The sequence below is a fragment of the Pelagerythrobacter sp. Soil_C_18 genome (assembly GCF_057657235.1).
Map to the genome: position 1 here is coordinate 55,081 of NZ_JBDGIU010000002.1, position 53,230 is coordinate 108,310.

The 53,230-nt window shown below is 66.1% G+C and carries 61 protein-coding genes and 2 pseudogenes (2 of these 63 running past the window's edge); 37 read left to right on the plus strand and 26 right to left on the minus strand.

All coding sequences use genetic code 11. From position 1 onward, the window contains the following. Positions 1-4: the end of a dihydroxy-acid dehydratase gene (gene ilvD / locus AC3A5N_RS05835; RefSeq protein WP_487736809.1), read on the plus strand. The gene continues 1,853 nt to the left of window position 1, outside the view; 4 of the gene's 1,857 nt are visible here — the last part of the coding sequence; its start codon lies beyond the left edge, outside the window; it ends in the stop codon at positions 2-4. Next, positions 1-372 (plus strand): hypothetical protein, encoded by a 372-nt coding sequence (locus AC3A5N_RS05840; protein ID WP_487736379.1) that lies wholly within the window; start codon positions 1-3, stop codon positions 370-372. The genes ilvD and AC3A5N_RS05840 overlap by 4 nt, the downstream gene beginning before the upstream one ends. Next, complete coding sequence (locus AC3A5N_RS05845) at positions 359-1,744, plus strand: NAD(P)H-hydrate dehydratase (RefSeq protein WP_487736380.1); 1,386 nt, start codon at positions 359-361, stop codon at positions 1,742-1,744. The genes AC3A5N_RS05840 and AC3A5N_RS05845 overlap by 14 nt, the downstream gene beginning before the upstream one ends. Continuing rightward, the gene (locus tag AC3A5N_RS05850; RefSeq protein ID WP_487736381.1) at positions 1,741-2,937 is read left to right on the plus strand and encodes a class I SAM-dependent RNA methyltransferase; all 1,197 of its coding nucleotides are present in this window, start codon (positions 1,741-1,743) and stop codon (positions 2,935-2,937) included. The genes AC3A5N_RS05845 and AC3A5N_RS05850 overlap by 4 nt, the downstream gene beginning before the upstream one ends. On the opposite strand, the gene AC3A5N_RS05855 is transcribed toward AC3A5N_RS05850, so the two are convergent. Continuing rightward, on the minus strand, positions 2,934-3,473 hold the full coding sequence (locus AC3A5N_RS05855; protein WP_487736382.1) for a type 1 glutamine amidotransferase domain-containing protein: 540 nt from the start codon (positions 3,471-3,473) through the stop codon (positions 2,934-2,936). The two genes, AC3A5N_RS05850 and AC3A5N_RS05855, sit on opposite strands and share 4 nt — an antisense overlap. Before the next feature lie 98 nt (positions 3,474-3,571). Here AC3A5N_RS05855 and parC point away from each other — a divergent pair, with 98 nt between their 5' ends. Then, positions 3,572-5,857 carry a DNA topoisomerase IV subunit A gene (gene parC / locus AC3A5N_RS05860; RefSeq protein ID WP_487736383.1) on the plus strand — a complete coding sequence of 762 codons (2,286 nt, stop codon included), beginning with the start codon at positions 3,572-3,574 and terminating at the stop codon, positions 5,855-5,857. A gap of 91 nt (positions 5,858-5,948) precedes the next feature. Here parC and AC3A5N_RS05865 read toward each other — a convergent pair whose 3' ends face one another. The 6 genes from AC3A5N_RS05865 to AC3A5N_RS05890 all read right to left on the minus strand — a co-directional run bounded on the left by AC3A5N_RS05865 (position 5,949) and on the right by AC3A5N_RS05890 (position 10,924). Next, positions 5,949-6,515, minus strand: coding sequence for a hypothetical protein (locus AC3A5N_RS05865; RefSeq protein ID WP_487736384.1), 567 nt, complete (start codon positions 6,513-6,515; stop codon positions 5,949-5,951). A gap of 267 nt (positions 6,516-6,782) precedes the next feature. Next, positions 6,783-7,961 carry a CCA tRNA nucleotidyltransferase gene (locus AC3A5N_RS05870; RefSeq protein ID WP_487736385.1) on the minus strand — a complete coding sequence of 393 codons (1,179 nt, stop codon included), beginning with the start codon at positions 7,959-7,961 and terminating at the stop codon, positions 6,783-6,785. Continuing rightward, the gene (locus AC3A5N_RS05875) at positions 7,954-8,559 is read right to left on the minus strand and encodes a CoA pyrophosphatase (RefSeq protein ID WP_487736386.1); all 606 of its coding nucleotides are present in this window, start codon (positions 8,557-8,559) and stop codon (positions 7,954-7,956) included. The genes AC3A5N_RS05870 and AC3A5N_RS05875 overlap by 8 nt, the downstream gene beginning before the upstream one ends. Further along, positions 8,556-9,104 (minus strand): DUF1285 domain-containing protein, encoded by a 549-nt coding sequence (locus tag AC3A5N_RS05880; RefSeq protein ID WP_487736387.1) that lies wholly within the window; start codon positions 9,102-9,104, stop codon positions 8,556-8,558. Before AC3A5N_RS05880 ends, AC3A5N_RS05875 begins: the two co-directional genes overlap by 4 nt. 24 nt (positions 9,105-9,128) lie before the next feature. Beyond that, entirely contained in the window at positions 9,129-9,647 is a 519-nt protein-coding gene (locus AC3A5N_RS05885; RefSeq protein ID WP_487736388.1) for a GNAT family N-acetyltransferase, read from the minus strand. A gap of 77 nt (positions 9,648-9,724) precedes the next feature. Beyond that, positions 9,725-10,924 (minus strand): PQQ-dependent sugar dehydrogenase, encoded by a 1,200-nt coding sequence (locus AC3A5N_RS05890; protein WP_487736389.1) that lies wholly within the window; start codon positions 10,922-10,924, stop codon positions 9,725-9,727. Between AC3A5N_RS05890 and rnhB the strand changes: the two genes are divergently transcribed. The 3 genes from rnhB (at position 10,923) to folP (ending at position 14,133) form a co-directional block, all read left to right on the plus strand. Then, entirely contained in the window at positions 10,923-11,546 is a 624-nt protein-coding gene (gene rnhB / locus AC3A5N_RS05895; RefSeq protein ID WP_487736390.1) for a ribonuclease HII, read from the plus strand. The genes AC3A5N_RS05890 and rnhB overlap by 2 nt on opposite strands. Positions 11,547-11,795: 249 nt before the next feature. Next, positions 11,796-12,893 (plus strand): DNA methyltransferase, encoded by a 1,098-nt coding sequence (locus AC3A5N_RS05900; protein WP_487736810.1) that lies wholly within the window; start codon positions 11,796-11,798, stop codon positions 12,891-12,893. 127 nt (positions 12,894-13,020) lie between these two features. After that, positions 13,021-14,133, plus strand: a complete 1,113-nt coding sequence (gene folP, locus AC3A5N_RS05905; protein WP_487736391.1) for a dihydropteroate synthase — start codon at positions 13,021-13,023, stop codon at positions 14,131-14,133. On the opposite strand, the pseudogene AC3A5N_RS05910 reads toward folP, so the two are convergent. Both AC3A5N_RS05910 and AC3A5N_RS05915 read right to left on the minus strand, forming a co-directional pair. After that, positions 14,130-14,891 (minus strand): annotated as a pseudogene (locus AC3A5N_RS05910) (SDR family NAD(P)-dependent oxidoreductase). The gene folP and the pseudogene AC3A5N_RS05910 overlap by 4 nt on opposite strands. 18 nt (positions 14,892-14,909) lie before the next feature. Further along, entirely contained in the window at positions 14,910-16,328 is a 1,419-nt protein-coding gene (locus AC3A5N_RS05915; protein ID WP_487736392.1) for a sigma-54-dependent transcriptional regulator, read from the minus strand. Between the two features lie 154 nt (positions 16,329-16,482). On the opposite strand from AC3A5N_RS05915, the gene AC3A5N_RS05920 reads away from it, so the two are divergent. The 11 genes from AC3A5N_RS05920 to AC3A5N_RS05970 all read left to right on the plus strand — a co-directional run bounded on the left by AC3A5N_RS05920 (position 16,483) and on the right by AC3A5N_RS05970 (position 25,749). Further along, positions 16,483-16,608, plus strand: a complete 126-nt coding sequence (locus AC3A5N_RS05920; protein ID WP_487736393.1) for an aa3-type cytochrome c oxidase subunit IV — start codon at positions 16,483-16,485, stop codon at positions 16,606-16,608. 8 nt (positions 16,609-16,616) lie between these two features. Continuing rightward, positions 16,617-17,750, plus strand: a complete 1,134-nt coding sequence (locus AC3A5N_RS05925; RefSeq protein WP_487736394.1) for an NAD(P) transhydrogenase subunit alpha — start codon at positions 16,617-16,619, stop codon at positions 17,748-17,750. A gap of 13 nt (positions 17,751-17,763) precedes the next feature. Further along, the gene (locus AC3A5N_RS05930) at positions 17,764-18,048 is read left to right on the plus strand and encodes an NAD(P) transhydrogenase subunit alpha part 2 (RefSeq protein WP_487736395.1); all 285 of its coding nucleotides are present in this window, start codon (positions 17,764-17,766) and stop codon (positions 18,046-18,048) included. A 1-nt stretch (position 18,049) separates the two neighbouring features. Then, entirely contained in the window at positions 18,050-19,519 is a 1,470-nt protein-coding gene (locus AC3A5N_RS05935) for an NAD(P)(+) transhydrogenase (Re/Si-specific) subunit beta (RefSeq protein ID WP_487736396.1), read from the plus strand. A gap of 70 nt (positions 19,520-19,589) precedes the next feature. Then, the gene (locus tag AC3A5N_RS05940; protein WP_487736397.1) at positions 19,590-20,798 is read left to right on the plus strand and encodes a parallel beta-helix domain-containing protein; all 1,209 of its coding nucleotides are present in this window, start codon (positions 19,590-19,592) and stop codon (positions 20,796-20,798) included. After that, the gene (locus tag AC3A5N_RS05945) at positions 20,795-21,823 is read left to right on the plus strand and encodes an SO2930 family diheme c-type cytochrome (protein ID WP_487736398.1); all 1,029 of its coding nucleotides are present in this window, start codon (positions 20,795-20,797) and stop codon (positions 21,821-21,823) included. Before AC3A5N_RS05940 ends, AC3A5N_RS05945 begins: the two co-directional genes overlap by 4 nt. A 244-nt stretch (positions 21,824-22,067) precedes the next feature. Then, positions 22,068-22,763 (plus strand): aspartate/glutamate racemase family protein, encoded by a 696-nt coding sequence (locus tag AC3A5N_RS05950; RefSeq protein ID WP_487736399.1) that lies wholly within the window; start codon positions 22,068-22,070, stop codon positions 22,761-22,763. Positions 22,764-22,833: 70 nt separating this feature from the next. Continuing rightward, on the plus strand, positions 22,834-23,994 hold the full coding sequence (locus tag AC3A5N_RS05955) for a deoxyguanosinetriphosphate triphosphohydrolase (protein WP_487736400.1): 1,161 nt from the start codon (positions 22,834-22,836) through the stop codon (positions 23,992-23,994). Further along, the gene (locus AC3A5N_RS05960) at positions 23,987-24,682 is read left to right on the plus strand and encodes an NAD(P)H-binding protein (RefSeq protein WP_487736401.1); all 696 of its coding nucleotides are present in this window, start codon (positions 23,987-23,989) and stop codon (positions 24,680-24,682) included. Before AC3A5N_RS05955 ends, AC3A5N_RS05960 begins: the two co-directional genes overlap by 8 nt. A gap of 21 nt (positions 24,683-24,703) precedes the next feature. Beyond that, positions 24,704-25,159, plus strand: a complete 456-nt coding sequence (locus AC3A5N_RS05965; RefSeq protein WP_487736402.1) for an abscisic acid-deficient protein Aba4 family protein — start codon at positions 24,704-24,706, stop codon at positions 25,157-25,159. Next, positions 25,156-25,749, plus strand: coding sequence for a DUF938 domain-containing protein (locus AC3A5N_RS05970; protein WP_487736811.1), 594 nt, complete (start codon positions 25,156-25,158; stop codon positions 25,747-25,749). Before AC3A5N_RS05965 ends, AC3A5N_RS05970 begins: the two co-directional genes overlap by 4 nt. 74 nt (positions 25,750-25,823) lie before the next feature. Here AC3A5N_RS05970 and AC3A5N_RS05975 read toward each other — a convergent pair whose 3' ends face one another. After that, positions 25,824-25,952 (minus strand): entericidin A/B family lipoprotein, encoded by a 129-nt coding sequence (locus tag AC3A5N_RS05975; protein ID WP_203107396.1) that lies wholly within the window; start codon positions 25,950-25,952, stop codon positions 25,824-25,826. A 119-nt stretch (positions 25,953-26,071) separates the two neighbouring features. Here AC3A5N_RS05975 and AC3A5N_RS05980 point away from each other — a divergent pair, with 119 nt between their 5' ends. Further along, positions 26,072-26,302, plus strand: a complete 231-nt coding sequence (locus AC3A5N_RS05980; protein ID WP_487736403.1) for a hypothetical protein — start codon at positions 26,072-26,074, stop codon at positions 26,300-26,302. Between the two features lie 4 nt (positions 26,303-26,306). Here the strand turns inward: AC3A5N_RS05980 and AC3A5N_RS05985 are convergent, their stop codons facing one another. Together AC3A5N_RS05985 and AC3A5N_RS05990 are read right to left on the minus strand one after the other, a co-directional pair. Then, positions 26,307-27,824: a TadA family conjugal transfer-associated ATPase gene (locus tag AC3A5N_RS05985; RefSeq protein ID WP_487736404.1), complete on the minus strand. Its 1,518-nt coding sequence runs from the start codon at positions 27,822-27,824 to the stop codon at positions 26,307-26,309. A 13-nt stretch (positions 27,825-27,837) separates the two neighbouring features. After that, a complete protein-coding gene (locus AC3A5N_RS05990) occupies positions 27,838-29,049 on the minus strand; it encodes a phosphatase PAP2 family protein (RefSeq protein ID WP_487736405.1) in 1,212 nt (403 codons plus the stop codon). Positions 29,050-29,288: 239 nt separating this feature from the next. Here AC3A5N_RS05990 and AC3A5N_RS05995 point away from each other — a divergent pair, with 239 nt between their 5' ends. From AC3A5N_RS05995 to glmS, 3 genes are read left to right on the plus strand one after another with little or no spacing between them, the layout of a single operon-like run. Beyond that, a complete protein-coding gene (locus tag AC3A5N_RS05995) occupies positions 29,289-29,636 on the plus strand; it encodes a ribbon-helix-helix protein, CopG family (protein ID WP_487736406.1) in 348 nt (115 codons plus the stop codon). Then, positions 29,633-30,013, plus strand: coding sequence for a PIN domain-containing protein (locus tag AC3A5N_RS06000; RefSeq protein ID WP_487736407.1), 381 nt, complete (start codon positions 29,633-29,635; stop codon positions 30,011-30,013). The genes AC3A5N_RS05995 and AC3A5N_RS06000 overlap by 4 nt, the downstream gene beginning before the upstream one ends. Positions 30,014-30,028: 15 nt before the next feature. Beyond that, positions 30,029-31,852: a glutamine--fructose-6-phosphate transaminase (isomerizing) gene (glmS, locus tag AC3A5N_RS06005; RefSeq protein WP_487736408.1), complete on the plus strand. Its 1,824-nt coding sequence runs from the start codon at positions 30,029-30,031 to the stop codon at positions 31,850-31,852. 178 nt (positions 31,853-32,030) lie between these two features. Here glmS and AC3A5N_RS06010 read toward each other — a convergent pair whose 3' ends face one another. Next, positions 32,031-32,756: an SDR family oxidoreductase gene (locus tag AC3A5N_RS06010; RefSeq protein ID WP_487736409.1), complete on the minus strand. Its 726-nt coding sequence runs from the start codon at positions 32,754-32,756 to the stop codon at positions 32,031-32,033. A gap of 146 nt (positions 32,757-32,902) precedes the next feature. Here AC3A5N_RS06010 and AC3A5N_RS06015 point away from each other — a divergent pair, with 146 nt between their 5' ends. Further along, on the plus strand, positions 32,903-33,796 hold the full coding sequence (locus AC3A5N_RS06015) for an AraC family transcriptional regulator (protein WP_487736410.1): 894 nt from the start codon (positions 32,903-32,905) through the stop codon (positions 33,794-33,796). A 73-nt stretch (positions 33,797-33,869) separates the two neighbouring features. Here the strand turns inward: AC3A5N_RS06015 and AC3A5N_RS06020 are convergent, their stop codons facing one another. Next, on the minus strand, positions 33,870-34,580 hold the full coding sequence (locus AC3A5N_RS06020) for a 2OG-Fe(II) oxygenase (protein ID WP_487736411.1): 711 nt from the start codon (positions 34,578-34,580) through the stop codon (positions 33,870-33,872). Positions 34,581-34,930: 350 nt separating this feature from the next. Here AC3A5N_RS06020 and AC3A5N_RS06025 point away from each other — a divergent pair. Together AC3A5N_RS06025 and AC3A5N_RS06030 are read left to right on the plus strand one after the other, a co-directional pair. Further along, positions 34,931-35,266 (plus strand): annotated as a pseudogene (locus tag AC3A5N_RS06025) (YciI family protein); the annotation flags it as partial. A 141-nt stretch (positions 35,267-35,407) separates the two neighbouring features. After that, positions 35,408-36,664, plus strand: coding sequence for an RNA polymerase sigma factor (locus tag AC3A5N_RS06030; protein ID WP_487736412.1), 1,257 nt, complete (start codon positions 35,408-35,410; stop codon positions 36,662-36,664). Positions 36,665-36,712: 48 nt separating this feature from the next. Here the strand turns inward: AC3A5N_RS06030 and AC3A5N_RS06035 are convergent, their stop codons facing one another. The 3 genes from AC3A5N_RS06035 to purS all read right to left on the minus strand — a co-directional run bounded on the left by AC3A5N_RS06035 (position 36,713) and on the right by purS (position 38,286). Next, on the minus strand, positions 36,713-37,009 hold the full coding sequence (locus tag AC3A5N_RS06035) for a hypothetical protein (protein WP_487736413.1): 297 nt from the start codon (positions 37,007-37,009) through the stop codon (positions 36,713-36,715). A gap of 360 nt (positions 37,010-37,369) precedes the next feature. Continuing rightward, a complete protein-coding gene (purQ, locus tag AC3A5N_RS06040; RefSeq protein WP_487736414.1) occupies positions 37,370-38,047 on the minus strand; it encodes a phosphoribosylformylglycinamidine synthase subunit PurQ in 678 nt (225 codons plus the stop codon). After that, the gene (purS, locus tag AC3A5N_RS06045; RefSeq protein ID WP_487736415.1) at positions 38,047-38,286 is read right to left on the minus strand and encodes a phosphoribosylformylglycinamidine synthase subunit PurS; all 240 of its coding nucleotides are present in this window, start codon (positions 38,284-38,286) and stop codon (positions 38,047-38,049) included. Before purS ends, purQ begins: the two co-directional genes overlap by 1 nt. A 146-nt stretch (positions 38,287-38,432) precedes the next feature. On the opposite strand from purS, the gene AC3A5N_RS06050 reads away from it, so the two are divergent. Further along, the gene (locus AC3A5N_RS06050; RefSeq protein ID WP_487736416.1) at positions 38,433-39,311 is read left to right on the plus strand and encodes a diacylglycerol/lipid kinase family protein; all 879 of its coding nucleotides are present in this window, start codon (positions 38,433-38,435) and stop codon (positions 39,309-39,311) included. Between the two features lie 19 nt (positions 39,312-39,330). On the opposite strand, the gene ruvX is transcribed toward AC3A5N_RS06050, so the two are convergent. Genes ruvX through pyrE form a run of 7 tightly spaced genes read right to left on the minus strand, consistent with a single transcriptional unit; the run spans position 39,331 to position 44,610 of the window. Then, positions 39,331-39,816 (minus strand): Holliday junction resolvase RuvX, encoded by a 486-nt coding sequence (ruvX, locus tag AC3A5N_RS06055; RefSeq protein ID WP_487736417.1) that lies wholly within the window; start codon positions 39,814-39,816, stop codon positions 39,331-39,333. Beyond that, positions 39,798-40,934, minus strand: a complete 1,137-nt coding sequence (locus AC3A5N_RS06060; RefSeq protein ID WP_487736418.1) for a DUF3089 domain-containing protein — start codon at positions 40,932-40,934, stop codon at positions 39,798-39,800. The genes ruvX and AC3A5N_RS06060 overlap by 19 nt, the downstream gene beginning before the upstream one ends. Next, positions 40,934-42,052 (minus strand): AI-2E family transporter, encoded by a 1,119-nt coding sequence (locus tag AC3A5N_RS06065; RefSeq protein WP_487736419.1) that lies wholly within the window; start codon positions 42,050-42,052, stop codon positions 40,934-40,936. The genes AC3A5N_RS06060 and AC3A5N_RS06065 overlap by 1 nt, the downstream gene beginning before the upstream one ends. Further along, complete coding sequence (lepB, locus tag AC3A5N_RS06070) at positions 42,024-42,947, minus strand: signal peptidase I (RefSeq protein WP_487736420.1); 924 nt, start codon at positions 42,945-42,947, stop codon at positions 42,024-42,026. The genes AC3A5N_RS06065 and lepB overlap by 29 nt, the downstream gene beginning before the upstream one ends. After that, positions 42,905-43,306, minus strand: coding sequence for a holo-ACP synthase (gene acpS / locus AC3A5N_RS06075; protein WP_487736421.1), 402 nt, complete (start codon positions 43,304-43,306; stop codon positions 42,905-42,907). The genes lepB and acpS overlap by 43 nt, the downstream gene beginning before the upstream one ends. Next, entirely contained in the window at positions 43,303-44,031 is a 729-nt protein-coding gene (locus AC3A5N_RS06080; protein WP_487736422.1) for a pyridoxine 5'-phosphate synthase, read from the minus strand. Before AC3A5N_RS06080 ends, acpS begins: the two co-directional genes overlap by 4 nt. After that, complete coding sequence (pyrE, locus tag AC3A5N_RS06085) at positions 44,032-44,610, minus strand: orotate phosphoribosyltransferase (RefSeq protein ID WP_487736423.1); 579 nt, start codon at positions 44,608-44,610, stop codon at positions 44,032-44,034. Positions 44,611-44,836: 226 nt separating this feature from the next. Here pyrE and coxB point away from each other — a divergent pair, with 226 nt between their 5' ends. The 8 genes from coxB (at position 44,837) to AC3A5N_RS06125 (ending at position 51,152) form a co-directional block, all read left to right on the plus strand. Continuing rightward, a complete protein-coding gene (coxB, locus tag AC3A5N_RS06090; protein WP_487736424.1) occupies positions 44,837-45,838 on the plus strand; it encodes a cytochrome c oxidase subunit II in 1,002 nt (333 codons plus the stop codon). 24 nt (positions 45,839-45,862) lie between these two features. Further along, positions 45,863-47,584 (plus strand): cytochrome c oxidase subunit I, encoded by a 1,722-nt coding sequence (ctaD, locus tag AC3A5N_RS06095; RefSeq protein WP_487736425.1) that lies wholly within the window; start codon positions 45,863-45,865, stop codon positions 47,582-47,584. Between the two features lie 102 nt (positions 47,585-47,686). Then, on the plus strand, positions 47,687-48,610 hold the full coding sequence (locus tag AC3A5N_RS06100; protein ID WP_487736426.1) for a heme o synthase: 924 nt from the start codon (positions 47,687-47,689) through the stop codon (positions 48,608-48,610). Next, on the plus strand, positions 48,607-48,732 hold the full coding sequence (locus tag AC3A5N_RS06105; RefSeq protein WP_263853359.1) for a hypothetical protein: 126 nt from the start codon (positions 48,607-48,609) through the stop codon (positions 48,730-48,732). Before AC3A5N_RS06100 ends, AC3A5N_RS06105 begins: the two co-directional genes overlap by 4 nt. A gap of 3 nt (positions 48,733-48,735) precedes the next feature. Continuing rightward, complete coding sequence (locus tag AC3A5N_RS06110; RefSeq protein WP_487736427.1) at positions 48,736-49,308, plus strand: cytochrome c oxidase assembly protein; 573 nt, start codon at positions 48,736-48,738, stop codon at positions 49,306-49,308. A 64-nt stretch (positions 49,309-49,372) separates the two neighbouring features. After that, entirely contained in the window at positions 49,373-50,194 is an 822-nt protein-coding gene (locus AC3A5N_RS06115; RefSeq protein WP_487736428.1) for a cytochrome c oxidase subunit 3, read from the plus strand. Continuing rightward, entirely contained in the window at positions 50,194-50,583 is a 390-nt protein-coding gene (locus AC3A5N_RS06120; protein ID WP_487736429.1) for a DUF983 domain-containing protein, read from the plus strand. The genes AC3A5N_RS06115 and AC3A5N_RS06120 overlap by 1 nt, the downstream gene beginning before the upstream one ends. After that, positions 50,580-51,152, plus strand: a complete 573-nt coding sequence (locus AC3A5N_RS06125) for an SURF1 family protein (protein WP_487736430.1) — start codon at positions 50,580-50,582, stop codon at positions 51,150-51,152. Before AC3A5N_RS06120 ends, AC3A5N_RS06125 begins: the two co-directional genes overlap by 4 nt. 9 nt (positions 51,153-51,161) lie before the next feature. On the opposite strand, the gene AC3A5N_RS06130 is transcribed toward AC3A5N_RS06125, so the two are convergent. Both AC3A5N_RS06130 and AC3A5N_RS06135 read right to left on the minus strand, forming a co-directional pair. Next, the gene (locus AC3A5N_RS06130; RefSeq protein ID WP_487736431.1) at positions 51,162-51,521 is read right to left on the minus strand and encodes a DUF1428 domain-containing protein; all 360 of its coding nucleotides are present in this window, start codon (positions 51,519-51,521) and stop codon (positions 51,162-51,164) included. Between the two features lie 39 nt (positions 51,522-51,560). Beyond that, positions 51,561-52,043 carry an SRPBCC family protein gene (locus AC3A5N_RS06135; protein ID WP_487736432.1) on the minus strand — a complete coding sequence of 161 codons (483 nt, stop codon included), beginning with the start codon at positions 52,041-52,043 and terminating at the stop codon, positions 51,561-51,563. Positions 52,044-52,104: 61 nt separating this feature from the next. On the opposite strand from AC3A5N_RS06135, the gene AC3A5N_RS06140 reads away from it, so the two are divergent. Both AC3A5N_RS06140 and thrC read left to right on the plus strand, forming a co-directional pair. Next, positions 52,105-52,455: an ArsR/SmtB family transcription factor gene (locus AC3A5N_RS06140; protein WP_487736433.1), complete on the plus strand. Its 351-nt coding sequence runs from the start codon at positions 52,105-52,107 to the stop codon at positions 52,453-52,455. 48 nt (positions 52,456-52,503) lie between these two features. Next, on the plus strand, positions 52,504-53,230 hold the 5' portion of the coding sequence (gene thrC, locus AC3A5N_RS06145) for a threonine synthase (RefSeq protein WP_487736434.1). It continues 677 nt past the right edge of the window; the window shows 727 of its 1,404 coding nt (coding positions 1-727); it begins with the start codon at positions 52,504-52,506; its stop codon lies off the right edge, out of view.

Genomic DNA, 53,230 nt, shown 5'->3' on the forward strand with positions numbered 1-53,230 from the left:
GTGAGGCACGTCTCCACCGCCGTCGCAGGGGCACTGGCGCTCGCCGCCTGCTCCGGCGATGCGGCGGTGCAGGCGCAGGCCGAGGAAGGCGCGCAGCGGATCGAATGCGCGATCGGGCCGGGCGCCGAATTCGGGGTCGACTGCCTGGTGGAGCGCGGCGAAGCGGACGGTGTGACCGTCCTTACCGTCCGCCACCCCGACGGCGGCTTTCGCCGCTTCGAGCAAATGACAGGCGGACGCGGGCTCTCGGCTTTCGACGGAGCCGATCCGGTGGAACAGGAACTGACGGGCGAGCTGCTGGAAGTCAGCGTGGCGGGCGACCGCTACCGCTTCCCCGCGCGCCCGCAGCAAGGCGGCGATGCCGGCGAATGATCCGGTCCTCACGGTCGCCGAAATGCAGGCGGCCGAGCAGGCGCTGATCGATGGCGGAACCAGCGTCGAGACGCTGATGCAGCGCGCCGGGTGCGGCGCGGCGGAGTGGGTCTGGCGGCTCGCCGCCGGGCGGCCGGTGACGGTGCTCTGCGGCCCCGGCAACAATGGCGGCGACGGCTACGTGATCGCCGAAGTGTTGCGGCAACGTGGGCTGGACGTGCTCGTGGTCGCATCGGTCGAACCCAGGACCGAGGCGGCGAGAAACGCGCGGGCGCTCTATCGCGGCGCGGTCGCGGCGGGCGAAGGACGGCGCGGCGCAGTGCTCGTCGATTGTCTGTTCGGCAGCGGGCTGACGCGGCCGCTGTCGGACGAACTGCTTGCCTTGCTGGGCAGCCTCGCGGCGAGCCACGGCCAGATGATCGCGGTCGATCTGCCGAGCGGCGTCGAGAGCGACAGCGGGGCGCTGCTCAACCGGGGCCTGCCGCGCTACGACCTGACGCTCGCGCTCGGCGCGTGGAAGTTCGCGCACTGGACGATGCCCTCCTCTGCCGCGATGGGCGCGCCGCGGCTGATCGACATCGGCATCGGCGAGACGGGGGCGGCGGCTTCGCTGTCGGCGCGGCCGCGCTTCGAACCGCCCGCGCCCGATGCGCACAAGTACCGCCGCGGCCTGCTCGCAGTGGTCGGCGGAGCGATGCCCGGCGCCGCGCTACTCGCGGCGCAGGCGGCGATGCACGCAGGGGCGGGCAACGTGAGGCTGCTCGCCGACCATTCGCATCCGGCCACGCCCGCGGCGCTGGTGGTCAGCGACGCGCGCCTCGACGAGGCGCTCGCCGACGAGCGGATCGGCGCCGTGCTCGTCGGGCCGGGCCTGGGGCGCGACGATGCGGCGAAAGCCCGGCTCGCAGCCGCGCTAGCGCGTGGCGGACCGCTGGTTCTCGATGCCGAAGCGCTGGGGCTGCTCGAGCGCCGAGTCTTTACCGGCGAGACGCTGGCGACGCCGCACGAGGGCGAGCTCGCGAACTTGTGCCAGACCTACGGGATTTCCGCCCAGGGAAAGCGCGCCAAGGCCCGGGCGCTGGCCGAGGCGAGCGGGCTGACGGTGCTCGCCAAAGGGCCCGACACCGTGCTCTGTGCGCCCGACGGACGAGTGCGTCTGTTCGCCCCGGGCCCGAGCTGGCTTTCGGCAGCGGGTACCGGCGACGTGCTCGCGGGAATCGCTGCGAGCCGCATGGCCACGGGGCTCTCGGCGTTCGAAGCCGCGGACCAGGCCGTCTGGCTCCAGCACGAGGCCGCGCGGATCGCCGGCGCGGCGTTCATCGCGGACGAACTGGCGCACGCCGTCAAACCCGCCTACGCGCGCTTCCTGTGAGCGAAGCATCCGAGATCGTCCGCATCGCCGCCAAGGGCGATGGTGTCACCGCCGATGGGCGGCACGCGCCCTATGCCGCGCCCGGCGACGTGCTCCTGCCCGACGGATCGCTAGCGCCCGGCCCGCACCATGCGGTTCCGCCCTGCCGCCATTTCGGCACTTGCGGCGGATGCCAGCTCCAGCATTGCGACGAGCCATCGATCGCACGCTATGTCAGCGAGCGGGTGGCCTTCGCCGCGCAGTCGCAGGGTGTGGCGATCGGCGAACTGTTCGCGCCCCATCTTTCGCCGCCGCGCAGCCGCCGCCGGTGCACGCTGCACGCGCTCTCCGCCGGGGGAAAGCCGGTGATCGGCTTCCGCGAGGCGGGCTCGCACCGCGTAGTCGACATGCGCGAGTGCCATATCCTGCGGCCGGAGCTGTTCGCGCTCGTGCCCGCGCTTCGTGCCCTGCTTGGGCGCCGCAAGGGGCGCTTCGCAGTCGATATCGAGCTGGCCCTGACCGACCAGGGCGTGGACTGCGCGCTGGCCAACCTGCCCGTCGAGGGCCTTGAGGAAACCGAGGCGCTGCTCGCTTTCGCGCAGGAGAACCGGCTCGCGCGGCTCACGCTCGATCAGGGCTATGGTCCCGAGCCGGTGTGGGAGCCCGAACCGGTGACGGTGTCGCTCTCGGGTATTCCGGTCGGCTTCCCCAGCGGCAGCTTTCTCCAGGCCACCGCTGACGGCGAAGCGGCGCTTGCCCGTGCCGTGCGCGAATGGCTCGCCGGTGCCGGCGTGGTCGCCGACCTGTTCGCGGGCCTCGGCACGTTCTCGTTCCCGCTGGCCGAAACCGCGAAAGTGCTGGCGATCGAGGCCGCGCGCGACGCCCATCTCGCGTGCAAGTCGGCCGCGGGTAGATCGGGAAGGGCGGTCCATGCCATGCACCGCGACCTGTTCCGCAATCCCCTCCAGCCCGAAGAACTCGGCCGCTTCGATGCCATCCTGCTCGACCCGCCGCGCGCCGGCGCGCGAGAGCAGGTCTCGCGCCTCGCCGAAAGCACCGTGCCGCGGATCGCTTACGTAAGCTGCAACCCGTCGAGCTGGGCCCGCGATGCGGCGCGGCTCGTGGAAGTCGGCTACCGGCTGGAGCGCGTTCGCCCGGTGGGCCAGTTCGTCTGGTCGACCCACGTCGAGCTGGTCAGCCTCTTCGCGCGCTAGGCGGCGTCCCGCTGATCGGACCGCAGGCGCTCGATCAATGCCTCGGAGAAGGCGGGAATGTCGTCGGGGCAGCGGCTCGTGATGAGATTGCCGTCCGTCATCACCTCACGGTCGACCACCTCTGCGCCTGCATTCCTGAGGTCGGTCCGGATCGACGGCCAGCTCGTCACCGTTCTGCCTTCGAGGATCCCGGCCTCGGCGAGAAGCCATGGCGCGTGGCAGATCGCGGCGATCGGCTTGCCCGCGGTGTCGAACTCGCGCACGATCGCAACCGCCTTCTCGTTCATTCGCAGGATGTCCGGGTTGATCTGCCCGCCGGGGAGTAGCAGTGCGTCGTAGTCGCCGACGCCGACTTCCCCGACGGTGAGGTCGACCTTGATGCTTTCGCCCCAGTCCTTCTCCTTCCAGCCGCGGATCTCACCGTCTTCGAGGCTGGCGATGACCGTTTCGATTCCGGCCTTCTGTAGGTTCTCGCGCGGATCCATCAGCTCGGACTGTTCGAAGCCGTCGGTTGCGAGGATGAGAACGCGTTTCATGGTGATCTCCTTTCCGCTTGATGTGCCGTCGCAACGTGTGGGGAAAGCGCCTCGTTCCGCTCTGTTAGCTCGACCGTTGCCCTGCTAGGGCGAGGGGCATGGCGACCCTGCAAGACGAAAAAGATCCCTTCGACGCGATCGTCGACGCGCCGTTCGATTCCGCGCTGGAAGAGCGCTATCTGGTCTATGCGCTCTCGACGATCACGGCGCGTTCACTGCCCGACCTGCGCGACGGGCTGAAGCCGGTTCATCGCCGCCTGTTGTGGGCGATGCGGCAGCTCAAGCTCGACCCGGCCAGCGCGTTCAAGAAATCCGCGCGCGTGGTCGGCGACGTGATCGGCAAGTATCACCCGCACGGCGACGCCAGCGTCTACGACGCGATGGTGCGGCTCGCGCAGGATTTCGCGCTGCGGTATCCGCTGGTCGAGGGGCAGGGGAACTTCGGCAATATCGACGGCGATAATGCCGCGGCCTACCGCTACACCGAAGCGCGCATGACCAAGACCGCGCTGCGCCTGATGGAAGGGCTCGACGAGGGAACGGTCGATTTCATCCCCACCTACAACGGCGAGGAGCAGGAGCCGGAGGTCTTCCCGGGCCTGTTCCCCAACCTGCTTGCCAACGGCGCCAGCGGCATCGCGGTGGGCATGGCGACCAACATTCCGAGCCACAACGTCGCCGAGGTTGTCGATGCGACGCTGGAGCTGATCGACAACCCCCATGTCGAGCACGCGCGGCTGATGGAGCTGTTCCAGGGGCCGGACTTCGCGACCGGGGGCTTGATCGTCGACAGTCCCGAGATGATCTCCCAGGCCTATGAAACCGGCCGCGGCAGCTTCCGCGTCCGTGCGCGCTTCCATGCCGCGGAGGCCGAGAAGATGGAGGATCGCGAGGCGGGGATAGAGCGCCTCGGCGGCGGCCAGTGGCAGCTCGTCGTCAGCGAAATCCCCTATCAGGTGCAGAAGGGCAAGCTGATCGAGCAGATCGCCCAGCTCATCGCCGACAAGAAGCTGCCGATCCTAGAGGACATTCGCGACGAGAGCGACGAGAAGATCCGCCTCGTGCTCGTGCCGCGCAGCCGCAACGTCGATCCGGAACTGCTCAAGGAATCGCTCTACAAGCTGAGTGACCTCGAGACGCGCTTCGGGCTCAACATGAACGTGCTCGACGCGCACCGCACCCCGATGGTCATGGGCCTGAAGGAACTGCTGACGCACTGGGTCGCGAGCCAGATCGACGTCCTCCAGCGCCGCAGCCGCCACCGGCTCGAGCAGATCGCGCGACGGCTGGAGCTGGTCGAAGGCTACATCATCGCCTTCCTCAACCTCGACCGGGTGATCGAGATCATCCGCACCGAGGACGAGCCCAAGCCGGTGATGATGGCGGAGTTCAGCCTCACCGACCGTCAGGCCGAGGCGATCCTCAACATGCGGCTGCGCAGCTTGCGCAAGCTCGAGGAGATGCAGCTGCGGCAGGAGAAGGACGCGCTGCTGAAGGAGCAGGACGAGCTCAACAAGCTGCTCGACAGCCCGGCACGGCAACGCACGCGGCTGAAGCGGGACTTGGGCGCGCTGCGCAAGGAATATGGCGAGGACACCGCGCTCGGCCGCCGCCGGACGACCGTGGCCGAGGCGGCGCCCGCGGTCGAATTCAGCATGGACGCGATGATCGAGAAGGAGCCGGTGACGGTGATCCTCTCGCAGAAAGGCTGGATCCGCGGCGCGAAAGGCCACGTCGATCTCGCGGGCGACTTCAAGTTCAAGGAGGGCGACGGTCCGGCCTTCGCCCTCCATGCGCAGACCACCGACAAGCTGCTGGTCGTGGCCGACGACGGGCGCATCTACACGCTCGGCGCCGACAAGCTGCCGGGCGCGCGGGGCTTCGGCGAACCGATCCGGAACATGCTGGACATCGATCCCGAAGCGCAGGTCATTGCATTGATGGTCCACAAGCCCAAGGGGCAGCTCCTTCTGGCCGCTACCACGGGCAAGGGCTTTGCGGCTGTCACCGATGAAATCCTGGCCGAAACGCGCAAGGGGCGCCAGGTGGTGAACCTGAAGGGCGATGCCAAGCTGCGCGTAGTCCGCGAGATTGCCGAGCCGCACGATCACGTTGCCGTGGTCGGCGACAACCGCAAACTTGTGGTCTTCAACCTGGAGGAACTGCCGATGCTGGCGCGCGGGCAGGGCGTGACGCTGCAGCGCTACCGCGACGGCGGCCTCAGCGATGCGATCACGTTCACGCTCGCGGACGGCCTGAGCTGGACGATGGGCGGGGAGACGGGGCGCACCCGGACCGAGACCGAGATCTGGCAGTGGAAGGTCGCGCGCGGCGCGGCGGGCCGCTTGCCGCCGCAGGGCTTCCCGAAGGACAATCGTTTCTAGATCTGGTCTGCCGCGCTCCGGCGATCAAAGAAAAGGGGCCGGGCGCGGACATTCCGCACCCGGCCCCTTCCTTGCAACCTGAAGATGAAGCTTATTCGGTAGCGCCAGCCGTCGTGTCGGCCTGTGCGCCGCCGGCCGCCGGGCTCTGTCCGGTCGCACCCTGGGCAGCAATCGCCTGGTCGAGCTGCGCGTCGGTGAACAGCACCATGAGCTGGCCGCTCTGGTTGACCGCGAAGTGCTCGCGCAGAAGGTTCAGGTCGCCCTGGCCGCCGCTAACGATCACGGTGTTGCCCGCGACGCTCTTCACGATGCCGAGCGGCTGGTTGTCCGCTGTGACGACGGTAGCGGTTTCGATCAGCGCGGCGTCACGCTTGGCGTTGGCCGCGGCGAGCTGTTCGTCCAGCATCCCGTCGAGCTGCGCCTTGGTGACGGTGATGGTCGGGCCCTTGTCGCCCTGACCGAAGGCGTTGGAGGGCAGCGGCGCCTTGTGCTTGCCGGTATCCACGGTCACGACGCCATCGGCGACGCTCTCGATCGTGCCAACCGAATTGCCCTCGGGGCCGTAGACGGTTGCGCCGACGGTGACGCCCTGAGCATGTGCAGCCGTCGCGATCCCGGCGGCGGCGATGGCGGCAATGGCCATTTTCGAGAACTTCATAATTCCACTCCGTAATTATTTCATGTCAAACGCAAAGCTGTACGACGCGAGACCCGCACGAGTATCAGCCAGTTTGGATCACGGGTGCGCCCTTCGAAGGTCTGGAATGTCCTTCGGCGCCTAGCGCCCCGCTGCAAGAGCAGGAACCCGCATGCCCGGACGAACCGGGCGGGAGGCCCACCGCGAGCGAGGCACGCGATGGCATGTCCTGCCTATCGGCGATGAACACGGTGTACCATTTCCACATTAAACCCGGATGAAGCAACCTCAGATGCCTCCGAGTACCTCATCCAGGATACGGTTCACCCGGTCGCGCCCGGGGAAGCCTTCGTCGATCCAGCGGGATTCGACCTGCCGCAACGTGCGGGCGACTTCAGGCCCGGCGGCAACCCCGCGACTCACGATCTCGCCGCCCTTGAGCGGAAGCTCCGGCACCTGCCAGCCGATCAGCGGCGAAACGTCGGCGCCCGCGAGCAGCAGGCGATCGATCGCGCTGTCCAGGCCCTCGCGGTAGGCCAGCGCGTGCGGTTGCAGCGCATCGCCCGCCTGGCGTGCGGCGGCGCGAGTGACCCGCTCGCGCAGCGCCCTCGACAGGCGCAGGCGCGCGGCGACGGTTTCGGCCACTGCGGGCAGCGCGGGCAGGAGCGCCGCGAGGCGGCGGATCGGGTTGGGCGCAATGTTTGCCGCCCGCTCGTTCGCGACGAGGCGGCGGAGCGCCTCGATCCCCTTGGCGCCCGCCTCCGGCAGAACCACTGGCAATACTCCAAGCGCGAGCATCCGTGCGGCCGTGTCGACAGGATCGGGAAGGCCGAGCAGATTGAGCAGTTCGCCGGCGATCCGCTCTCGCGAGAGGCCCTTGAGCGTCGCGGCAAGCTCCGCACAGGCTTTTTCCGCCGCGCCATCGAGTTCGGCGCCGAAGCGCGCCTGAAAGCGGAAATAGCGCAGGATGCGTAGGTGGTCCTCGCGGATGCGCTGGCGCGCATCGCCGATAAACCGCACACGCTGCGCCGCGAGATCGGCTAGCCCGCCGAACCAATCGAAGATCTCGAGCGTGTCGGGCTCGGCGTAGAGCGCGTTGATCGTGAAATCGCGCCGGGCGGCATCCTCGCGCCAGTTTTGCGCGAAGGCGACCGTTGCGCGGCGGCCGTCGGTCGAGACATCGCGGCGGAGCGTGGTGATCTCGACAGGCCCCCCGGGCAGGACCGCCGTGACGGTGCCGTGGTCGATCCCCGTCGGGACCGTCCTGATCCCGGCCGATCGCAGCCGATCGATCACGGTCGCCGGTTCGAGCGGGGTGGCAGCGTCGATATCGCGCACTTCATGCCCGAGCAGCGTGTCGCGCACCGCGCCGCCGACCCAGCGCACGTTGTCCGCGCCCAGCGCCGCGACGAGTGCGGCAAGGTCGGCGCGCTGCGTCCATTCGGCAGGGGGCAGGCGCTCAGCCATCGAACAGCGCCTTGTATTCGAGCCGGCGGGCGAGGTTGGCGATGATCGCCGCGGTCACCCCCCAGATACGGAACCCCTCGTAGTGATACTCGAGGTAGCGCCGGGTCGCCCCGCGCCAGAAGACCTCGTGCTCGGTCCAGTTTTCTCGGTCGAGCAGCAGGTCGAGCGGCGCCTCGAACCATGCCTCGACCTCGCCGGGGTTGGCGACCAGCGGTAGGTCGGGCGGCACGACGCCAAGCACTGGCGTGACATCGAAGCCGGTGCCTGTCTGGTAGCGGTCGGTCGTGCCGATCACGCGCACATGGTCCGGGCGCATGGAGAGCTCCTCCTCGGCCTCGCGCAAGGCGGCTTCGACCGCGGTTTCTCCCGGATCGATCTTCCCGCCCGGAAAAGCGACCTGACCGGGGTGATCGCGCATGCCGTGCGGCCGCTGTGTCAGGATCACGCCGGGGGAGGGGCGGTCGGTCACCGCGATCAGCACTGCTGCGTCCGCAGTGCGACTGGCGTCGGCAAAGCGCTCGTCGGTTAGCAGGTCGGGAATGTCCGCGCGGTGCCCCTGCTCGAACAGGGCTTCGAGGCGGTCGAAAAGCGAGCTCATCGCGGCAGAAGGGGGAAGGTTTCGCCCCCGCTCGCAACCGTGCGCCCGTCGCCTTCGGACAGCGCGATCTCGGCGAGTTGCTGCCACGTGCTGCGGTTCAGCCGCGCCTCGCATCCGCGCCGCACGGCGAGATAGATCGCGGGCGTTTCGATCTCCCCGCCGGCACGCAGCGGATTGTCCGCGCCGGCAACGATCAGTTCGTCGGTGTTGAGGCGGAAGGCGAGATCGCCGTCGCGCCGAACCACGTCGGTTGCGATGAAGGCCGCGTCTTCGACCTCGATCGAAAGCTTCTCGAACGGGGTGACGAGCCAGTGCTGTCCATCGTCATCGCGCGTCAGCAGCCCGGAAAAGGCGCGCACCATTGCCTGACGGGTGATGGGACCGCCGTCGTGATACCAGGTGCCGTCGGCCGCGATGCGCATGCGGCTGTCGCCCGTGCTCTCCGGACGCCATTCCTCGACCGGCGGCAGCTCGCGCGCTGCGACCTGCTCGGCGATTTCGTCGAGCGTCAGTCCGGCAAGTTCGGGAGGGGGTTGATATGGCATCGGCTGTCCGATGCCACGGCGCGCTCAATTCGCCAAGGTTTCCGGCCACGGACCCAGCATCCCCTTTGCCGGCAGAACCGCCGGATTGTCGCACCGGACCAGCAGGCGCTCGGAATCAAAGGGACCGGGGCAGTGCCACCCGCCAGTTGGCGCTGCGGTGAAGCCGAAGAAGCGGCCGTAGTATTCCGGATCGCCAATCATCACCTGCGGCAGGGCGCCGGGCTCCAGCGCGCCGAGCGCGGCAAGCATCAGCGCCTTGCCGAAGCCTTCGTTCTGCCGCTCGGGCACGACCGCGACCGGGCCGACCATGATCATCGGATGGGCGCGGCCCTCCGGGTCGGTAAGCGCCGCCGGCCAGAGCTGGATCGTGCCGACCAGGTAACCGTCGTCGTCGATCGCCGCAAAGCTGAGCGCGGGGAGCCAGTCCATGCCTTCGCGGATGCGGTATGCGGTGCGCGCATGACGATCCGGCCCGAAGGCACGGTCGAGCAGCGCCTCGATCAGCGCGGGGTCGACATTGGCAAGGGGGACGATGGTCGCCATAGGCGCGCGCCGTTAGGGGCGGCGCGCGCCGCTGTCGATCAAATTCGCCTTCGCGCGGCCGGGGCGCAGCTTAGCACTCAGCTCGGCGTGAGTTTGACGAGACGCCCGCCTTCACCGTCCTCGAGGATCCACAAGGCGCCGTCCGCTCCTTCCAGGATCTCGCGCACGCGCTTCTCGAACGGGTAGCGAACCACCTCGGTGGCCTTGTCCCCCTCGATCGCGACGCGCACGATCGCCGTCGGCTTCATGGCGCCGATGATCGCCTGCCCCTGCCACTCCGGCCAGAGCTTGCCCGAGTAGAACACGAAATCACCCGGCGCGATGACCGGATCCCAGCTGAGCGCCGGCGCGTGGAATTCCGGGCGGGTGCTGTGGTCGGGGATCGGGTCGCCGTTATAGTGAACGCCATCGGACACGACTGGCCAGCCGTAGTTTTCGCCTTGTACGACGAGGTTGAGCTCATCCCCGCCCGCCGGACCGTGCTCAAGGTCCCATAGCCGCCCTTGCGCGTCGAACCGCAGGCCGAGAATGTTGCGGTGGCCGTATGACCAGATCTGGTCCGACGGGCTGCCGCGATCCGCGAAAGGGTTGCCGGGTGCTGGCTTGCCGTCGAGCGTGAGCCGCAGGACGCTGCCGAGGTTGTTCGAAAGGTCCTGCGCCGGCTCCATCTTCTGCCGGTCGCCCGAGGCGAGGAACAGATGTTGCCCGTCGGGCGAGAAGGCGATGCGGTGCGAATAGTGGCCGCGGCCGGTGACTTTCGGCTGCTGGCGCCAGATCACTGAAAGACCCTCCACGGTGCAAGCATCCGCCTGTTCGCAGACGAGCGTGCCCCTGCCGAGCGCGGCGCCGCGCGTGTCCCCTTCGCCTGCCTCGGCCCAGGTGAGATAGATCGTCCTGCGGTCGAGCGCGTCGGAGCTTTCGGACGGCAGGAACGCCACGTCCCCGAGGCCGCCCTGGCCGCCATAATCAACCTCGGGCATGCCGGTGACCGTGCCGGTCCGGCCGGTCGCGGTATCGACGAACTTCATCGTCCCGCTCTTTTCGGTGATGAACAGCACGCTGGTGCCCGGTGCGAACTCCGCGGCCCAGGGTTCATCGAAGGCGCCGAGGGACACGGCCTTGAAATCTTCCGAGGGCGTCACCGTTACTTCTTCGCCAACCTCGGTGGTGGCGGAGGCTTCAGGCGGCGCGCTATCCCCGGCGGGTTCGGCGCTGCAGCTTGCGGAGAGCAGCGCGCACGGCGATAGAAGCGCGGCAAGAATCGCAGATTTCGTCATGTTCAGTGGAACTCCCCATCACACGTTCGGGCTCGATCCCCTCGTCGTCGGCGTCGACGAGGCGGGGCGTGGGCCCTTGGCAGGGCCGGTTGTGGCGGCTGCCGTGGCGCTGTGCAAGCCGCGACCGACAGGCCTCGACGATTCGAAGAAGCTCTGCGCCAACTCGCGTGGCCGGCTCGACCTCACGATCCGCCGCCGCTGCGCCTGGGGCGTCGGCGTGGTCCAGGTGGAGGAGATCGACCGGCTCAATATCTTCGGGGCGACGATGCTGGCGATGACGCTGGCCGTAGCGCGGCTTGCCGAAGTACTCGCGCGCGATCCCGACGAAGTGCTGGTCGATGGAAATCTTACGCCGCATGGCCGCCGGCCCGAATGGCGCTGGGCGGCGCGGCCGATCGTGGGCGGCGACGCGAAGGAGCCGGCGATCTCGGCTGCGTCGATTGTCGCCAAGGAATGGCGCGACCGCATGATGATCGAAGCGGCGCGCGAGCACCCGCATTACGGATGGGAGCGCAACAAGGGCTACGGCACGCCCGACCATGTCGAGGCGCTGCGCAACCATGGCCCGACCCCGCTCCATCGCCGCAGCTTCGCTCCCGTGGCGCAGATGGAACTATTCTAACCTCCCGTTCCGGGCAGGATTGAGTCCTTCGGGCAACACGCGCAGCATGTCGAGTCCGCCTGAACGGCGTAGACTCAACATCTTGTGGCGGACTCTTTTCGTTCCTCCGCAGGTTACCGGACGTTAACCATGCCAGGTGCAAATTCCTCGCTTGACGCGGAGTCCGCTTGGACTCACCCTGTGGATAACTACGGAAACGGGGGATTTGCATTGAGCGTTCTGGAAATCACGAAGACGCGCGCGCTGCGCATGGCCGAGACGGTCGAGACGCCGCGCGCGCTGCCGCTGGGGCAGATACTCGGCGGCGACTGCGTGGAGGCCATGCGCTCGCTGCCCGATGCCAGCGTGGATCTCGTCTTCGCCGATCCGCCTTACAATCTCCAGCTGGGCGGCGACCTCAACCGGCCCGACGGCAGCCATGTGGACGCGGTGACCGACGAGTGGGACCGGTTCGACAGCTTCAAGACCTATGACGATTTCACCCGCGCCTGGCTGACCGAGGCCAAGCGCGTGCTCAAGCCTGACGGCGCGCTGTGGGTGATCGGCAGCTATCATAACATCTTCCGCGTCGGTGCGATCCTGCAGGATCTCGGCTTCTGGATTCTCAACGACGTCGTCTGGCGCAAGGCGAACCCGATGCCCAACTTCAAGGGCACGCGCTTCACCAACGCGCACGAGACGCTGATCTGGGCCAGCCAGGGCGAGAAGGCGAAGTACCACTTCAACTACCGCGCGATGAAGACGCTCAACGACGAGCTGCAGATGCGCAGCGACTGGGTCCTGCCGATCTGCGGCGGGCAGGAACGGCTCAAGGAAGGCGGCCACAAGGTCCATCCGACCCAGAAGCCCGAGGCGCTGCTCTACCGCGTGCTGCTGGCCACGACCGAGCGTGGCGATGTCGTGCTCGACCCGTTCTTCGGCACCGGCACCACCGGTGCCGTCGCCAAGCGCCTGGGCCGCCAATGGATCGGCTGCGAGCGCGAGGGGCTCTATCGCGAAGCCGCGCTCAAACGGATCGAGAAGGAACTGCCCCTCGACGAAAGCGCGCTCCAGACCATGCAGAGCCGCAAGAGTGCGCCCAAGGTCGCCTTCGGGGCGCTGGTCGAGAATGGCATGATTCAGCCCGGCACGGAGATCTTCGACAAGAAGCGCCGCTGGGCCGCCACTGTGCGGGCCGACGGCTCGCTCGCCTATGGCAAGCAGATCGGCTCGATCCACGGACTCGGCAAGGAACTGCAAGGCGCGCCGAGCTGCAACGGCTGGACTTTCTGGCACTACGAGACCGGCGGCGATGTCAAGCCGATCGACGCGGCGCGGCAGCTCTATCTGCTGGCGACGGAGGACTGATCCTCTCCTGCGAGACCTCGGCGGATGCTGGAACCGCTGCCGGCGGAGTCGTACGTCACTGCACCCAATCCCAGCTTCCGCTGGGGTGACGGATTGATTTTCTCGCGGAGACACGCAGGGGACCCAAATGCCCGACCAGATCTATCTCCGCCCGATCGGCCTCGCCGCCAGCCCGCAGAGCGAGGAGGGGGATTGCATCCGCCTCGCCGGCGGCATGGTCTATGCGCATCGCTTCGCAGCGATCCTGCGGCGTGATGGTGAAGTGGTGGAGCGCTGGTGCTTCACGCCTGCCACGGTCGGCGAAACTCTTGCCCGCTTGCCCGACGCGCTTGGCGCGGAGGCGGAGGCGCAATGGGCGAACTTGCGCATGGCGCATCCGCCGATCGAGATGGGTGCGCGGACCGTGCGGCTCGACCAGCCGCAGATCATGGGCATCCTCAACCTCACGCCCGACAGCTTCTCCGATGGCGGGAAATTCCTCGACGATCCGGAAGAGGGCCGCGCGCACGCCGCCGCCATGCTCGAGGCTGGCGGCGCGATCGTCGACATCGGCGGCGAGAGCACCCGGCCTGGAGCAGCCGCAGTGTGGGAGGGCGATGAACTCCAGCGCGTCCTCCCCGCTATCGAATACTGTGCCGCGATGGGCGCCGCGATCAGTGTCGACACGCGCCGCCCTGCGGTGATGGACGCCGCGCTCCACGCCGGCGCGCATATGATCAACGACGTCTCCGCGCTGCGCCACGATCCCCGCAGCCTGGAGCTGGTCGCCGCGCGCGACTGCCCGGTGGTGCTGATGCACGCACCCGGGGAGGGCGACGATCTCCACGCAGATGCCGATTACGGATGCGTCTTGCTCGACGTGTTCGACTGGCTGCGGGAGCGGCGCGATACGGCCCTCGGCGCGGGCGTGGCGCGCGAAAGGATCGTGCTCGATCCCGGCATCGGTTTCGGAAAGAGCGTGAGCGAGAACCTCGCGCTCATCAACGGGCTGCCGCTGTTCCACGCGCTCGGCCAGCCGTTGCTGCTCGGCGCCAGTCGCAAGCGGATGATCGGAGCGCTCAGCAACGAAGTGCCAGCGCACGCGCGCCTGGGCGGCAGCCTCGCGCTCGCGATCGCCGGGATGAACGCGGGCGTCCAGCTCCTGCGCGTCCACGACGTGTTCGAGACGGTCCAGGCGCGCAACGTCTGGCGCGGCCTGCGCGACGCGGCATTGACCGACTTTTCCGATCTTCCCGCCTAGAGCGAATATCCGCCGTCGCTGACCAGCACCGCGCCGGTGATCGTCGCCGCGGCGTCCGAGAGCAGGAAGCCGGCTTGCGCGGCGATCTCCTCCGCGCTTGCATAGCGGCCGAGCGGTGTCGCCATTTCAGCCATCGCCTTCAGCGCCGCGCCGCGATCGCCTCCGTGCCGGGCGACGAGATCCCGGAAGAACGGCGTCTGATCCCAGATCGGTGTGTCGACGCCGCCCGGAGCGATCGCGTTGACCCGGAGGCCGCGCGGTGCGCCTTCCTTCGCGGCCACTTTGGCGAGCTGGATCAACGCCGCCTTCGAAGCGCCGTAGGCGGCCGTGCCGGGCTCCGCCTTCAAACCGCTGACCGAGGCGGTGACAACCACGCTGCCGGCGCCGGGGATCGCCCGCATGGCCGCCTGGAGCGACAGAAAGGCGCCATCGAGGTTGACCGCCATCACGCGCCGCCACTCGGCGAAGTCGCAGTCTGTAATCGGCGCACCCGCGGAAATTCCCGCGTTGATCACCGCATGATCGAGTGGCACCATGTCCGCCATCCGCACCCACAGCGAAGGATCGGCCACGTCGCCCGTTACGCGTTCGCAAGGACACGCGAGTTCCAGCGCTTAGAGAGCTTCGGCGTCGCGATCGACGAGGACGAGGTGCGCGACGCGGTGATCGCTCAGCCAACGCGCCACTGCTGCCCCGATACCCGAAGCTGCCCCGGTGACGAGTGCCCTGCGCCCGGCGAAAACAAACTGGTCGGCCATGGCCCGCGGTTAGGGCGCCTAGGCCGCGTTGTCGATGCCGAGTTCACCGAGCTTGCGGTAGAGCGTTGAGCGGCCGATACCGAGACGGCGGGCGACTTCCGTCATCCGGCCGCGGTAGTGGCCGATGGCGAGGCGGATCACGTCGGCCTCGATCTCTTCGAGCGGACGCAGGTTGCCGTCGTCGGTGTAGAGCAGCACGCCGGCGCCTTCCTGCGATGCGCTTGCGCTGTGGCCGAAGTCGCCGACGAGTTCGAGCAGTTGCGGGAAGCTCTCGATCGTGAGCGTCTCACCCTCGCAATAAACGGCGGCGCGGAACAGCACCGACTGAAGCTGGCGCACGTTGCCGGGCCAGTCGAAGGCCGCGAGGAGTTGCAGCGCACTTTCGGTGATCGAATGATGCCGGAGGCCCGGCTGCTCCCCGATCCGCGCCAGGAAATGGCGAGTGAGCGCGGGTATGTCCCCCTGCCGTTCGCGCAGGGGCGGGAGCACGATCGTCGTGGGCGCGATTGCGGCCAGCAGCCGTTCGTCGAAATGGCCCCCCTGGACGAATTCCGCGAGCGGCAGGTTGCTCGCGGTGAGCAGACGCACGTCGACGCGGAATCCGTGCCGCGCCCCTGTGGGGCGGACGATCCCTTGCTCCAGGCAGTCGGCAAGCCGGGACTGCACCGATCGGTCGAGCCGATCGATCTCGTCGAGGAACAGCGTGCCCCCGTCGCAATGCTGCAGCGCGCCGATCTGCCGGTCGAACGCGCCGGGGAAGGCGCCTTGTTCATGGCCGAACAGCATCGATTCGATCGAGCTCGACGGCACGCCGCCCACGTTGATGATCCGGAAGGGCGCCTTCGCGCGGGGCGATGCGGCGTACATCGCGCGCACCAGCATCTCCTTGCCCGTGCCCGTCTCGCCCTCGATCAGAACCGGGCCGTGTCCGCGCGCCGCCTTGGCCGCGCGAGCAAGCGCGGTACGGAACGAGGGTGATGTGCCGATCATCGCATCGAAATCGAGCGAGGCCGGCATCTTCTCGGTCAGCGGCTGGAGCTCGTCCTTCGGCGCCTCGCGCTTCGTCGCGCTGCGCAGCGCCTGCATCAGCCGGTCGGGAGCGACGGGCTTGATGAGATAATCGGTCGCGCCGGCGCGCATCGCCTCGACCGCCAGGAGCGGGGATGCGCTGGTGGTCAGCATCAGGATCGGCAGAGCCGGGCGGCGGCTCTTCAGTTCCTCGATCAGCGCGCAGGCGTCATCGCCGGGCACCCATTGATCGAGGATGATCGCCGAAAGCTGCATGCCTTCGCGCGTGCCGAGGGTCGCGATGGCGGTCTCCGAATCCTTGACCACGAGCGTCCGCCAGCCCTCGCGGGCGGCGAGCGCGGCGATCAGCCGGCTCTGCGCCGGTTCATCGTCGATCAGCATCAAAAGACGTGATTCGTTTTCGGCCATCGTCCCCAAACCGTCCCGCTGCGGTACAGGCATTCGATTTAAGGGGCGGGGGTAAAGGTCCGATTAAGGCTGTTGACGCCCGTCGGAGGCTTGATGCGGGGAACCGCTCGCGATAGAGCTTCGCGCAACTTGTCTTATGGGGAAATGAATACAGATGGCTTCGGGTAACGACATGAAGGCGGCGAACGCGACTTACGCAGGCTTCATCGGCCTCTTGAAGTGGTCCGTCCCGACAATCGCGATCGCGACGTTGATCATCGTCATACTGATCTCAAGCTGACCGCTATCTTGCGGATCGCCGTCCTCAAGGAACGCGCGCCGGGCGAGACCCGGACCGCGGCCACGCCCGAAACGGTGAAGAAGTTCGTCGCGCTTGGTGCGGCGATGGCGATTGAGGAGGGTGCCGGCGAATCCGCCTCGATTTCCGATACCGCCTACCGCGAGGCTGGCGCCGAGCTCGGGTCCGCCGCCGATGTGGTGAAAGGTGCCGACATCGTTCTCGGCATCCAGGCGCCCGACGCAGCTCTGCTCCAGGGCGCGAAACCGGGGGCGTGGGTCGCCGCACTGTTCGAACCGTTCGGCAATCGGGAGCGCGTCGACGCCTATGCCGCCGCCGGGTTCGAAGCGCTGGCGATGGAATTCATGCCGCGGATCACCCGCGCGCAGAGCATGGATGTGCTCTCCAGCCAGTCCAACCTCGCCGGCTACAAGGCGGTGATCGCCGCCGCGGACGTCTATGGCCGCGCGTTCCCGATGATGATGACCGCCGCGGGCACGATTCAGGCAGCCAAGGTCTTCGTCATGGGTGTCGGCGTCGCTGGTTTGCAGGCAATTGCGACCGCTCGCCGCCTCGGCGCGCAGGTTTCGGCAACGGACGTGCGTTCGGCGACGAAGGAGCAGATCCAGTCGCTCGGTGCCAAGCCGGTGTTCGTCGAAACCGTCGCCGGCATCGAGGGCGAGGGCAGCGGCGGCTATGCCACCGAGATGTCGGAGGAGTACCAGAAGGCGCAGGCCGAGCTGGTTTCCGGCCATATCGCCAAGCAGGACATCGTCATCACCACCGCGCTGATCCCCGGCCGCGCCGCGCCACGTCTGATCTCCGACGCGCAGATCGCGACGATGAAGCCGGGCAGCGTGATTTTCGATCTCGCCGTGGCCCAAGGCGACGGGACTGGCGGCAACGTCGAAGGATCGGTGGCGGACGAGGTCGTGGAGAAGCACGGCGTGAAGATCGTCGGCTATTCCAACACCGCCGCGCACCTCGCGGCCGACGCCAGCGCGCTCTTCGCCCGTAACCACTACAACTTCCTGTCCGCCTTCTGGGACAAGGAACAGGGGCGGCCCGTGCTCGACGAGGAAATCGGCAACGCGGTGCGGCTGACACGCGGCGGTGAAGTGGTGAACGAGAGACTGAAGGGGTGAGGGCGACAATCTGATGGACTTCATATCGATTTTGTCGATCTTCGTTCTCGCCTGCTTCGTCGGGTATTACGTCGTCTGGTCCGTCACCCCCGCTCTGCACACGCCGCTGATGGCGGTGACCAATGCGATTTCCAGCGTGATTATCGTCGGCGCCCTGATCGCGGCGGCGGCGGCCGAAGTGCCCGGGGCGAAGTGGCTCGGCCTAGCCGGGGTCGTGCTTGCCAGCGTCAACATCTTCGGCGGCTTCGCGGTGACCGAGCGCATGCTCGCGATGTACAAGAAGAAGGAGCGCAAGTGAGATGACGCTCCCGCCGGACGCAGTTTCCGACCTCTCGATCGCCGCCGATGCGGCGCATGCCGTGAACCCGTGGGTCGCGCTCGCCTATCTCGCCAGCGGGGTTCTCTTCATTCTCGCCCTGCGCGGACTGTCGAGCCCGTCGACCAGCCAGCGCGGCAATCGCTTCGGCATGGCAGGCATGCTGATCGCGGTGGTGACGACTCTCGTCACGCACGAGATCGCGGGGCTGCCGGAGATCCTCGCCGCGATCGCGATTGGTGGCGCGATCGGTTTCGTCATTGCGCGCCGCATCGCCATGACGGCGATGCCGCAGCTCGTCGCTGCGTTCCACTCGCTGGTCGGATTGGCCGCGGTGCTCGTGGCGGCGGCCGCGTTCCTCAACCCCGGATCGTTCGACATCCTCGGGCTTGACGGAAATATCCTAGCAGTAAGCCGCGTGGAAATGGCCCTTGGCGCCGCGATCGGCGCGATCACGTTCTCCGGTTCGGTGATCGCCTTCGCCAAGCTCAACGGCAACATGAGCGGCGCGCCGATCCTGCTCCCGGCCCGGCACGCGATCAATCTCGGCACGTTGATCGCGATCGTCGGCATGACGGCGGCCTACGCGCTCGCGCCGGATGCCGGACCCGGTGAGGGATGGCTGTTCTGGGCGATCGTGGTGGCGGCCTTCGTGATCGGCTTCCTGCTGATTATCCCGATCGGCGGGGCGGACATGCCGGTCGTTGTCTCGATGCTCAATTCCTACTCGGGCTGGGCGGCTGCGGCGATGGGTTTCACGCTGCATAACACCGCGATGATCGTCACCGGCGCACTGGTCGGCAGCTCGGGCGCGATCCTCAGCTACATCATGTGTCGCGCGATGAACCGCAGCTTCATCTCGGTGATCGCGGGCGGCTTCGGCGCTGATGCGGCCGCGGCGGGCGGCGAGCCAAAGGAACAGCGCCCCTACAAGCAGGGCAGCGCTGCCGATGCCGCCTTCATGCTGGAGCAGGCGGAGAAGGTCATTATCATCCCCGGCTACGGCATGGCGGTGGCCCAGGCGCAGCACGCGCTGCGCGAGATGGCCGACATGCTCAAGGAGAAGGGCGTGGAGGTGAAATACGCCATTCACCCCGTCGCCGGCCGCATGCCCGGGCACATGAACGTGCTGCTTGCCGAGGCGAACGTTCCCTACGACGAAGTGTTCGAGCTGGAGGACATCAACTCGGAGTTCGCGACCGCCGACGTCGCCTTCGTCATCGGCGCGAACGACGTTGTCAATCCCGCGGCCAAGACCGACAAGTCCAGCCCGATCTACGGCATGCCGGTGTTCGACGTGGACAAGGCCAAGCAGGTCTTCTTCATCAAGCGCTCGATGGGCGGCGTGGGCTATGCGGGCGTCGACAACGACGTGTTCTACATGGATCAGACCATGATGCTGCTCGCCGACGCGAAGAAGATGGTCGAAGAGATCGTCAAGGCGCTGGACTGAGCCTCTCCTCCACGGACTGCTTGCAATCCTCCCGCTGCGCGGCAGAATAGGTTGCAGGGGAGAGACTCACATGATCAGACTGTCGATTGCCGCGCTGGCGCTCGCCACGGCCGCGCCCGTTCTTGCCGAAACCATCGCGGTTGACCGGGGGGAGGGCGCGCAGGAGCGCTTGCAGGAAGCGCTGATTCTCGCCCAGCCGGGCGATGAAATCGTCCTCGGCGCGGGCCGCTTCCAGCTGACCGACGGGCTCTCGCTCGACGCCGACAACGTGACCGTGCGCGGTGCGGGCATGGAGGCGACCGTGCTCGACTTCACGGATCAGCAGGGGTCGGGAGAGGGGCTGCTCGTGACCTCGGATGGCGTGACGCTGCGTGATTTCGCAGTCGAGAATCCCAAGGGCGACGGGATCAAGTCCAAGGGCGCCGACAACATCGTCTATCACGCGATCCGCGTCACCTGGACCGGAGGGCCGAAGCCGACGAACGGCGCCTACGGCATCTACCCCGTCGAGAGCACCAATATCCTGATCGACGGCACCGAAGTTTCAGGTGCGTCCGACGCGGGGATCTACGTCGGCCAGTCGAGCAAGATCACCGTGCGCAATTCGGTCGCGACCGACAACGTCGCGGGGATCGAGATCGAGAACAGCCGCGACGCGATCGTTGAGCGCAACTTCGTCAGCCGCAACACCGGCGGCATCCTGGTTTTCGACCTGCCGAACCTGCCCGTGATGGGCGGGGGCAATGTGATCGTGCGCGACAACCTCGTCGCCGCGAACACAACGCCCAACTTCGCGCCAGAGGGTAATATCGTGGCCACCGTGCCGCGCGGCACCGGCGTGATGGTCATGGCGAACGAGAACGTCTGGGTCGGGCAGAACCTGCTTTACGACAATCCCACGGCGCCCGTCATGGTCATCGCCTATCCGCTCCCGTTCGAGGACCCGAACTACAATCCCTATCCGCGCGAGGTCACGATCGCGTGGAATGCCGTCGATGCAGGCGGCACCGACCCGCAGCTCGAAGGTGCGGAGCAGTTGACGGCGGCGTTCGGGGGCGCGCTGCCACCCGTCATGTGGGATGGCCTGACCGACGGCGGTGCCGAGTACACGCCGCTCAGGGTCCATTCCGATCTCAAAGGCTGGTCGCTCAACCTGAGCGAACAGGGTAAGGGTATGGCGGGCGCGCAACCGGGGCCGCTCGAAGCCGGCCGGCCGGGGCAACCGATCTCGACGGAAGGCTGGGGCGCCAGTGCGGAGCTGGAGGCGCGGCTCAAGTGAAACGGGCGGTGATCCTGCTGGGAGCCGGGGTCCTGGCCCTGACCGGCAGCATCGCTGCGCATTCCGGACAACGCGCTGCTGCGGCTGGACCCGTCGCCGTCAACGACGCGGTCGTGATGGAGGGGCTGCCGCGGGCGCTCGCCGAGTTCGGGTTCTTCGCCGATGCGCCGGCTCAAGTGCCCGCCGCGCGCGTGATCCCTTACCGCCTCAACACCCCGCTCTATTCGGACGGGGCTGAGAAGCTTCGGTTCATCTACCTGCCTGCAGGCGTCAGCGCCTCGGCCGACGGAGAGGGTCTACTGGAGATCCCGGTGGGGGCGGCGCTGATCAAGACCTTCGCGTTCGGCGAAGGCGGCGCGCGCCGGCTGATCGAGACGCGCGTGCTGTTGCATCGCGCCGACGGCTGGCTGGCATTGCCCTATCTCTGGAACGAGGAGCAGACCGAGGCGCGGCTGGCGGTCGCCGGCGCGCGGGTCGATCTCGTCACACCGCTCGGAGAGGCGATCAGCTACCGCGTGCCGAACAAGAATCAGTGCAAGGAGTGTCATGGCCTAGCGGGCGAGGTGATCCCGATCGGCCCCAAGGCACGCAACCTGTCGCACGAATGGCTGGGCGAGATGGCTGCGCAGGGCATGCTCGATCGTGTGCCCGAAGGGGCCGACGTCTTGCCGCTATGGGAGGCCCGTGGCGACGCGAGCGCGACCGATGCGGCGCGCGCCTATCTGGACGTCAATTGCGCCCATTGCCACCGACCATTCGCGACCGCGTCGAATTCCGGTCTCGACCTGCGCTGGGAGCAGCACGATCCGGCGGCTACCGGCATCATGAAGCGGCCAGTAGCTGCGGGCCGCGGTTCAGGCGGCCTGCTGTTCGACGTGGTTCCGGGCAAGCCCGAGGAATCGATCCTCGCCCACCGCATGGCAAGTGCAGAGCCCGGTGTCGCCATGCCCGAACTCGGGAAGGCAACCGTTGACCCCGAGGGGGTCGAGGCGGTGGAGCGCTGGATCTCCAGTCTGGAGCCATAGCGAGCGCCTGGGAATCGCCCGCCGCGTACAAGCCGCCACGCCCGCTCACATCGCCCGTCATCCCAGCCAAAGCTGGGATCGCGCGCAATCATGGCTCGGCGGCATCGATACCGGCCTTCACTGGATGAAGAAGGTCTTCGGGTGACGGAGACAAGCGTTGACCGGTGCACGCGGCCTGTGGACGGCTGACGCCGGACTTCGCTAAGGCCGCGCGGACGAATTACATTTCAGGAAGGATTGACGTTTGCGAAAATTGGGGCTGATCGGCGGTATGAGCTGGGTTTCGACCCGCATCTACTACGACTGGATCAACCGCTTGGTGCAGCGCCGCGCAGAGCCCATGGCAAGCGCACCGCTGATAATCGACAGCCTAGATTTCAGACGGCTCTATGGCCTGCACGAGCCGGAGGACTGGCAGCGGGCAGCGCAGGTTCTTGCGGATTCGGCGCGCCAGCTCGAAGGGGCGGGGGCTACCGCGCTCGTGATCGCGGCCAACTCGATGCACAAAGTCTACGACGAAGTGGCAGCGCAAGTCGCGATTCCCGTCATTCATATTGCGGAGTGCGTAGGCAAGCGGATGAAGGATGATGGCGTCGCGAACGCCGCGCTGTTCGGCACACGCAACGTGATGACCGAGAACTTCTATCGCCAGCGGCTCGTCGCCCACGGGATCGATCTGCTGCCGCCCGATATAGATAACGTCGAGCAACTCGACCGCATCATCTATGACGAACTGATGCTGGGTAAGGCGACCCGCGACGCACAGCGCGCACTCAAGACCATGATTACCCGCAAGGAGCAGGACGGGGCCGAGGCGATCGTGCTCGCCTGCACCGAGCTCGAGATGGTCGTGGATGTAGATGCCAACGTGCTGCCGATATTCGATTCTGCACGCATTCACTGCGAGGCTGCGGTCGACTGGATCATGGGGGAGAACTGATCGAACGCGCATCGGCGTTGCCCGATTGTTCCCGTTGCCGCCCGTGCCTGGCTGACCTAGGCGGCGCGGCATGACCCGCGCGCCCTTCGCTGCCGATCCTGCCGCCTCGCGCGGCCGCGAATTTCCTGAGGATCGAGCCGGCGCGCGCGGGCCACGCAGCGAGTTCCAGCGCGACCGCGACCGGATTATCCATTCGATCGCCTTCCGCCGTCTGCGCTCGAAGACGCAGGTCTTCATCGCGCCCGATGGCGATCACTATCGTACGCGGCTGACCCACAGCCTCGAAGTGGCGCAGATCGGGCGGGTGATCGCGCGCGCCTTGGGGCTCGACGAAGACCTGACCGAGGCGCTGTGCCTGGCGCACGACATTGGACACCCGCCCTTCGGCCACGCTGGAGAGGACGCGCTCCGCCAGGCGATGGAGGGCGAGGGCGGGTTCGACCACAATGCGCAGGCCCTGCGGGTGCTGATGCGCCTCGAAAGCCCCTACTGCGAGCATGATGGCCTGAACCTCACCTGGGAGCTGTTGGAGGGGCTGGCGAAGCACAACGGCCCCGTTGCGGAGCCGGGCTGGGCGCTGACGGAACTGGATGCTGCATTCCCGCTCGATCTCGGCCGCTATCCCTCGCTCGAGGCGCAGGTCGCCGCGGTGGCGGACGACATTGCCTACGATAATCATGACATCGACGACGGGCTTCGGGCGGGTTTTCTCGCGCTCGACGATCTGCTTTCGCTCGATTTCGTCGCAGACCAGTGGCGCGAGGTCGAAAAGCGCTTCCCCAATGCCCCGCGAGAGCGCCAGTTGCGCGAACTGGTGAGGGTGCAGATCGGCCTGATGGTGAACGACGTTATCGCGCAGACGCAGCGCACCACGCATGGCGTGGCGACGATCGATGACGTGCGCGCGGCCGGGCGCGCTCTCGCCACCTTCTCGCCCGCGATGGAAGCTCAGGAGCGGCGGCTGAAGCGCTTCATGTACCACCGGCTCTATTTCCACCCGGAGCAGCTCGCGACGGCCGAGCGAGCGCGGGAGGTTGTGGCGCGGCTCTATGCCGCCTACGCCGCCGATCCGGCAGCGCTGCCCGCCGCCTGGCGTGCTTCCTTGCCGGCGGAGCAACCGGCGCGGGCGAGGCACATCGGCGATTTCATCGCCGGCATGACGGACCGTTTCGCAATCGATCAATACGCGCGGATATTCGGCCGCCGGCCCGAAGGTCTGAGCAATGTCTGAGCTGCTGCGCATCGCACTGGTCGGATCGACTGGCCTGATCGGCGAGACGGTTATCGGCCTCTCGATCGGCCGCGAGGACTACCGCCTCGTAGGGCTTGCGCGGCGCGAGGTTGCGCTGCCGCAAGGCGTGCGGATGGAGATGTTCGTCGCCGATCCGGCGCACTGGGGCGAGGTGTTCGAAGCTGTGCGACCCAAGGCACTGATCTGCGCCCTGGGCACGACCTGGCGCAAGGCGGGGGAGGACGAGACTGCCTTTCGCGCGGTCGATTACGACCTCGTGCTGGAGACGGCGCGTGCAGCGAAGGGGCACGGGATCGAGCGAATGGTCGCAGTCAGCTCCGCCGGTGCTTCGCTCGCATCCAAGGCGTTTTACCTGCGCGTGAAGGCGGAGATGGAGCGCGATCTCGCCAAAGTGGGGTTCAAACGTCTCGACATTCTGCGCCCCGGTCTGCTGCGAGGTCCCCGGAGTGAGGACCGCCGCCCGGGCGAACGGCTCGGGATCGCCATGAGTCCGCTGACCGACTTCTTCCTCCGCGGCGGAATGCGGCGGTTCCGCTCGATCCCGGTGCGGACGGTCGCAGAGGCAGCGCTGGGATTGACGATGCGCAAAGCGGCCGGGCGGTTCATTCACGACAATGACGGTATTCGCCGGGCCGCGCGCGAGTTCCCGCAGCCCGTCGAAGCCTGATTGGCAAAAGGAGCGCGCGCGATGTGGCCGGCGATCTTCGGTGCGACCAATCTCATTGCGCTCGCCGCATGGGCGGTTCTGCTCCTCCTGCCGCGCCGCCCGCTTGCTATGGCGAGCGTGCTCTATCTCGGTGTTGCTCTGCTGTGCCTGGTTTACACGGTTCTGCTCGTGCTGCTGATCGCAGGTGTGGCCGATCCGCTGCATGATGCGGGGGCCGCCGCGTCTGCCGATCTCTCGCTTGCGGGCATCAAGGCGCTGTTCCGCTCTGACGGGGCGATCGTGCTTGGCTGGACGCACTACTTGGCATTCGACCTGTTCGTTGGCCTGTGGATCGCGCGCGATGCCGATGCGAAGGGATTTTCACGGGTGGCACAGGCACCCGTGCTTCTCGCGACCTTTCTCGTGGGGCCGCTGGGGCTTCTGATCTGGCTCGCCATTCGGGAACGCCGTGCGCGTGCCTCGGGCAGATGGGAATGAAGCGCCACGCTCCAGCCACGGCGCGCAATAGCGAGCCGATTGCGGCCGTGCTAAAAGGCGAGTTGCCGGCGCGCGGGATCGTGCTCGAGATCGCCAGTGGTTCGGGCGAGCATGCCGTATTCTTCGCGCGCCGATTTCCGCATCTGTCGTGGCAACCGAGTGACCGTGAACTCGGCGCACTCGCCTCGATCGCGGCCTGGCGGGAGGAGGAGGGCATCAGAAACCTACTGCCGCCCATGGAACTCGACGCGTCCTCCGCGCCCTGGCCGGTTGTGCAGGCGGATGCGCTCGTGTGCATCAACATGATCCACATCAGCCCCTGGGCGGCCACCGAAGGGCTGTTTGCAGGCGCGGCAACGATCCTGCCGCCGGGTGCGCCGTTGATCGTCTATGGCCCGTTCGTGGAGGCCAAAGTCGAAACGGCAGAATCGAACCGCGCATTCGACGCAAGCCTTCGCGCCCGCGACGCCGCGTGGGGTTTGCGGGACCGGGCGGCGGTCGACGCGGTGGCGCGGGACGCCGGCTTCATACGATCGGCGCGGCACGCGATGCCGGCGAACAACCTCACTCTGGTCTACCGTCGCACCTAGCATGTAAATACGCCCGCCGGATCGCTCCGACGGGCGCATGGGGACCAGGGTCGGGCCCGTTTAGTCGGGAGGGATCAGATTGCCTCGTCGCCGGCCTCACCGACGGATTCGATGTCTTCACCGACGCCCTTGACCGTGTTGCAGGCCGTTGCGGCGAGCGAAAACGCGGCGATCCCCGCGGCCAGTAGAATCTTGCGGACCATGACGTGGTACTCCTTCAGTGCTCACTGCGAGCAGATGGAGGAAAAACGCGATGCTGGGGCCGCGGTTCCGGCCACCCGCCGCTTGCCGAGCATCGGAGCACCGCCCATATCGCGCCGCGATGAGCATCGGGCACTTTCTGACGTTCGCCAGTGAGGCGGAAATTATCGCCCTCTGGGGGCTCGGCTTCATCGGCATCGCACTTGTCGCGACGCTTGCAGAAATTCGGCGCAACCGGCGCCGGCGGATAGACGGCGTGGGCTGGGTTCCGTGGCGCCCCATCTTCCTGACCTCCGCGATCATCGGCGGCGGTTTGATGCTGCTGGCGATGAAGGGACTGCTCGCCGGCTAACGCGTCAGAGACAGGCTTCAAGGTAGGCCTGATCGAACCCGAACTGCCGCGCCTTCTCCAGCGTGTAGGGACGCAGGCCCGAACTGCGGAACTCGCCCAGGATCTTGCCGTCTTCGCTCTCGTCCAGATATTCGAACTTGAACAATTCCTGGGTGACGATCACGTCGCCTTCCATCCCGATTACTTCCGTGACGTTGGTGGTGCGGCGCGAGCCGTCGCGCAGGCGCTTGACCTGCACGATGAGATCGACCGACTCTGCGATTTGGCGGCTGATCGCCTCCTTGGGAATCCTGATGTCGCCCATCAGGATCATGTTTTCCATACGGCCGAGGCATTCGCGCGGGCTGTTGGCGTGCAGCGTGCACATCGATCCGTCGTGACCGGTGTTCATGGCGGCGAGCAGGTCGAAGCATTCGGCGCCGCGAATTTCGCCCAGAATAATGCGGTCCGGGCGCATGCGCAGGGCGTTCTTGACCAGGTCCCCGATCGTGATCGCGCCCTGGCCCTCGAGATTCGGTGGCCGGGTTTCCAGCGGGAGCCAGTGCGGCTGCTGCAGCCGAAGCTCGGCCGCGTCCTCGATGGTCAGCACGCGCTCGCCCGGATCGATCATCTTCGACAGGGCGTTGAGCATCGTCGTCTTGCCCGAACCGGTACCGCCCGAGATGACGATGTTCATGCGGCATGCGCCGGCGATCTTGAGTGCCGTCGCCATCTTGTCACTCATCGACCCGAAGTCGCGCAACATGTCGATGGTGATGGGCTTCTCGGAGAACTTGCGGATCGAGATCGCAGTGCCGCGCAGCGAGAGCGGCGGCACGATCACGTTGACGCGACTTCCATCCTTGAGGCGCGCATCGGCGAGCGGAGTCGTCTGATCGACGCGGCGGCCGACCTGGTTCACGATGCGCTGTGCGATCTGAAACAAGTGCTGTTCGTCGCGGAACTTGATCGGCGCGACGACCAGCTTGCCCTTCTTCTCGATGTAGGTCTGGTCGGGGCCGTTCACCATGATGTCCGAGACATCGGGGTCGTTGAGCAACTCCTCCAGCGGGCCGAAGCCGAGCAATTCGTCGATCAGCACCTTCTCCAGCGCGAACTGTTCGCGCCGGTTGAGTGTGACCTTAAGCTCGGCCAGCACCTCCATGATGATGGGACGAAATTCCTCGCTGAGCTCGTCCTTGGTCAGCGTCGCCGCCGCCTCGGGATCCACGCGCTCGAGCAGGCGGGGAAGCACCTGTTCCTTGATCTTGTGGACGCTCGCCTCGAAGCCGCCGATTTCCGTCTGCTGGTGAACCGCATTGGCGCGGTCGGCCAGACGCGCCAGGGCGTCGGACTTGTTCGGCGCAGCGGTTTCCGGCGGAGCTGCGGCGCTATCGCCCGGCAGAGGCGGAAACTGCTCGCCGCCTGGTTCCGGCGCACGGCGCATGGCCTCGCCCCCCTTCATGGGCCGCGCCACACCGAAAGAAGGACGCGCACCGGGCCCGATGGAGCTGGGCCCGTTCTTCCGTCCAAAAGCGCTCATCTAACGGTCCCCATTACTTCGCTGCTGCGCCATTGCCGGCTTGCGAAGCCGCTCGGCGCGGTCGAAAAAGGGTAAATATTGCGGAAAGATTGCGAAACTCTGAAGCCCTCGAGTCTCTTGCTGTGATCGGACTGTCTGCGTTCGCGAGCCGCGGTGCGAGGGCTGCAGCAGCCCTTCGGCAGGCAAACCAGATTACCGTCACCAGACCAATGGCAACATAACCGTCGATGGCATAATGATAGGCGAGATGCACGGAGGATAGCTGAATTGCGATGAAGAACGCAGCGAAGACGTATCCGAGCCGCCGATCGACTCGCCACGTAACAAGCACGTAGAGCCATGCCAACGCGACGTGCATGGAAGGCATCGCGGTGATCCCTCGGCCGAGACCTGCATCCTCGGCCCGATACCAATCGAGTAACTGCTGCTGCACGTCGAGCACGGCGAGCGGGTATACGCGATCAGCCTGCTGTAGATAGGCCATCTGCTCGGCGAAGTGGGCGTTATCAAAGATCGGCCCGACGAAGCAGGGCCCGACCGAGGCGAGCAGCGTCGCAAAGATCATCCCAACGACCGTCCAAGTCGCGATGTAGCTGAAAAAGAAGGAAAGCCGCAGTTGCCGATCGCGGAGGTAAAAGGCGAACAGCACGGGCCCGAAGTAGATCAGCAGGAACCATATGTGGTAAAGGTTTGAGGCGAGATAGGTAATCGCGGGCTGCCCCATCAGCGGGTGTAGCAACCGCCACGGATCTGTGCCGTGAATCGCCCGATCGAGTGTGATGAATGTCGCGTCCCAATCGAACGGATTGATCCGGCCAATGCTGCTCTTCACAGCGGAGAAGGCAGGCATGAGCAGGGCGACCGCCATGACCGGCACGATCGCGAAAACCCGGCGTGTGAGGAGATTCGCGATAGCGGACGATAGGACGTAGCGCAGAGGGCTGATAGGACGTTCGATTAGAAGACGAACGGTGGTCTCGGCTAGGAAGACAAGCCCGCAGATGAGCAGATAAGCACGGGCGTTGTGCCAGAACCATTGGAGACCTGGCATATCGTATCCGGTGCCCTCGACAACTTGCGCCGCTAGAGCGATTGTGACGGCCACCAGTCCGGCAACGATGGCGTCCTCCCGCGGGAACAGCTTTCTTGCCGGTGTTCGAACAGCCGCAGGGAACGCCTGAATTCCCGCGTTCGCTACGCCCGCGTTGGTTCCCCTTTCGAACACTCCCGCCCCCAAATGCGTGGTCCCTTCCGTGGCGGTAGCGCGAGGTGTCTAATTTTTTCTTAACCCTGATTCATAGGGTGAATCGGCCACCCCGTATACGCGCGGCGCTGTTGCTCCGCGAGGTGGCTCGACACCATAGTGACGGTCGAGCAGAATCGTCCCGCTAACCGTTTCACAATTCCTGGTAAGTGCTGGAATCAGATTGACGCGATATCATGATATGATATCGCGATATCATCATGCCGCGAATCCTCGCTGATCTTCCTGAAGACGATATCAAGTGGCTCGACCGTCTCGCGGAAGAGCAGGGCAAGTCGCGCGCGGCGGTGCTGCGCGAGGCGGTGAGCGCCTATCGGGGCGAGAGTTCTACCGACTGGATAGATCGTGGATTCGGTCTCTGGAAGGATCGGACGGATCTCGGCGACGCGGCGGCATGGCAGCGGCGCGAGCGCGCGTCGTCAACCCGGCCGTGGGACGACGACTATGAGGTCGCGCGCGGCGAGTTTCCGGAGCTCTTCGATGCCGAGGACGACCGGCAGCGGCAGATCCATCGGCAATTTTCCGGCAAGGGCGGAGCAAAACCATGAGTGGCTTTGCCTTCGACACCGGCATCGTCATCGATGCGCTCCTCGGCATAGAGCAGGGGCGGGCGGAGCTGCGCCGGGCCGTCAGTCAGACCGGGCGCGCGTGGTTGAGCCGGATGGCCTGGATCGAGATCATGTCGAAGAGTTCGGGAGTTGAGTTGCGCGAGATGGAGCGCTTCCTAGCAGGGTTCGCGATAGACGAGATCGATTCGGAAATCGCCGACCGCGCCGCGGCACTGCGGCGTGAACGCAAAGGTATCCGCTTGCCCGACGCGATCATTCTCGCCACGGCGCTGGTGCGCGGCCGCGTTCTCGTAACTCGAAACACCAGGGATTTCCCGGCCGAGATGCCGGGCATCCGCATACCTTACACACTCTGAAGGAAATACGGCTCTATGTGCGGAATCATCGGCATCGTCGGCAGGGATCAGGTTGCAGACCGGCTGGTCGACGGCCTGAAGCGGATGGAATACCGCGGCTACGACAGTTCTGGGGTTTGCACGGTCGAGAAGGGCAGCCTGATCCGCTGCCGTGCGGAGGGTAAGCTCGCCAATCTCGTCAAGGAACTCGAGCACAACTCTGCGCCCGGCACGATCGGCATCGCGCATACGCGCTGGGCGACACACGGCGCCCCCACAGCGAACAACGCGCACCCGCACGCGACCGAGCACGTGGCGCTGGTCCACAACGGTATCATCGAGAACTTCAAGCCGCTGCGCGATGAACTCACGGCAAAGGGACGGAAGCTCGAGAGCGAGACCGATAGCGAGGTGGTCGCGCACCTGATCTCCGATGAAATCGAGAACGGCGCGTCACCTGAAGAAGCGGTCAAGGCAGTGCTGCCGCGGCTGCGCGGCGCCTTCGCCCTCGCGATCGCATTCCGCGATCACCCGGACATGCTCATCGGCGCACGACTCGGTTCACCGCTGGTCGTGGGATACGGCGACGACGAGACCTATCTCGGCTCCGACGCGCTGGCGCTGGCGCCATTGACGCAAAAGATCGCCTATCTTGATGAAGGGGATTGGGTCGTCGTGCGCCGCGACGGGGCGCAGATCTTCGACGCGGAGAACAACCCGGTGGAGCGCGAGATCACCACCTCGGGCGCATCCGCCGCGGCGGTGGAGAAGGGCAACTACCGTCACTTCATGCAGAAGGAGATCTTCGAGCAGCCAACCGTCGTCGCCCAGACGCTGCGCAGCTATGTGCACCAGGCGAACAACTCGGTCGCGCTGCCCCAGATGGACTTCGACCTTTCGACGATCAGGCGCGTGACGATCGTCGCCTGCGGCACCTCGTACTACGCCGGGCTGGTCGCGAAGTACTGGTTCGAGCACTTCGCACGCGTGCCGGTCGATATCGATGTGGCGAGCGAGTTTCGCTATCGCGATCCGGTGCTGGAGGAGGGCGGCCTGGCGCTCTTCATCTCGCAGAGCGGCGAAACGGCTGACACGCTGGCGGCGTTGCGCCATTGCAAGGCTGCCGGACAGACGATCGGCGTGGTCGTCAACGTGCCGACCAGTTCGATGGCGCGCGAGGCGGACCTGCTGCTCCCGACCCATGCCGGGCCTGAGATCGGCGTCGCCAGCACCAAGGCCTTTACCTGCCAGCTCGCGGTGCTCGCCGCGCTCGCCGCGCATCTGGCGGTGAAGAAGGGTCGCATGGATCGGGCCGAGGAGCAGGAAGTGGTGAAACACCTGCTGGAAGCTCCGGCTGCGCTCAACGCCGCGCTCGATCACGACGACGACATCGCCAGCATGGCGCACCTGATCGCGCCGGCGCGCGACGTGCTCTATCTCGGCCGCGGACCGGACTATCCCCTTGCGCTCGAAGGCGCCCTGAAGTTGAAGGAAATCAGCTACATTCACGCCGAAGGTTACGCTTCGGGCGAGATGAAGCACGGGCCCATCGCACTGATCGACGAAGCGGTACCGGTGATCGTCCTCGCGCCCTCGGGTCCGCTATTCGAGAAGACGGTATCGAACATGCAGGAAGTCCGCGCGCGCGGCGGCAAGATCGTGCTGATCTCCGACGCCGAGGGGCTGCTGGAGGCGGGCGAGGGTTGTCTGGCCACGATCCAGATGCCCAAGGTCCATCCGCTGATCGCACCGCTGGTCTATGCCGTGCCCGTGCAACTGCTCGCCTATCATACCGCCTGCGTTAAGGGCACGGACGTCGACCAGCCGCGCAATCTCGCCAAATCCGTTACCGTCGAGTGAGAGAGCGGGGGCTCCTGATCTTGTATTATTCTTCTGGGAAGGCAAACGGCTTTTTCCGTTATGGAAGCCGCCCGGTCTTCCGAGACGCGGCCGCAGGAACTATTGTAAGACCGCATCGACGTCGGGCGAGCAGTGCACCTCGCGCGAGAAGTCGACGCGGCTCTATGCGATGGGCGCGTTACATGTTGGCAGCAGTGGGCCGTACGATCACCTCGTTGATGTCGACGCCTGCGGGCTGTTCGAGCGCATAGCGGATCGCACGGGCGATCGCGTCGGGCGTCAGTGACTTCTGTCGCCAGTCCTTGAGCGCTGCCGCGACGGAGGGATCGCTGATGTCATCGCCGAGTTCGGTCGCCGTCACGCCGGGCGAGATGACCGTCGAGCGGATCTCGTCGTGCTCCTGTCGCAGTCCCTCCGTAATTGCCCAGACCGCATACTTCGTGCCGCAGTATACCGCCGCCGCCGGGAGCACGAGATGCGCGCCGACAGAGGCAACATTGACCACGTGTCCATCCTTCTGTGCCACGAACCGCGGCAGCACCGCGGCAATGCCATTGAGGACGCCGTGGATGTTGACGTCGATCATCCGCTTCCATTCCTCGCGCTTGAGCGCCGCAAGCGGTGAGAGCGGCATCACGCCGGCATTGTTCACCAGCGCATCGATGCGGCCGAAGCGCTCCTCTGCCGCATCGGCAAAGGCGTCGAAGTCCGCAGGGTCGGTCACGTCGAGCGTGCGCCAGGCGACCGCCTCGCCCAGTTCCTCCGCCAGAGCTTTCAGCCGCTCGCTGCGGCGTGCGCCGATGAACAGCTTGGCGCCCGCGGCGGCCAGTTCGCGCGCCGTTGCTTCGCCGATGCCGCTCGAGGCGCCGGTGATGAGCACGATCTTGTCATTGATGTTGGTCATGTTGGTTTCTCCGGTTGTTAGGCACACCGAAAGTGCCAGCAAGGCTCCCATCACAGGTAGAGCGATCGTCCATTTGCTTTGCATGATTCTCCGGATTCTGAGGTTGGCGCTTGCGAAGTCGTCTCGCATCGGCAATCCAAATCCTGATGGAAAAGATCGCCGAGCTTGCGCAGGTCATCAGGCGCCATGCTGTGAAGCCCGGCATGACGGCGACCCCGCTGCCCCGCCTGGCGCTGTTCCGGGCCGATCAGCCTAGTGCTCCCACGCCTGCGGTCTACGAGGCGTCGCTTTGCCTGATCGCCCAAGGTTCGAAACGCGTGTCGCTGGGCGACGAGGGCCTACTTTACGACGCGTCTCGCTACCTCTTGGTGTCGGTCGATCTGCCGCTTGTCGGCCATGTGATCGAGGCGAGCGCGGAGGCGCCATATCTGTGCTGCAAGATCGATCTCGACCCCGCGGCTCACGCGGATCTGATGGTCTCCGATGGAAGTGCGGCACGGGCCGAAATGCCGGTGATGGCCATCTATCCGAGCGACCCGGACCTGATCGACGCGGCGAGCCGGCTCGTCAGACTTCTCGATCACCCCGAAAGCATCCCGGTGCTCGCCCCGCTAATCGAGCGCGAGATCCTCTACCGGCTGCTGATCGGGCCTCACGGCGCCATGCTCCGGCATCTCATGTCCGCGGGCAGTCGCTTGAACCAGGTAAGCCGTGCGATCGCTGCGATCCGCAAGGGCTTCGATGCTCAACTGCGGATAGAAGAAATCGCCGCCGCAGCAGGGATGAGCGCTTCATCCCTCCACGCGCACTTCAAGGCGGTCACGCGAATGACCCCGATCGAATACCAGAAGCAGCTGCGGTTGCAGGAAGCGCGGCGGCTTATGCTGACCGGCGGTGCCACCGCAGGCTCCGCGGGGTTTGCGGTCGGCTATGACAGTCCGTCGCAGTTCAGCCGTGAATACCGCCGCCTGTTCGGCGCGCCGCCCCGGCAGGACGTCGAGCGCTTGAAGAATGTGCCGGCCCATGTCGAGGCCGTTTGAGGGGCCGCTCTGCGCTCCCTTGGACATTCTAGGTCCCTGTTTGGCGCCTCAACACCGAGGCCGACAGACGTGCTCAGGACGCGTCGTGAAAGATGATGCCGAGCGTGTGACGGTGCCCGGCTCGGAGCCGACTGACGCCGTGGCGCATGGTCACACGGTAGTCGCCTCTCGTCCCGCGCCGGGGGCGGCTGTTTACCGCAAACGCCACCGCATCGCCCCTGGTCAGCGGGACGACGTCGGCGCGTGACTGCATCCGCGGGCGTTGCTCGGTCAGCACGAATTCGCCCCCGGTGAAGTCGTCGCCCGGCGAGGACAGGAGTATCGCCGCTTGCAGGGGAAAGACATGCGCTCCGTAGAGGTCCTGGTGAAGCCGATTATAGTCTCCCGTTCCATAGCGTAGCAGCAGCGGCGTGGGCCGCGTTTGATCGGCCGCATGGCAGCGTGCCAGGAACTCCGAGTGGTCCGCTGGGAACCGGCTTCCGGTCCCCATGCGCTCGTGCCACTGGTTCGCGATCGGCGCGAGCCGGGCATAGAGTGCGGAGCGTAACCCGGCGATCAACGGCGGGAGCGGGTAGGCGAAATAACGGTACTCGCCGCGCCCGAAGCCGTGCCGTGCCATGACGACGTGACTGCGGAATCTCTCCGGTCTGTCATAGAGCGCTGCTGCCTCGGTGCATTCGTCCGCGTCCAACAGCCGGGGCACGACGGTCCACCCCTGCGTGTCGAGTTCGGTCGCCGCAGAGGCCCAGTCGATCAGAGCGACACGCGCTTCGGTCCCGCTCACGCTGCGCTCTCCATGTCCATCTGACGCCGCTTGCGCTCCACGCCCCAGCGGTACGCGCGCTCGACGGCGGTCCTCTCTCGCCTCATGATCCGCCTGCTGCATAAGGCGGCGGCATCCTGCCTGTTGGGACTCGTCATATTCTCTCGCAAAGTTGCTGTCCGCCCAACATCGCTGGTGCCGGGAGTGCGCGCACTCCGATCCTTGCGTTCAAATTCCCGGAAGCGCTTCCGCGCGTCTTCCTCAACTCCGTGCAGCGAAAAAATTGCGCAGGAATGTCGAAGCCGACAGCTCCCGTTCGTCGTACTCGACAGGAGGCCATTCGGTTTCCCGATGAACTGAGGAGATGACAAATGCGTGTGATCGTTTTCGTCAAGGCGACGGAGGACAGCGAGCAGGGCGCCATGCCCTCTGCGGAACTGATCGAAGCCATGGGCAGGTACAACGAGGAGCTGATCAACGCTGGCGTGATGGTCGGCGGCGATGGTCTCAAGCCCTCGGCGGAAGGTAAGCGGATCGCATTCGATGGGGCCAGCAGGACCGTGATCGACGGTCCTTTTGCGGAGACCCGCGAACTGGTGGCCGGCTTCTGGATCTGGGAGGTCAAGGACATGGATGAGGCCCTGGCTTGGGCGAAGCGCTGCCCCAACCCGATGCCGGGCCCCAGCGAACTGGAACTGCGCCCTGTCGTTTCGATGGACGACTTCGCCGAGAACATGACGCCCGAAGGCGCCGAGATCCACGCGCGCAACGAGCAGCGATTGGCAGGCGAGTAACGCCGTCCGCCGCCGTGCTTGCCTCTCCCGGCTGTTTAGCGGAAGATCGCAGGCATGGCGGCGGGTGAAACGCACCGAACGATCGAGGCAGTCTTCCGGATCGAGCGCGCGAGGCTCCTCGCCGGTCTGGCGCGGTTCACGCACGACGTGGACCGTGCCGAGGAGCTCGCGCAGGATGCATTGCTTGCGGCGCTGACCGATTGGCCCGAGAGCGGCGTGCCGCACAACCCCGGCGCATGGCTGATGGCTGTCGCCAAGCGCCGGGCGATCGACGCCCGCCGCCGCCAGAGCATGCTCGAGCGCAAACATGCGGAGATGGCCCGCGAGCTCGATGACGCGAATCACGCCCCGATCGAGGTGCTGGAGGCGGCGATGGATGACGATTTGGGCGACGAACTGCTCGGGCTGATATTCACCGCGTGTCATCCCGCCGTCTCTCCGGACGCGCGCGCTGCATTGACACTGAGGCTGGTGGGCGGCCTGACCACCGCGGAGATTGCGCGCGCATTCCTCTCTCGCGAGCCGACGATCGCCCAACGGATCGTACGGGCGAAGAAGGCAATCGGCGATGCGGGGCTGACGTTCGAAGTGCCGCGTGGGCGCGAGCGGGCAGCACGGCTCGCGTCGGTGCTCGAGGTAATCTATCTGATCTTCAACGAGGGATACGCCGCGACCGCGGGCGAGGACCTCGTACGCCCAGCGCTCTGCGCCGAGGCGCAGCGGCTGGGGCGGATCCTCGCCGGGCTGATGCCAGACGAGCCGGAAGTGCTCGGCCTGCTCTCGCTGATGGAACTTCAAGCCTCGCGGCTCTCCGCGCGCAGCGGGCCCGACGGTGCTTTCGTCCCGCTCACGGAGCAGAACCGCGCCCGCTGGGACCAACTGCTCATCCGCCGAGGCCTCGCGGCGCTCGATCGCGCCGAGGCGCTCGGCGGCGCCGGTCGCTATGCCCTGCAAGCGGCACTCGCCGCCTGCCACGCACGTGCTCGAGCCGCACAGGATACCGACTGGAGGCGTATCGCGGCGCTCTATGACCGGCTGCGCGAAGTGGCACCCTCACCGGTGGTCGATCTCAACCGCGCGGTGGCGTGCAGCATGGCCTACGGTCCGGAAGTCGGGCTTCGGCTGATCGACGAGATCTCTGGCCTCGCCGCCCTGCGCAACTATGCCCCCCTGCCTGCCGCGAAGGGTGACTTCCTGTTTCGGGCCGGACGCTTGCCGGAAGCGAAGCATCAGTTCGAGATCGCCGCCGGCCTTACCCGCAATGCCCGAGAGAGGGCGTTCCTTCTCGCACGGATGGAAGCATGCACTTAAGCGACTGTCGCCTATGAGTTTGTGATGAGCGGCGCACTTTGGGAGAGACTAACCGATCCTTGGTTCGGGGGCATTGCGCCGCGATCGATCCAGCGCGCGTTTGCAGAGATGCCCGGCCGAGTAGAACAGGAAGGCATAGATCAGCTTTATCAGGAAATTGAGTGCCATGCTCTCGGCGGTGAAGCTGAGGTGTCTTTCTACGGCGGTGAACACAGGACTGTTCGTCGTTACGAGGCAGAGCGCCGTTGTAGCTGCGGCCACCACTGGCGCGATCAGCAGGCCGGAGCGCCATCGGTCGGAAAACCAGCCGACGACGAACATCGCAAGCCAAGTTGCAATCAGCATCTCTCCATCTCCTCTCCATTCAGCCGGTCCTCTTCTCGGGGCCTGGCTATCGTGCCGTCGCCGTGGTGGCGGTCTCCTACTTCTGCGCGGTTTTTCCGCGCTTTGATTTGCACGCACTGTGCAGAACAATCGATGCTCCGGCAAGGGCTGCGACGAAATATGACTGCGCGTTCCGCCACATAGGGGACATTGTGGGACAGAATGGCGGCGAAGGGCGCGCCGGATCAACGGAGGCAGGACTGTCGGCGGCGGGTGTGAGGTCCCAGCACCCCTATGAGCTAACAGCGCGGTGAGCGCCCGACGCCGCGACTGGATTGGGCGCGGGTGCGCGTTTTGCCCCGAGGGAACGCTTCTTGGCCGTCAGGCGGCGACCAGGCCCTTTACGGCACTTTCGAACAGGGCGCGGCCGTCGCTGCCGCCGTGGTCGGGTTCGATCGCGCGTTCCGGGTGCGGCATCATGCCCAGGACGTTGCCGGCCTGGTTGAGAATCCCGGCGATGTCGCGCCGCGAGCCGTTGCACGCGTCGAGATAGCGGAAGGCGACGCGGCCTTCGCCTTCGATCCGGTCGAGCGTGTCCTCGTCCGCGAAGTAGTTGCCGTCGTGATGGGCCACGGGCAGCATGATCTCCTGCCCCTGTTCATAGCCGCCGGTGAACAGCGACTGGCTGTTTTCGACCCGCAGCGGGGCAGTGCGGCAGGTGAAAGTGAGTTGGGCGTTGCGCATCAGCGCGCCCGGCAGAAGGCCGCTCTCCGTCAGTACCTGGAAGCCATTGCACACGCCGAGCACCGGCACGCCGCGCTCCGCCGCTTCGATTACCGCGCGCATGATCGGGCTGCGGCTCGCAATCGCGCCGCAGCGCAGGTAGTCGCCGTAGGAGAAGCCGCCGGGGACGCCGATGAAATCGAGCCGCTCGGGCAGTTCGGCATCGCCGTGCCACACGCGCAGGGCTGGCGTGCCAGCGACTTTCTCGAGCGCGACCGCCAGATCACGGTCGCAGTTCGAGCCGGGGAAGGTGATGACAGCGGAGCGGAAGGCCATCACGCCGTCTCCATAGTCTCGATGCGGAAGTTCTCGATCACGGTGTTGGCCAGCAGCTTGCGGCACATGTCCTCGAGTTCCGCTTCGGTCGTGCTATCGGCGACATCGAGCTCGATCAGGCGGCCGACGCGGACATCCTCGACACCGGAGAAACCCAGGCCTTCGAGCGCGTGATGAACCGCGCGGCCCTGCGGGTCGAGCACGCCGGGCTTGAGGCTGACATGGATGCGGACTTTCATGGAGCGGCGCGCCTTTCGCTAAGAGTGCTCATCGACTCGCGCGCAGCCTATGGCTTGCTGCGCACCGCAGGGCAAGCGGTGCCTTGAGCACCGAAGGCATCGAAACCTTGGGCCTTTGGCAAGGTCGCAGTGCTAAGGCCGCGGCGATGAAGATGGATCTCGTTTACAATCCGGCCGCAGGCAATTTCCGGCAGGCACGGCTGAACGCGCTGATTGCGGCGTTTGCCGCGCGCGGGGTCGCCGTCACGCCCGTGGCGAGCCAGGTCGGGGGCGCATGGCTCTCGGACCGTGCGGACATGATCTGCGTTCACGGCGGCGACGGGACCTTGCGCGACACGGTTCAGGCGCTGGGCGAGAGCGCGGGCAGGGTGCCGCTGGCGATCGCCCCGTCGGGCACGATCAACCTTGTCGCCCGCGAGCTCGGCTACGCAAGAAATCCCGAGCGGCTTGCGGAGCAGGTTCTTGCCGCGTGGGAGCGGGGGGCCGAGAGCTGGGTCAGCGCGCCGCTCTATCGCCTCGGTGGGATGCCGGTCGTTGCCTGCCTCAGCATAGGGCCCGACAGCCATGCGGTCGCGCAGGTCTCCGGCGCGCTCAAGAAGCGGCTCGGCCGCTACGCGTACGTGGTCGCGATCATGCGCCAGCTCCGGCGCTGGCCGCGGGAGACGATGGCGATCAGCGGCGAGTTGGCCGACGGCAGGCCTTTCTCCTGCGAGGCCGAAGCGGCGATCGCTTCGCACGGCGCGCTCTACGCCGGTCCGTTCCGGCTCAGCCCGCGAGCCGCGCTGGCGGCGGATTCGGTGGAGCTGATAACACTGCGCCGCTCGACCCGGCTGGGCACGTTGGCGCTTTCCGGCGCGGCGATGCTGCGCTTGCCTCTCGATCGCCTCGGTCTTGCCGAAATCCGCACCGTGCGCCGCGTCGTGTTCGACCGCTGCGTCAGCCCGGTGCAGGTCGATGGCGACCACATACCGGACTGCGCCTATGCGATTGGGCCGAGCGGAACGACGCTGCAGTACGTGATCTGACGCTTCGTCGCGCGGCGGGCTAGAACGCGCTGCCGGTCAGAGCGTCGATCGCGCCCTGCAGAATCACGGCCGCGGCGTGGCTGTCGATGCGTTCGGCGCGCTTCCTGCGGCTCATGTCCTGACCGATCAGGTCCCGCTCGGCGCTGGTGGTGGACCAGCGTTCGTCCCACAGAAGGATCGGCAGCACGAGACGTTCGGAGAGATTGCGCGCGTAGGCGCGGCTCGCCTGTGCGCGTGGGCCCTCGCTCCCGTCCATGTTGCGCGGCAATCCGAGGATGAGACCTTTCACTCGGCGCTCGTGCACGATCGCGGTCAGCGTCTCCAGATCGCGGCCGAACTTGCCGCGCGGCAGGGTCTTGCCGGCGGTGGCGAATTGCCACCCCGCATCGCAAGTGGCCGTGCCGATCGTCTTGGTCCCGAGGTCCAGGGCCAGCAGCACACCGCCGCCGGGCAGGGCGGCACCGAACTCGGCGCTGCTGTCGGTAATCAGGGCCGTGCTGCCCACGCTTCAACCCGGTTGGCGACGTCCTGCTTCACGTTCTGCCAGAACAGCGGGATGTCGTAGACGTGATAGTTGTTGCCCGGCAGCACCGCGCTGCCGATCTCGGGCGGATCGCCGATCAGCAGCAGACCGCGTTCACTGCAGCGGGCGGGTACCGCGCCCGGGACCAGCTCGCCGGTTGAATAGTCGGCGTTGGGGATGAGGGTTCCGAGGTTTGCCTCGGCCGGTGCTTCGCCGCCGATGCCGCCGGTGAGCGGGTTGGTGCAGAGAATCGGGCTTTCGCCCCGCACGGTCCCATCGAAGCCGCGCGAACCGCTATAGGCCTCGATCACGCGGGCCGGATCGGCGGGTTCGGCGAACGTCGACCAGCTCATGATGCAGCCGGCCTGTGACGGGGTGGCACATGCGGGAAAGCCCAGCGCCGGCAGGTCGTGCTCGACCGAAATAGGCCACCCCACCGCGTAGATCGCCGCGACGCGGCCCGCCAGCGGGCTGTTCGCCAGCTCTTCCCGCAACAGGCGCAGAAGGTGGAGCGTGCCCTGGCTGTGCCCCGCGAGCACGATCGGCACGTCTTCGTCGACGCTGGCGACGAAGAAATCGAACGCCTGCTTCACGTCGTCGTAAGCGGCGTCGATCGCTTGCTGGGCTTCGGCGGAATCGGTCAGGAATGCGCCGAAGGTCGCCTGGCGATAGCGTGGGGACCAGATCTCGCTCGCCTGGTTGAACGGGCTCGCCATGCCGCGCACGTAGATGCGCGCGATGCTCTGCGATTGTTCGTCGTCGAGCGGCGCGTTCCAGTTGGCGCTGTCGAGATAGCTCGTCGGATGGACGAAAAAGACCGCGAAGTCTTGCTTCGGCTCGTCGCTCTGGGGCAACTGCCGTCCCTCGCCGCGCATCGCCGGCTGCCAGCGCGCCGCATCGTCGAGTCCGATGCCGGGGCGGGAGAGCCACATCGCCGGATCCTGATAGGCGTTCGTCTCGAGCGGCTTTTGCTGGACGAATTCGCTGCGAGGGACATAGGCGATCTCGGCCAGATCGTCCCAATAGAGCCGCAGCGCAAACACCGCCACCAGGGCGAGCACGATCAAAACGGCGATGAAGTAAAGGAACTTGCGAGCCATCAGGTGCTTGCCTCGTGCAGCCGGTTACCTTCGTCGAGGCGCTCTGCCCGGCGTTCCAGCGCCACCTTGATCATCGCGAGCATAGGATCGGCGAGCGCCAGCCCGAGGATTCCGAATACGACGCCGAAGATGAGCTGCGCGCCGAGAACAAGCGCGGGCGCGAGATCGACAGTCTTCTTGGCGATCATGGGGACCAGGACATAGCCGTCGAAGTTCTGCACGAGAAGATAGACGAAGATCGTGTAGAGTCCCATGTCGGTGCCGCCAGAGAACCCGACCAGCACCATCAGGATGCCCGAGATCACCGCGCCGATGTTGGGGATGAAGGCGAGCAGGCCGGTCAGCAGGCCGAGCAGCGCAGCCATCGGCACCGGACCGATCCCGATCAGCTGTCCGCCGTAGGCGAGCAGCGCCCAGGTGAAGAGACCTTCGGCGAACATGCCGAGCAGGCGCCCGGCCAGGAGGCGGCGCAGGGTGAACGACATGCGCTCGATCGTGTCATAGAACGTTGAGCGGTGGTTCTCCGGCACCATCCAGGCAACGCCGCGCTCGTAAAGGTTCGGATCGATCGCGATGTAGATGCCGATGATCAGGATCAGCAGCAGCGTCGCCACGCCGCCGAAGATGCCGCCGATCGCACGGGTTACGGTTCCCACGCCGCTGACGAGGCTCCCGACCACATTCTGAACGTCGTCCTGGCTGATCGCGAAACCCTGCTCGCGCAGCAGCGCCAGCAGGCGGCCAAGCTGCTCGCCGACGATCGCCGGGAATTCTGCTGCCTGCTGGGAAATCTGCGAACCGGCGAAGTAGCCGAGCCAGGCGAGGAACGCGACCATCGCGACGATCACGATCGCAACCCGCCACCCGCGCCCGATCTTGAGCCACCGGCCGAGGAGGCGCGCGCCGCCGTCGATCATCGAAGCGAAGACCATCGCCCCGAAGATGACCAGCAGCGACTGGGAGATATAGACGGCGAGGACGGCAAGCCCGACCACGGCGGCCCAGATGACCGCGCGCGCCGCCTCGTAGCGTAATTTGGGGCTTCCGATGTGGGTTGGACTGGCGCCCATCGGCGCGTCCGGTGCTTCGTCAGTCTTGCTCACTCTCGGCGCCCCCATCGGCGATTGCGGGCCGCAGTGTGGTCCAGGCGCGATCGCCGCGCAAGGACGTGAACCATGTGATCGGGTTGAAGCTGGTCGTGCCGTCGAGCGAGAACGTGATGAACTCTGCCCGGCCGCCGATGTTCTCCAGCGGAACCGGTCCGCCGAGCCCGCGCGAGCCGTACTCGCGGCTGTCGGCGGAATGGTCGCGGTTGTCGCCCATCACGAACACATGGCCTTCGGGCACCGTAATCTCGGGGAAGTTGTCGAGATCCTGCGTCGTGTGATCGACGATAAGATAGCTCGCACTGTTCGGCATGGTCTCGCGGTAGGTCGGCATTTCGCACACGACCTCTCCCGAGGACGTGGTCGTCCGCATGCCCGGGTAGGTATAGGGGTCGCATGGCGAGTTATCGTCGACCGGGACCTGCACGGGCGGTTCGACCGCGCGCGGCACCGGCGTGCCGTTGAGCACGATCTGCCCGCCCACCACCGCGATCCGGTCGCGGGGGAGGGCGACCACACGCTTGATATAGTCCTCGTCGCGCTCCGGATGGACCGGAATCACGATGTCGCCGTACTCGGGCGTCGCCGGCCAGATACGCCAGTCGCCGCGCGGCATGAGGTGGAATGAAATCGAGGCCCAGCTCCAGCCGTAAGGATACTTGCTCACCACCAGCCGGTCGCCGACCAGCAGGTTCGGCATCATCGATTCGCTGGGGATGTAGAACGGTTTGGCGACGAAGCTGTGGAAGCCCAGCACGGCGAGCAGCATCAGTGCCAGCCCGCGCAGTTCGGAGACCCAGTTGATCTTCTCGCGCTTTTTCGCCTTCTCGGTGGTCGTTTCGCTCACGGTCGGATTTTCTGCGGTCAAAGGGGTCGGGCCTCTATCACGACGAACGCCTGCGCCCATGGGTGGTCGTCGGTTAGGGTGAGATGAACGACCGCCTCATGGCCGGGCGGCGTCAATTCCGCAAGCCGCTTGGCAGCGCCGTTCGCGAGCGCGAGCGTCGGTGCGCCAGAAGACGCGTTCACTACGCCGATGTCCTTCATATAGACGCCGCGGAAGAATCCAGTGCCGACTGCCTTGGAGTAAGCCTCCTTGGCGGCGAAGCGCTTGGCGTAGGTGCCTGCGCGCGTGAACGGGCGCTTGGCAGCCTTGGCACGCTCGACCGCGGTGAAGCAGCGCTGCTCGAAACGCTCGCCATGCCGGTCGAGCGCGGCCTGGATGCGCTCGATGTTGCAGAGGTCGGAACCGAGGCCGATGATCACCGCGCCTCATCCATCAACTCGCGCATCATGCGCACGGCCTGCTCCAGCCCGACGAACACCGCCTCGCCGACGAGATAGTGCCCGATATTGAGCTCGGCGAGCTGCGGGATGGCGGCGATCGGCTGCACGTTCTCGTAAGTGAGCCCGTGGCCGGCGTGCGGCTCGATTCCATTCTTCGCGGCGAGCGCAGCCATGTCTGCAATGCGCTTCAGTTCGCGCGCGCGGTCCTCGCCCGTCGCATGCGCATACTCGCCGGTGTGGAACTCGACGACGGACGCGCCGAGCCGGATGGCCGCGTCGAGCTGGCGCTCGGTCGCTTCGATGAAGAGACTGACGCGGATGCCGGCGTCGGTCAGCCGCGAAACAACCGGTGCGAGCTGGTTGTGCAGGCCCGCCGCGTCGAGCCCGCCTTCGGTCGTTCGCTCCTCCCGCTTCTCAGGCACGATGCAGGCCGCATGCGGTTTGTGGCGCAACGCGATCGCTAGCATCTCCTCGGTCGCAGCCATTTCCAGGTTGAGCGGCAGGTCGGTTGCCGCCTGGATCCGCGCGAGGTCTTCGTCGCGGATGTGCCGCCGGTCCTCGCGCAGGTGCGCGGTGATGCCGTCGCCGCCGACGCGGGCCACGATCTCTGCCGCCCGCACCGGATCGGGATGGTCACCGCCGCGCGCGTTGCGGATCGTCGCGACGTGGTCGATGTTGACGCCGAGGCGGAGCCGCCCGGCCACTTACTTGCGGCTCCCCGGCTTCGTAACCGGCACCGCCGCGAGTTCGGCGGGAACTTCGTTCTCCGCATAAGTCGGGAAGGTGATGTCGAGCAGCGCATAATAGGGAACGTCGAACGTCACCTCGTCGCCGCGGCGGTCGACCAGAGAGACGAGCCCGACGACCTCGCCGCCCGCCGCCTCGACCGCTTTCATCGCCTCCTTGGAGGAGAGGCCGGTGGTCACGACGTCCTCGACGACGAGCACTTTGTCGCCTTGCTTCAGATCGAAACCGCGGCGGAACTCGAAAGTGCCTTCGGGGCGCTCGAGGAAGACCGCCTCCTTGCCGAGCGCGCGGCCCATCTCGTGCCCGATGATGATGCCGCCCATCGCGGGGGAGACTACTTTGTCCACCGAAGCGCGCAGCTCGCGCGGTACCTTTGCAGCTAGCGCGGCGGCGAGGCGGCTCGCGCGCATCGGCTCCATCAACACGCGGGCGCACTGCAGGTAATAGGCGCTGTGGCGGCCGGAAGAGAGCTTGAAATGCCCCTCCAGCAACGCTTCGCTCGTGCGGAACTCGTGGAGAACTTCGTCTTCTGTCATCGAGGTTTGCGGTCCGTTTCTGGAGCGTTTCGCGGCGTTATCCGCCGGTTTCCGATTTTTCTCCTAGAAGCGCTTGAGGCAGGGGGCAAGCGGGCGTATAGGGCCGCCCAGACCTGTCCCCCGACGGGGTTTTCGCGGCTGCATATGCAGTCTCTCAACGACAAGAACGGAAAGCGTCGGACAGATGAGATTCGGTGACTGGCCCCACGGGGCTACGCGGTTCGTAATGGTTTTCTGGGCGGCGATCACGCTGGCCCTGACGCCCCAGGCTGCGTTCGCGCAGGACGCGGCAGAAGTGCCTGCGGCGGAAGTCGCACCTGCCGAGGCGGCTGCTGCCGCTGGCGATGCGGCTCCCGCAGCCGGCGGCTACGAACCGCTCGGTCCCGAGTGGATCAAGGGGCAGCCCACCGCAGGCGGCTGGGACGTGCAGGACCAGTTCTCGCCGATCGGCGACACGGCCGCCGGCCTTCATTTCGGCCTCATATGGGTCATGGGGATCATCTGCATCTTCGTGCTCGCGCTGCTGGTGTGGGTGATCGTCCGGTATCGCCGCGGCGCCAACCCGACCCCGTCGAAGACGACGCACAACACGTTTATCGAAGTGGTCTGGACGCTCGTCCCGGTTCTGATCCTGGTCGGCATCGCGGTTCCTTCGATCTCGCTGCTTTCCGACCAATACGAATCCCCGCCCGAAGATGCGGTGACGATCAAGGTTACGGGCTATCAGTGGTACTGGGGCTACGGCTATCCCGACAACGGCGGGTTCGAGGTGATCTCGAACATGATGCCGGAGGATGAAGCCAAGGCGAAGGGGCTGCCGGCGCTGCTCGCGGTGGATAACCGCATGGTCGTGCCCGTCGATACGCCGCTGCGTATCCAGACGACCGCGGCCGACGTCATCCATTCGTTCGCCGTGCCCTCGCTGTGGTTCAAGATCGACGCGGTTCCCGGCCGTCTCAACGAGCGTCTCCTGACGATCGACGAGCCCGGCATCTATTACGGCCAGTGCTCCGAACTGTGCGGCGCGCGCCACGGCTACATGCCGATCGCGGTCGAGGCGCTTCCGCGCGATCAGTGGGAGGCCTGGGTCCGTTCGCAGCCGGGCGGCACCGTGGGTGACGAGGCCGAAGCGGCTCCTGCCGCTTCTGCCGAGGCCTCCGCTGCCGAGGGTGGCGAAGCTGCTGCCGAGAATGCCGACGGCGCCGAAGCCGCCGCCGCAACCAATTGATAGAAGTCGAAGAGAAACGCGACCATGGCTACCACCGCTGAAGGTTTTCAGGCCCACACCGAAGACGAGCATCACGATGCCGATCACAAGCCCGGCTTCTTTGCGCGTTGGTTCATGTCGACCAACCACAAGGACATCGGCACGCTCTATCTGATCTTCGCGATCTGTGCGGGTATCATCGGTGGTGCGATTTCGGGCATCATGCGCGCCGAACTGGCCGAGCCGGGCATCCAGATCCTGACCCAGGCCTGGCCGCTCGGTGCGAGCGAGGAGGGTTTCGACGCCGCGCTGCACCACTGGAACGTGCTGGTAACGGCGCACGGCCTGATCATGGTGTTCTTCATGGTCATGCCGGCGATGATCGGCGGCTTCGGCAACTGGTTCGTGCCGCTCATGATCGGTGCGCCCGACATGGCCTTCCCGCGGATGAACAACATTTCGTTCTGGCTGACCGCCGCCGGTTTCGTCTCGCTGATGATCTCCACGGTCGTGCCGGGGGCAGCCGCGGGTTCCGGTGCGGGGACGGGCTGGACGGTCTACGCGCCGCTCGCGACGTATGGGCATGATGGCCCTGCGGTCGACTTCGTGATCTTCTCGCTCCACCTTGCGGGCGCGGGCTCGATTCTGGGCGCGACGAACTTCATCACCACGATCTTCAACATGCGCGCACCGGGCATGACGCTGCACAAGATGCCGCTGTTCGTGTGGTCGGTGCTCATCACCGCCTTCCTGCTGTTGCTCGCACTGCCGGTACTCGCCGCCGCGATCACCATGCTACTGACCGACCGCAACTTCGGGACGACGTTCTTCGATCCGGCCGGCGGCGGCGATCCGGTGCTCTACCAGCACCTGTTCTGGTTCTTCGGTCACCCCGAGGTCTACATCATGATCCTGCCGGGTTTCGGCATGGTCAGCCAGATCGTCGCGACCTTCAGCCGCAAGCCGGTGTTCGGCTATCTCGGCATGGCTTACGCCATGGTCGCGATCGGCGTGGTCGGCTTCGTCGTCTGGGCGCACCACATGTATACCGTCGGCCTCGACGTGAACACGAAGATGTACTTCACCGCGGCGACCATGGTCATCGCGGTTCCGACCGGCGTGAAGATCTTCAGCTGGATCGCGACGATGTGGGGCGGCAGCCTCGAGTTCAAGAGCCCGATGGTTTGGGCGCTGGGCTTCATCTTCCTGTTCACGGTCGGTGGTGTGACCGGCGTCTACCTCGCCAACGGCGGCGTCGACGACGTCGTGCACGACACCTACTTCGTGGTCGCGCACTTCCATTACGTCCTGTCGATGGGTGCGGTGTTCTCGCTCTTCGCGGGCTTCTACTACTGGTTCCCGAAGATGAGCGGGCGCATGCACAGCGAACTGCTGGCGCACATCCACTTCTGGGGCTTCTTCATCGGCGTGAACGTGATCTTCTTCCCGCAGCATTTCCTGGGCTGGCAGGGCATGCCGCGCCGTTATCCGGATTACGCGGAAGGTTATGCCTACTGGAACGAGATCTCCTCGGTCGGTTATACGATCATGGCCGTCTCGATGCTCGTCTTCTTCGTGAATCTCGCCTACGCGTTCATCGCGGGCAAGCGGGCGGCGCCCAACTACTGGGGCGAAGGCGCGACGACGCTCGAGTGGACGCTTTCGAGCCCGCCCCCTTACCACCAGTTCGAGACGCTGCCGGTGATCGAGGAAAGCCAAGACTACCACGACCACCGCCCGGTGGCCGCGACTCCGGCGACGAGCTGACAATGCGACCCTCCCGCTTGCGGGAGGGGAAAGGGCGGCACGCCGCCGCCCGCCCAACCGATCATGGACCCTTCCCGTTCGCGGGAGGGGGCATTTTTTGATATGACCGCGACCACGTCCCACACCCGATCCGTCCCGGCCGACTGGCGCGATTTTTTCGCCCTGACGAAGCCGAGAGTGATGAGCCTGGTGATCTTCACCGGACTGTGCGGTCTTCTGGCGGCACCGGGTACGATTCATCCGGTGATCGGCTTTACGGCAGTGCTGTGCATCGCACTCGGCGCCGGTGGCGCGGCGACGCTCAACCAGTGGTGGGAAGCCGATCTCGACGCGGGGATGAAGCGTACTGCGGGGCGGCCCATTCCCGCCGGCCGGTTGAACCGCGTCGACGCACGCGACTTCGGAATCGCCCTGTCGGTAGGCTCGGTCCTGCTGATGGGGTTGGCGGTGAACTGGCTCTCGGCCGCGATCCTGCTGGTCTCGATCATCTACTACGCGGTGGTCTACACCATCTGGCTAAAGCCGCGCACGCCGCAGAACATCGTGATCGGCGGCGGGGCAGGGGCCTTCCCGCCGGTGATCGGATGGGTTGCCGTGACCGGCGACATCACCCTGATGCCGGCACTCCTGTTCGCGATCATCTTCTTCTGGACGCCGCCGCATTTCTGGGCGCTCGCCCTGTTCGTGCAGTCGGATTATGCCAAGGTCGGCATTCCGATGATGCCAGTGGTGAAGGGCGAGCGGTCGACCCGGCGGCAGATCCTGATCTACTCTGTGCTGCTGCTGCCGCTAGCGCTTGCGCCCTGGTTGATCGGCGGCACGGGCCTGCTGTATGGCGGGGCGGCCGCAGCGCTGACGGCGGTATTCGCAGCGCTTTCGGTGCCGGTGGCTTTCCGCACTGCCGGGGCGGAAGACCGGATGCTGCCCGAGAAGCGGCTGTTCGGTTACAGCGTGCTCTATCTCTTCGCACTCTTCGCGGCCCTCGTTGCGGACCGCCTGGTGCAAACGCAAGGATGGTTCGGATGACGCCCGAAGAACAGGAAGAATTCAAGCGGCGGCAGAAGGGGCGCAACATCGCGCTCGCGCTCGTGCTCGGCTTCTTCGTCGTGCTGTTCTACGTCCTCACGTTCGTGAAGATGGGAGACTGAACCATGTCCACCGCCGCGCTCGAACGAAAGAACCTGCGGGTCGGCCTGCTCGGCTTGCTCGGCGCGGCGGCGATGCTCGGTCTCGGTTATGCGGCGGTGCCGCTCTACCAGCTGTTCTGCCAAGTGACCGGCTTTGGGGGCACGACCCAGCGCGCGACCGAGACCGATGCGGACATCGCCGCGCGCATTGCGCAAAGTGCCGGCGCCTCGACGATATCGGTCCGGTTCGACGCGAGTACGTCGCACGACATGCCCTGGACCTTCGGCCCCGAGAAGGTGACCGAGACCGTCCAGGTGGGCGAGCGCGACATGGCTTTCTTCATCGCGCGCAACGACGGCGCCGAGCCTATCACGGGGACCGCGACTTTCAACGTCGAACCCAATCAGACGGGCAAGTACTTCAACAAGATCCAATGCTTCTGCTTCACCGAGCAGACGCTCCAGCCGGGTCAGGAAGTGCGGATGCCGGTGCTGTTCTACATCGATCCGGCGATCCTCGACGACCCCAACGCGCAGGGTGTCGAACAGATCACCTTGAGCTACACTTTCCACCGCAAACCGGAACCCGCTTCCTAGCACTGGACCAACGGCGCGCCGCCGATTAAGGGCCGCGCAACCGCTTTGACAGGACGTTCGATCAATGGCCGGAACCAAGAACCACGACTACCACATCCTTCCGCCCGACATCTGGCCGCTGATCGGCTCGATCTCGGCCGTCACCTTCACCAGCGGCATGGTGCTTTACATGCACGAGCTGGCGAACTGGCAGATCGTGCTCGGCCTCGGCATCGCCGGGCTGATCGCGACGTTCTTCAGCTGGTTCAGCAATATCGTGAAAGAGGCCCAGGCCGGCTACCACACGCCGGTCGTGCAGCTTCACATGCGCTACGGCATGATCCTGTTCATCGCCTCGGAAGTCATGTTCTTCGCGGGCTGGTTCTGGGCCTGGTTCGACTTCTCGCTGTTCCCGAGCACGCTTTCCGAGGTGGTCGGCGGCCAGTTCCCGCCCGTGGCGATCGAAGCGGTCATGAACCCGTTCGACCTGCCGCTGCTCAACACCCTGATCCTGCTCTGCTCCGGCACCACGGTCACCTGGGCGCACCACTCGCTGATCCATGGTGACCGAGACGGGCTGAAGAAGGGCCTGTGGCTCACTGTCCTGCTCGGTGCGTTGTTCACCTGCATCCAGGTCTACGAGTACTGGCACGCGCCGTTCGCGTTCGGTGGCAACACCTACAGCTCGGCGTTCTACATGGCGACGGGTTTCCACGGCTTCCACGTGCTGGTTGGCACGATCTTCCTGATCGTCTGCCTGCGCCGCACCTACCTCGGCCACTTCACTCCGCGCCAGCACTTCGGTTTCGAAGCGGCTGCCTGGTACTGGCACTTCGTGGACGTAGTGTGGCTGTTCCTCTTCGTGGTCGTGTACGTATGGGGCGGTTGGGGCGCGCCGGTCCACTGATGGATCAGCGCGAGCCGCAGTCCGAGAAGGGGCAGCCCGGCATTGCCGCGGCTGCCCTTTTCGCTTTGTGTCCGCAGTGTGGAGAGAAGACGCTGTTCGCGCGCGGCGTTCGCTTCGCCGACCGGTGCCCGGCGTGCGGGCTCGATTACGGCAGCTTCAATGTTGGCGACGGACCGGCCGCGTTCCTAACGCTGCTGATCGGGGCTGTGGTCACCGCGCTCGCGATCTCGGTCGAACTCGCGTTCCGTCCGCCGCTCTGGCTGCACGCCTTGATGTGGGTGCCAGTTACGGCGCTTGCGGTGATCTTCGGCCTGCGGGTCGCCAAGGCGGCGCTGCTTGCCTCCGAATTCCGGAACCGCGCCAAGGAAGCGGGAAGCCGCGAGCTGTGAGGCGGAAGGTCCCGATCGTCGCGACAGTGATCGTCGTGGCCGCCGTCGCGACGATGATCGCGCTGGGCTTCTGGCAGCTCGACCGCAAGGCGGAGAAGGAAGCGCTCCTCGCCCGCTATCAGCAGGCCCATACGCTCTCTTCCGCCGTCGAATGGCCGCAGAGCGAAGCGGAGACGGAGGCGGCGCTCTTCCGCCACGCCCAGCTCGATTGCGAGCGGGTGCTGGAGTTGTCCTCGCGCGCGGGGACCAGCGTCGAGGGACGCAAGGGCTGGGCCCACGTGGCCCGCTGCGCGATCGGCGACGGACGCGAAGCCAATGTGGCGATTGGCTGGTCGGAACGGCCCGTGACCCCGGATTGGCAGGGCGGCACCGTCGAAGGCATCGTCGCGCCCGGTCCGCGTCTCGTGGTGGGGCAGCCCACCGCGGGCCTCATGCCGCTGGCGCCGCCTGATCCGGCGGATGTCCCCAACAACCACCTCGCTTATGCCGGGCAGTGGTTCTTCTTCGCGCTGACGGCCCTCGTGATCTACGTGCTGGCTCTGCGGCAAAAATGGAGATCTGCCGCCTGATCGGTCGCCTCAGTCGCGTCTCTTCCGCACCAAAGGTTCGAAATTGCCGTAGATCATCCGTTTGGGGTCAAAGAGGGGCTCGCCGTCGAGTTTTCCCATGCGGGAATCCGCAGTCATCCTCTCGTGGCTGGCGTCGGCAGTCTCCTTGTCGGGCCAGATGACCCAGGAGAAGACGATCTTTTCGCCATCTCGCGAGTCTACCGCGCGGCGCAGATCGGTGGTTTCGCCATCGGGGACGTCGACTTCCCAGTTCTCCATGTGCTCCAGGGCGCCGTAGTCCTTTGCTATTTCCCACCAGCCTTCCGACATCTTCCGAAAGGCATCCTTGTTTTGCTCCGGAACGGCGAGCACGAAACCGCTGACATACATGAGCTACCTCCTTATTGGGCTGGGTCGTCGGCCATTTGGCTACTTGTACATCCCGTCGCGCAGGTTGATGCCGTGCTCGAGCCAGGCCTTGAGCGCACAAAGCATTTGGCTCCAGCCCTGGCAGTTGCCGTAGCTGGCCTTGAGCGCGCCCTGATTCTCGCGCCAGCCCTCTTCGGCGATTTCGACCAGCGTGCGGCCGTCGTCGAGCGGCTTGAAGGTCATCGTCACGGTCGTCCGGTAGTCCGCACTGACTGACTCGGCGCCCTCGACATTCGGCGCTTCGCCTTCACTGGCATCCCATTCGAGGACGATTCGCTCGTCCGGCACGACCTCGATGACGTAGACTGGGAATGCGCCGGGGAAATCCTGGAAGTCCCAGGTCACCGTGGCTCCGGTCTCGAGCCGTCCCAGCGCGCCGCCCGTGGTGAAATAGCGCGAGAGCTGACCGGGATCGGCGACCGCCTCGAACACTTCGTGCACGGGCTTGGCGATCCGCGCCGCCACTCTGAATTTCAGTTCCATCGCATCCGCTCCTTTCGAGTCGCTGCTTGATCGAGAGAGAAATATGTTATAAAAACATAACATGTCAATCGAAGACGATCTCGATGCCGTGTTCAAGGCGCTGGCCAACCCCGTGCGCCGGGCGGTCTGCGATGCGCTTAAGCTGCGCCCGCTCACCACGGGCCAGCTTTGCGATCTGTTTCCGGAGATGAACCGCTGCACCGTGATGCAGCATCTGAAGGTCTTGGAGGACGCGAGCCTCCTGGTGCCGGTGCGCAAAGGGCGGGAGCGGTTCAACTATCTCGACGCCATGCCCATTCAGGCGATCCACGAGCGCTGGATCGGTCCGCATGCGGCCGCGGCCGCCTCGGGCCTGCATCGTCTCAAACAAGGGCTGGAGGCGAACGAAAAGGAAAGCCTTGGCGCCGACTAGCGCCCATTGCTTGCGGGGCGGGCGGGGCCCGGCTAGTCGCTCCGGTCGATGGAATACGTCTCCACCCGCGGAAGCGCCCAAAACCCCAATGGCGGGCCGCTCGATTTCGAAGGCGTCACGCTCGCCGGTCTGGCGAACGACGGCGGGCTCTACCTGCCTCGCGAATGGCCGCAGTTCTCGCCTGGCGAGATCGCCGGGCTCGCCGGTCTTCCCTACGCGGAGCTTGCCGCGCGGGTGATGCAGCCGTTCGTCGGCGACAGCCTGACGCCCGAGCGCCTGCGCGAGCTGTGCGAGGAAGCCTACGCCCGCTTCGCGCACAAGGCGGTGACGCCACTGGTCCAGCTCGACCAGCGCAACTGGCTGCTCGAGCTTTTCCACGGGCCCACGCTGGCGTTCAAGGATGTCGCACTGCAACTGCTCGGGCTGCTGTTCGAGGAATTCCTCGGTCGCCGCGAAGAGAGGCTGACGATCGTCGGCGCGACCAGCGGCGATACCGGCTCGGCTGCGATCGATGCGGTCGCGGGGCGCGAGGGTGTCGAGATCTTCATGCTCCACCCCAAGGGCCGCGTGAGCGATGTGCAGCGCCGCCAGATGACCACCGTGCTCGCACCCAACGTGCACAACATCGCGATCGAGGGCAGCTTCGACGACGCGCAGGCGATGGTGAAGCGGATGTTCGCCGACACCGCGCTGACCGGCCGGGTGCAGCTCGGCGCGGTGAACTCGATCAACTGGGCGCGGCTGATGGCGCAGGTCGTCTATTATTTTGCCGCCG

What these genes read in the sequence shown, in the direction of transcription:
- AC3A5N_RS05845 (WP_487736380.1), top strand. Translation starts at nt 359, where the DNA reads ATGCCGGCGAATGATCCGGTCCTCACGGTCGCCGAAATGCAGGCGGCC.
- AC3A5N_RS05855 (WP_487736382.1), bottom strand. Translation starts at nt 3,473, where the DNA reads ATGAAACGCGTTCTCATCCTCGCAACCGACGGCTTCGAACAGTCCGAG.
- parC (WP_487736383.1), top strand. Translation starts at nt 3,572, where the DNA reads ATGGCGACCCTGCAAGACGAAAAAGATCCCTTCGACGCGATCGTCGAC.
- AC3A5N_RS05865 (WP_487736384.1), bottom strand. Translation starts at nt 6,515, where the DNA reads ATGAAGTTCTCGAAAATGGCCATTGCCGCCATCGCCGCCGCCGGGATC.
- AC3A5N_RS05870 (WP_487736385.1), bottom strand. Translation starts at nt 7,961, where the DNA reads ATGGCTGAGCGCCTGCCCCCTGCCGAATGGACGCAGCGCGCCGACCTT.
- AC3A5N_RS05875 (WP_487736386.1), bottom strand. Translation starts at nt 8,559, where the DNA reads ATGAGCTCGCTTTTCGACCGCCTCGAAGCCCTGTTCGAGCAGGGGCAC.
- AC3A5N_RS05880 (WP_487736387.1), bottom strand. Translation starts at nt 9,104, where the DNA reads ATGCCATATCAACCCCCTCCCGAACTTGCCGGACTGACGCTCGACGAA.
- AC3A5N_RS05885 (WP_487736388.1), bottom strand. Translation starts at nt 9,647, where the DNA reads ATGGCGACCATCGTCCCCCTTGCCAATGTCGACCCCGCGCTGATCGAG.
- rnhB (WP_487736390.1), top strand. Translation starts at nt 10,923, where the DNA reads ATGTTCAGTGGAACTCCCCATCACACGTTCGGGCTCGATCCCCTCGTC.
- AC3A5N_RS05890 (WP_487736389.1), bottom strand. Translation starts at nt 10,924, where the DNA reads ATGACGAAATCTGCGATTCTTGCCGCGCTTCTATCGCCGTGCGCGCTG.
- AC3A5N_RS05900 (WP_487736810.1), top strand. Translation starts at nt 11,796, where the DNA reads ATGGCCGAGACGGTCGAGACGCCGCGCGCGCTGCCGCTGGGGCAGATA.
- folP (WP_487736391.1), top strand. Translation starts at nt 13,021, where the DNA reads ATGCCCGACCAGATCTATCTCCGCCCGATCGGCCTCGCCGCCAGCCCG.
- AC3A5N_RS05915 (WP_487736392.1), bottom strand. Translation starts at nt 16,328, where the DNA reads ATGGCCGAAAACGAATCACGTCTTTTGATGCTGATCGACGATGAACCG.
- AC3A5N_RS05920 (WP_487736393.1), top strand. Translation starts at nt 16,483, where the DNA reads ATGGCTTCGGGTAACGACATGAAGGCGGCGAACGCGACTTACGCAGGC.
- AC3A5N_RS05930 (WP_487736395.1), top strand. Translation starts at nt 17,764, where the DNA reads ATGGACTTCATATCGATTTTGTCGATCTTCGTTCTCGCCTGCTTCGTC.
- AC3A5N_RS05935 (WP_487736396.1), top strand. Translation starts at nt 18,050, where the DNA reads ATGACGCTCCCGCCGGACGCAGTTTCCGACCTCTCGATCGCCGCCGAT.
- AC3A5N_RS05940 (WP_487736397.1), top strand. Translation starts at nt 19,590, where the DNA reads ATGATCAGACTGTCGATTGCCGCGCTGGCGCTCGCCACGGCCGCGCCC.
- AC3A5N_RS05955 (WP_487736400.1), top strand. Translation starts at nt 22,834, where the DNA reads ATGACCCGCGCGCCCTTCGCTGCCGATCCTGCCGCCTCGCGCGGCCGC.
- AC3A5N_RS05960 (WP_487736401.1), top strand. Translation starts at nt 23,987, where the DNA reads ATGTCTGAGCTGCTGCGCATCGCACTGGTCGGATCGACTGGCCTGATC.
- AC3A5N_RS05965 (WP_487736402.1), top strand. Translation starts at nt 24,704, where the DNA reads ATGTGGCCGGCGATCTTCGGTGCGACCAATCTCATTGCGCTCGCCGCA.
- AC3A5N_RS05970 (WP_487736811.1), top strand. Translation starts at nt 25,156, where the DNA reads ATGAAGCGCCACGCTCCAGCCACGGCGCGCAATAGCGAGCCGATTGCG.
- AC3A5N_RS05975 (WP_203107396.1), bottom strand. Translation starts at nt 25,952, where the DNA reads ATGGTCCGCAAGATTCTACTGGCCGCGGGGATCGCCGCGTTTTCGCTC.
- AC3A5N_RS05980 (WP_487736403.1), top strand. Translation starts at nt 26,072, where the DNA reads ATGAGCATCGGGCACTTTCTGACGTTCGCCAGTGAGGCGGAAATTATC.
- AC3A5N_RS05985 (WP_487736404.1), bottom strand. Translation starts at nt 27,824, where the DNA reads ATGAGCGCTTTTGGACGGAAGAACGGGCCCAGCTCCATCGGGCCCGGT.
- AC3A5N_RS05995 (WP_487736406.1), top strand. Translation starts at nt 29,289, where the DNA reads ATGCCGCGAATCCTCGCTGATCTTCCTGAAGACGATATCAAGTGGCTC.
- AC3A5N_RS06000 (WP_487736407.1), top strand. Translation starts at nt 29,633, where the DNA reads ATGAGTGGCTTTGCCTTCGACACCGGCATCGTCATCGATGCGCTCCTC.
- glmS (WP_487736408.1), top strand. Translation starts at nt 30,029, where the DNA reads ATGTGCGGAATCATCGGCATCGTCGGCAGGGATCAGGTTGCAGACCGG.
- AC3A5N_RS06010 (WP_487736409.1), bottom strand. Translation starts at nt 32,756, where the DNA reads ATGACCAACATCAATGACAAGATCGTGCTCATCACCGGCGCCTCGAGC.
- AC3A5N_RS06015 (WP_487736410.1), top strand. Translation starts at nt 32,903, where the DNA reads ATGGAAAAGATCGCCGAGCTTGCGCAGGTCATCAGGCGCCATGCTGTG.
- AC3A5N_RS06030 (WP_487736412.1), top strand. Translation starts at nt 35,408, where the DNA reads ATGGCGGCGGGTGAAACGCACCGAACGATCGAGGCAGTCTTCCGGATC.
- AC3A5N_RS06035 (WP_487736413.1), bottom strand. Translation starts at nt 37,009, where the DNA reads ATGCTGATTGCAACTTGGCTTGCGATGTTCGTCGTCGGCTGGTTTTCC.
- purQ (WP_487736414.1), bottom strand. Translation starts at nt 38,047, where the DNA reads ATGGCCTTCCGCTCCGCTGTCATCACCTTCCCCGGCTCGAACTGCGAC.
- purS (WP_487736415.1), bottom strand. Translation starts at nt 38,286, where the DNA reads ATGAAAGTCCGCATCCATGTCAGCCTCAAGCCCGGCGTGCTCGACCCG.
- AC3A5N_RS06050 (WP_487736416.1), top strand. Translation starts at nt 38,433, where the DNA reads ATGAAGATGGATCTCGTTTACAATCCGGCCGCAGGCAATTTCCGGCAG.
- AC3A5N_RS06060 (WP_487736418.1), bottom strand. Translation starts at nt 40,934, where the DNA reads ATGGCTCGCAAGTTCCTTTACTTCATCGCCGTTTTGATCGTGCTCGCC.
- AC3A5N_RS06065 (WP_487736419.1), bottom strand. Translation starts at nt 42,052, where the DNA reads ATGGGGGCGCCGAGAGTGAGCAAGACTGACGAAGCACCGGACGCGCCG.
- lepB (WP_487736420.1), bottom strand. Translation starts at nt 42,947, where the DNA reads ATGGGCGCAGGCGTTCGTCGTGATAGAGGCCCGACCCCTTTGACCGCA.
- pyrE (WP_487736423.1), bottom strand. Translation starts at nt 44,610, where the DNA reads ATGACAGAAGACGAAGTTCTCCACGAGTTCCGCACGAGCGAAGCGTTG.
- coxB (WP_487736424.1), top strand. Translation starts at nt 44,837, where the DNA reads ATGGTTTTCTGGGCGGCGATCACGCTGGCCCTGACGCCCCAGGCTGCG.
- ctaD (WP_487736425.1), top strand. Translation starts at nt 45,863, where the DNA reads ATGGCTACCACCGCTGAAGGTTTTCAGGCCCACACCGAAGACGAGCAT.
- AC3A5N_RS06100 (WP_487736426.1), top strand. Translation starts at nt 47,687, where the DNA reads ATGACCGCGACCACGTCCCACACCCGATCCGTCCCGGCCGACTGGCGC.
- AC3A5N_RS06105 (WP_263853359.1), top strand. Translation starts at nt 48,607, where the DNA reads ATGACGCCCGAAGAACAGGAAGAATTCAAGCGGCGGCAGAAGGGGCGC.
- AC3A5N_RS06110 (WP_487736427.1), top strand. Translation starts at nt 48,736, where the DNA reads ATGTCCACCGCCGCGCTCGAACGAAAGAACCTGCGGGTCGGCCTGCTC.
- AC3A5N_RS06115 (WP_487736428.1), top strand. Translation starts at nt 49,373, where the DNA reads ATGGCCGGAACCAAGAACCACGACTACCACATCCTTCCGCCCGACATC.
- AC3A5N_RS06120 (WP_487736429.1), top strand. Translation starts at nt 50,194, where the DNA reads ATGGATCAGCGCGAGCCGCAGTCCGAGAAGGGGCAGCCCGGCATTGCC.
- AC3A5N_RS06130 (WP_487736431.1), bottom strand. Translation starts at nt 51,521, where the DNA reads ATGTATGTCAGCGGTTTCGTGCTCGCCGTTCCGGAGCAAAACAAGGAT.
- AC3A5N_RS06135 (WP_487736432.1), bottom strand. Translation starts at nt 52,043, where the DNA reads ATGGAACTGAAATTCAGAGTGGCGGCGCGGATCGCCAAGCCCGTGCAC.
- AC3A5N_RS06140 (WP_487736433.1), top strand. Translation starts at nt 52,105, where the DNA reads ATGTCAATCGAAGACGATCTCGATGCCGTGTTCAAGGCGCTGGCCAAC.